This window comes from Rhodococcus sp. NPDC078407, from assembly GCF_044542515.1.
GTDB lineage: Bacteria > Actinomycetota > Actinomycetes > Mycobacteriales > Mycobacteriaceae > Rhodococcoides.
The window spans coordinates 401,388-459,058 of the sequence record NZ_JBITUQ010000001.1 but is presented as its reverse complement, the minus strand read 5'-3'; the positions used below and the strand labels follow the sequence as shown (position 1 = coordinate 459,058).

47 protein-coding genes, 2 tRNA genes and 1 pseudogene (1 of these 50 only partly in view) are annotated in these 57,671 nt (G+C 64.4%); 22 read left to right on the top strand and 28 right to left on the bottom strand.

Annotated features, from left to right (window positions below):
• Positions 1–69 precede the first annotated feature (69 nt).
• From ACIGGF_RS02145 to ACIGGF_RS02095, 11 genes and pseudogenes are all read right to left on the bottom strand, one after another.
• The gene (locus tag ACIGGF_RS02145) at positions 70–999 is read right to left on the bottom strand and encodes an aldo/keto reductase family oxidoreductase (protein ID WP_397519772.1); all 930 of its coding nucleotides are present in this window, start codon (positions 997–999) and stop codon (positions 70–72) included.
• A gap of 70 nt (positions 1,000–1,069) precedes the next feature.
• Positions 1,070–1,654 (bottom strand): giguanylate cyclase, encoded by a 585-nt coding sequence (locus tag ACIGGF_RS02140; protein ID WP_397519771.1) that lies wholly within the window; start codon positions 1,652–1,654, stop codon positions 1,070–1,072.
• Between the two features lie 106 nt (positions 1,655–1,760).
• Positions 1,761–2,846, bottom strand: a complete 1,086-nt coding sequence (locus ACIGGF_RS02135; protein WP_397519770.1) for a glycosyltransferase family 4 protein — start codon at positions 2,844–2,846, stop codon at positions 1,761–1,763.
• Between the two features lie 39 nt (positions 2,847–2,885).
• Entirely contained in the window at positions 2,886–4,151 is a 1,266-nt protein-coding gene (locus ACIGGF_RS02130; protein ID WP_397519769.1) for a hypothetical protein, read from the bottom strand.
• Positions 4,138–5,247, bottom strand: coding sequence for a glycosyltransferase (locus ACIGGF_RS02125; protein ID WP_397519768.1), 1,110 nt, complete (start codon positions 5,245–5,247; stop codon positions 4,138–4,140). The genes ACIGGF_RS02130 and ACIGGF_RS02125 overlap by 14 nt, the downstream gene beginning before the upstream one ends.
• Positions 5,237–6,502 carry a hypothetical protein gene (locus ACIGGF_RS02120; protein WP_397519767.1) on the bottom strand — a complete coding sequence of 422 codons (1,266 nt, stop codon included), beginning with the start codon at positions 6,500–6,502 and terminating at the stop codon, positions 5,237–5,239. Before ACIGGF_RS02120 ends, ACIGGF_RS02125 begins: the two co-directional genes overlap by 11 nt.
• A 243-nt stretch (positions 6,503–6,745) precedes the next feature.
• A complete protein-coding gene (locus tag ACIGGF_RS02115) occupies positions 6,746–8,272 on the bottom strand; it encodes a flippase (RefSeq protein ID WP_397519766.1) in 1,527 nt (508 codons plus the stop codon).
• Positions 8,272–9,324, bottom strand: a complete 1,053-nt coding sequence (locus ACIGGF_RS02110) for a glycosyltransferase family 4 protein (RefSeq protein ID WP_397519765.1) — start codon at positions 9,322–9,324, stop codon at positions 8,272–8,274. The genes ACIGGF_RS02115 and ACIGGF_RS02110 overlap by 1 nt, the downstream gene beginning before the upstream one ends.
• Positions 9,234–10,607 carry an O-antigen ligase family protein gene (locus ACIGGF_RS02105; protein WP_397519764.1) on the bottom strand — a complete coding sequence of 458 codons (1,374 nt, stop codon included), beginning with the start codon at positions 10,605–10,607 and terminating at the stop codon, positions 9,234–9,236. Before ACIGGF_RS02105 ends, ACIGGF_RS02110 begins: the two co-directional genes overlap by 91 nt.
• A gap of 40 nt (positions 10,608–10,647) precedes the next feature.
• Positions 10,648–12,110, bottom strand: a pseudogene (locus ACIGGF_RS02100) (sugar transferase).
• Between the two features lie 165 nt (positions 12,111–12,275).
• Entirely contained in the window at positions 12,276–12,983 is a 708-nt protein-coding gene (locus ACIGGF_RS02095) for a GAF domain-containing protein (protein ID WP_397519763.1), read from the bottom strand.
• A 148-nt stretch (positions 12,984–13,131) separates the two neighbouring features.
• Between ACIGGF_RS02095 and ACIGGF_RS02090 the strand changes: the two genes are divergently transcribed.
• Positions 13,132–14,259: a cellulase family glycosylhydrolase gene (locus ACIGGF_RS02090; RefSeq protein ID WP_397519762.1), complete on the top strand. Its 1,128-nt coding sequence runs from the start codon at positions 13,132–13,134 to the stop codon at positions 14,257–14,259.
• Positions 14,260–14,303: 44 nt separating this feature from the next.
• Positions 14,304–15,227: an alpha/beta hydrolase gene (locus tag ACIGGF_RS02085; protein WP_397519761.1), complete on the top strand. Its 924-nt coding sequence runs from the start codon at positions 14,304–14,306 to the stop codon at positions 15,225–15,227.
• Here ACIGGF_RS02085 and ACIGGF_RS02080 read toward each other — a convergent pair.
• Positions 15,221–19,363: a molybdopterin-dependent oxidoreductase gene (locus tag ACIGGF_RS02080; protein ID WP_397519760.1), complete on the bottom strand. Its 4,143-nt coding sequence runs from the start codon at positions 19,361–19,363 to the stop codon at positions 15,221–15,223. The genes ACIGGF_RS02085 and ACIGGF_RS02080 overlap by 7 nt on opposite strands.
• A gap of 253 nt (positions 19,364–19,616) precedes the next feature.
• On the opposite strand from ACIGGF_RS02080, the gene ACIGGF_RS02075 reads away from it, so the two are divergent.
• Positions 19,617–20,810: an Ig-like domain-containing protein gene (locus tag ACIGGF_RS02075; protein WP_397519759.1), complete on the top strand. Its 1,194-nt coding sequence runs from the start codon at positions 19,617–19,619 to the stop codon at positions 20,808–20,810.
• A gap of 49 nt (positions 20,811–20,859) precedes the next feature.
• On the opposite strand, the gene ACIGGF_RS02070 is transcribed toward ACIGGF_RS02075, so the two are convergent.
• The 3 genes from ACIGGF_RS02070 to orn all read right to left on the bottom strand — a co-directional run bounded on the left by ACIGGF_RS02070 (position 20,860) and on the right by orn (position 22,691).
• The gene (locus ACIGGF_RS02070) at positions 20,860–21,612 is read right to left on the bottom strand and encodes a M23 family metallopeptidase (protein ID WP_397519758.1); all 753 of its coding nucleotides are present in this window, start codon (positions 21,610–21,612) and stop codon (positions 20,860–20,862) included.
• Positions 21,613–21,926: 314 nt separating this feature from the next.
• Positions 21,927–22,002 (bottom strand) — tRNA-His (locus tag ACIGGF_RS02065).
• A gap of 89 nt (positions 22,003–22,091) precedes the next feature.
• Positions 22,092–22,691: an oligoribonuclease gene (orn, locus tag ACIGGF_RS02060; protein WP_397519757.1), complete on the bottom strand. Its 600-nt coding sequence runs from the start codon at positions 22,689–22,691 to the stop codon at positions 22,092–22,094.
• Between the two features lie 95 nt (positions 22,692–22,786).
• Here orn and ACIGGF_RS02055 point away from each other — a divergent pair, with 95 nt between their 5' ends.
• Complete coding sequence (locus ACIGGF_RS02055; protein ID WP_397519756.1) at positions 22,787–24,508, top strand: helicase HerA-like domain-containing protein; 1,722 nt, start codon at positions 22,787–22,789, stop codon at positions 24,506–24,508.
• A gap of 48 nt (positions 24,509–24,556) precedes the next feature.
• Here ACIGGF_RS02055 and cmrA read toward each other — a convergent pair whose 3' ends face one another.
• Genes cmrA through ACIGGF_RS02040 form a run of 3 tightly spaced genes read right to left on the bottom strand, consistent with a single transcriptional unit; the run spans position 24,557 to position 27,953 of the window.
• On the bottom strand, positions 24,557–25,360 hold the full coding sequence (cmrA, locus tag ACIGGF_RS02050; protein ID WP_397519755.1) for a mycolate reductase: 804 nt from the start codon (positions 25,358–25,360) through the stop codon (positions 24,557–24,559).
• Positions 25,361–25,383: 23 nt separating this feature from the next.
• Complete coding sequence (locus ACIGGF_RS02045) at positions 25,384–27,429, bottom strand: FAD-dependent oxidoreductase (RefSeq protein ID WP_397519754.1); 2,046 nt, start codon at positions 27,427–27,429, stop codon at positions 25,384–25,386.
• Complete coding sequence (locus tag ACIGGF_RS02040) at positions 27,426–27,953, bottom strand: PadR family transcriptional regulator (RefSeq protein WP_397519753.1); 528 nt, start codon at positions 27,951–27,953, stop codon at positions 27,426–27,428. Before ACIGGF_RS02040 ends, ACIGGF_RS02045 begins: the two co-directional genes overlap by 4 nt.
• Before the next feature lie 83 nt (positions 27,954–28,036).
• On the opposite strand from ACIGGF_RS02040, the gene ACIGGF_RS02035 reads away from it, so the two are divergent.
• Complete coding sequence (locus tag ACIGGF_RS02035) at positions 28,037–29,359, top strand: MFS transporter (protein ID WP_397519752.1); 1,323 nt, start codon at positions 28,037–28,039, stop codon at positions 29,357–29,359.
• Here the strand turns inward: ACIGGF_RS02035 and ACIGGF_RS02030 are convergent.
• Positions 29,356–30,180 (bottom strand): alpha/beta fold hydrolase, encoded by an 825-nt coding sequence (locus ACIGGF_RS02030; protein WP_397519856.1) that lies wholly within the window; start codon positions 30,178–30,180, stop codon positions 29,356–29,358. The genes ACIGGF_RS02035 and ACIGGF_RS02030 overlap by 4 nt on opposite strands.
• Positions 30,181–30,206: 26 nt before the next feature.
• A complete protein-coding gene (locus tag ACIGGF_RS02025; protein WP_397519751.1) occupies positions 30,207–30,857 on the bottom strand; it encodes a TetR family transcriptional regulator in 651 nt (216 codons plus the stop codon).
• Between the two features lie 170 nt (positions 30,858–31,027).
• Between ACIGGF_RS02025 and ACIGGF_RS02020 the strand changes: the two genes are divergently transcribed.
• From ACIGGF_RS02020 to ACIGGF_RS02010, 3 genes are all read left to right on the top strand, one after another.
• Entirely contained in the window at positions 31,028–32,140 is a 1,113-nt protein-coding gene (locus ACIGGF_RS02020; protein WP_397519750.1) for a ferredoxin reductase, read from the top strand.
• 61 nt (positions 32,141–32,201) lie between these two features.
• Entirely contained in the window at positions 32,202–33,386 is a 1,185-nt protein-coding gene (locus ACIGGF_RS02015) for a fatty acid desaturase family protein (RefSeq protein ID WP_397519749.1), read from the top strand.
• Between the two features lie 23 nt (positions 33,387–33,409).
• The gene (locus tag ACIGGF_RS02010; RefSeq protein WP_397519855.1) at positions 33,410–33,646 is read left to right on the top strand and encodes a hypothetical protein; all 237 of its coding nucleotides are present in this window, start codon (positions 33,410–33,412) and stop codon (positions 33,644–33,646) included.
• Between the two features lie 55 nt (positions 33,647–33,701).
• Here the strand turns inward: ACIGGF_RS02010 and ACIGGF_RS02005 are convergent, their stop codons facing one another.
• From ACIGGF_RS02005 to ACIGGF_RS01995, 3 genes are all read right to left on the bottom strand, one after another.
• Positions 33,702–34,811, bottom strand: a complete 1,110-nt coding sequence (locus ACIGGF_RS02005) for a methyltransferase (RefSeq protein WP_397519748.1) — start codon at positions 34,809–34,811, stop codon at positions 33,702–33,704.
• On the bottom strand, positions 34,808–34,945 hold the full coding sequence (locus ACIGGF_RS02000) for a hypothetical protein (protein WP_397519747.1): 138 nt from the start codon (positions 34,943–34,945) through the stop codon (positions 34,808–34,810). The genes ACIGGF_RS02005 and ACIGGF_RS02000 overlap by 4 nt, the downstream gene beginning before the upstream one ends.
• A 70-nt stretch (positions 34,946–35,015) precedes the next feature.
• Positions 35,016–35,088, bottom strand: a tRNA-Arg gene (locus ACIGGF_RS01995).
• Between the two features lie 145 nt (positions 35,089–35,233).
• Here ACIGGF_RS01995 and ACIGGF_RS01990 point away from each other — a divergent pair.
• Both ACIGGF_RS01990 and ACIGGF_RS01985 read left to right on the top strand, forming a co-directional pair.
• The gene (locus ACIGGF_RS01990; protein ID WP_397519746.1) at positions 35,234–36,391 is read left to right on the top strand and encodes an XdhC family protein; all 1,158 of its coding nucleotides are present in this window, start codon (positions 35,234–35,236) and stop codon (positions 36,389–36,391) included.
• 44 nt (positions 36,392–36,435) lie between these two features.
• Entirely contained in the window at positions 36,436–38,496 is a 2,061-nt protein-coding gene (locus tag ACIGGF_RS01985) for a cytochrome c oxidase assembly protein (protein WP_397519745.1), read from the top strand.
• 9 nt (positions 38,497–38,505) lie between these two features.
• On the opposite strand, the gene ACIGGF_RS01980 is transcribed toward ACIGGF_RS01985, so the two are convergent.
• A complete protein-coding gene (locus ACIGGF_RS01980; RefSeq protein WP_397519744.1) occupies positions 38,506–38,931 on the bottom strand; it encodes a MarR family winged helix-turn-helix transcriptional regulator in 426 nt (141 codons plus the stop codon).
• Between the two features lie 97 nt (positions 38,932–39,028).
• Here ACIGGF_RS01980 and ACIGGF_RS01975 point away from each other — a divergent pair, with 97 nt between their 5' ends.
• The 8 genes from ACIGGF_RS01975 to ACIGGF_RS01940 all read left to right on the top strand — a co-directional run bounded on the left by ACIGGF_RS01975 (position 39,029) and on the right by ACIGGF_RS01940 (position 50,588).
• Complete coding sequence (locus ACIGGF_RS01975) at positions 39,029–40,825, top strand: ABC transporter ATP-binding protein (RefSeq protein ID WP_397519854.1); 1,797 nt, start codon at positions 39,029–39,031, stop codon at positions 40,823–40,825.
• 10 nt (positions 40,826–40,835) lie between these two features.
• Positions 40,836–41,489 carry an IMPACT family protein gene (locus ACIGGF_RS01970; RefSeq protein WP_397519743.1) on the top strand — a complete coding sequence of 218 codons (654 nt, stop codon included), beginning with the start codon at positions 40,836–40,838 and terminating at the stop codon, positions 41,487–41,489.
• A 169-nt stretch (positions 41,490–41,658) separates the two neighbouring features.
• Positions 41,659–42,144: a single-stranded DNA-binding protein gene (locus tag ACIGGF_RS01965; RefSeq protein ID WP_397519742.1), complete on the top strand. Its 486-nt coding sequence runs from the start codon at positions 41,659–41,661 to the stop codon at positions 42,142–42,144.
• Positions 42,145–42,269: 125 nt separating this feature from the next.
• Positions 42,270–43,949, top strand: a complete 1,680-nt coding sequence (gene ettA, locus ACIGGF_RS01960; protein ID WP_397519741.1) for an energy-dependent translational throttle protein EttA — start codon at positions 42,270–42,272, stop codon at positions 43,947–43,949.
• A 1-nt stretch (position 43,950) separates the two neighbouring features.
• Positions 43,951–44,418: an acyl-CoA thioesterase gene (locus ACIGGF_RS01955; protein WP_397519740.1), complete on the top strand. Its 468-nt coding sequence runs from the start codon at positions 43,951–43,953 to the stop codon at positions 44,416–44,418.
• Positions 44,419–44,544: 126 nt separating this feature from the next.
• The gene (locus ACIGGF_RS01950) at positions 44,545–49,386 is read left to right on the top strand and encodes an NAD-glutamate dehydrogenase (RefSeq protein ID WP_397519853.1); all 4,842 of its coding nucleotides are present in this window, start codon (positions 44,545–44,547) and stop codon (positions 49,384–49,386) included.
• 55 nt (positions 49,387–49,441) lie between these two features.
• Positions 49,442–49,906, top strand: a complete 465-nt coding sequence (locus ACIGGF_RS01945; protein ID WP_397519739.1) for an acyl-CoA thioesterase — start codon at positions 49,442–49,444, stop codon at positions 49,904–49,906.
• Entirely contained in the window at positions 49,899–50,588 is a 690-nt protein-coding gene (locus ACIGGF_RS01940) for a hypothetical protein (RefSeq protein ID WP_397519738.1), read from the top strand. Before ACIGGF_RS01945 ends, ACIGGF_RS01940 begins: the two co-directional genes overlap by 8 nt.
• Here the strand turns inward: ACIGGF_RS01940 and ACIGGF_RS01935 are convergent.
• Positions 50,585–52,198, bottom strand: a complete 1,614-nt coding sequence (locus ACIGGF_RS01935) for an alpha-amylase family glycosyl hydrolase (RefSeq protein ID WP_397519737.1) — start codon at positions 52,196–52,198, stop codon at positions 50,585–50,587. The genes ACIGGF_RS01940 and ACIGGF_RS01935 overlap by 4 nt on opposite strands.
• A gap of 182 nt (positions 52,199–52,380) precedes the next feature.
• Between ACIGGF_RS01935 and ACIGGF_RS01930 the strand changes: the two genes are divergently transcribed.
• Positions 52,381–52,842 (top strand): cupin domain-containing protein, encoded by a 462-nt coding sequence (locus ACIGGF_RS01930; RefSeq protein ID WP_397519736.1) that lies wholly within the window; start codon positions 52,381–52,383, stop codon positions 52,840–52,842.
• Positions 52,843–52,852: 10 nt separating this feature from the next.
• On the opposite strand, the gene ACIGGF_RS01925 is transcribed toward ACIGGF_RS01930, so the two are convergent.
• Positions 52,853–53,248 (bottom strand): globin, encoded by a 396-nt coding sequence (locus ACIGGF_RS01925; protein WP_397519735.1) that lies wholly within the window; start codon positions 53,246–53,248, stop codon positions 52,853–52,855.
• A gap of 81 nt (positions 53,249–53,329) precedes the next feature.
• Complete coding sequence (locus ACIGGF_RS01920; protein ID WP_397519852.1) at positions 53,330–54,289, bottom strand: mechanosensitive ion channel family protein; 960 nt, start codon at positions 54,287–54,289, stop codon at positions 53,330–53,332.
• A gap of 231 nt (positions 54,290–54,520) precedes the next feature.
• Between ACIGGF_RS01920 and ACIGGF_RS01915 the strand changes: the two genes are divergently transcribed.
• The 3 genes from ACIGGF_RS01915 (at position 54,521) to ACIGGF_RS01905 (ending at position 55,980) form a co-directional block, all read left to right on the top strand.
• Positions 54,521–55,183 (top strand): HNH endonuclease, encoded by a 663-nt coding sequence (locus ACIGGF_RS01915; RefSeq protein WP_200936719.1) that lies wholly within the window; start codon positions 54,521–54,523, stop codon positions 55,181–55,183.
• Positions 55,184–55,265: 82 nt separating this feature from the next.
• Positions 55,266–55,517, top strand: coding sequence for a hypothetical protein (locus tag ACIGGF_RS01910; RefSeq protein ID WP_397519734.1), 252 nt, complete (start codon positions 55,266–55,268; stop codon positions 55,515–55,517).
• Positions 55,504–55,980, top strand: a complete 477-nt coding sequence (locus ACIGGF_RS01905; protein ID WP_397519733.1) for a DUF5130 family protein — start codon at positions 55,504–55,506, stop codon at positions 55,978–55,980. Before ACIGGF_RS01910 ends, ACIGGF_RS01905 begins: the two co-directional genes overlap by 14 nt.
• Before the next feature lie 90 nt (positions 55,981–56,070).
• On the opposite strand, the gene pepN is transcribed toward ACIGGF_RS01905, so the two are convergent.
• Positions 56,071–57,671, bottom strand: the 3' portion of a protein-coding gene (pepN, locus tag ACIGGF_RS01900) for an aminopeptidase N (RefSeq protein ID WP_397519732.1). Its footprint extends 973 nt past the window's final position; only the last 1,601 of its 2,574 coding nucleotides appear in the window; the start codon falls outside the window, past its right edge; it ends in the stop codon at positions 56,071–56,073.

Here is a 57,671-nt window from a genome sequence, read left to right as displayed (position 1 = left end):
TCCATCACAGAGCCATAGCGAATGAGTAACAGTAAGGTAACGGCAATCGTGACGTTGCCCGGCGGACGCTCAGGGCAGGGTGTGACCGGCCGCGCGGAAGAGTCGATACCAGTCCGGCCTGGTCAAACGCACGTCGGAGCCGGCGGCGGCCTCGACCACTCGATCGGGATTCGTGGTGCCCAGCACCACCTGAATGTTCGCTGGATGTCGAGTGATCCACGCGGTCGCGATCGCCGAGGGAGTCGAGTCGTGCGATGCGGCTATCTCGTCGAGAGCGGTGTTGAGCTCGGGATAATTCACGCGGTCGCCGACGAAGACGCCGGAGGCAGTGCCGCTCTGGAAGGGCGACCAGGCCTGCAGAGTGATGCCGCGTGCCCTCGAGTAATCCAACAATCCGTTGTCGCGGTCGATGGATTGATCCTCCGCACCCATGTTTGCCGTCAGGCCGGCCGCGATCGAAGGGGAATGCACGATGCTCAGTTGCACCTGATCGAACAATATCGGTTGCGTTACTGCGGTTTTCAGCAGCTCGATTTGACCGGGTGTGTGATTGGAAACTCCGAAGCCCAAGACTTTGCCCGACGCGTGCAGCTCGTCGAACGCAGCCGCAACCTCCTCCGGCTCGACGAGAGTGTCGGGTCGGTGTAGCAGGAGTGTGTCCAGGTGATCGACGCCCAGCGCACTGAGCGACTCCTCGACCGTGGTGACGATGTGATCCTCCGAGAAGTCGAAGAAGCCGTCGCGAATGCCGACCTTGCTCTGAATGTGGACATGCTCGCGCTGGGACGGGGTCAGCGTCACCGCGTCCCCGAATCGCTTCTCGCACGCGTGCGGCCTGCCGCCGTAGATGTCGGCATGGTCGAACACGGTGACTCCCACGTCGAGAGCAGTGTTCACCAACCTGTCGATGCGGTTGTCGTCCAGATCGGCGATGCGCATGAACCCGAGCACGATGCTCGAGACGTCGGCCCCGGTGTGGGGGAGGGGGAATGTGCGCACGGTGGATATCCTGTTCGGCGGTCGGGTTCGGTCCGCCGAATTCTTACGGGCGGGTATCGGGCAACGACCGCTACTCGAACTCCAGACGCGTGGATTGCGACGTGGCTTGGAGCATCAGCACGAAGCCGGTCAGCGTCACCACGATGGGTGCCCACAGAACCACCGCGACGAAGGTGTCCACGTCCCGTTCCAGCACGATGTACACAGCGACGATGCACGTGCCCAGCAGGCACAGCGCGATGTGGGCGGCCAACCGCCACTTGTCGAAGAAGAAGCCGGCCAACATGCCCATGGGAATGAGGAACGTGCATTTTCCGAGTGTGACCTCGGGCTCGAAGTTCGCAGTGATGGTGGCCGCGAAGATTGCGATGTCGGCGATGACGACGAAAGCGAACGCCTGCCGGAGCGTCGGCCACGGCCCGAACCACCAGAACGCGCCCATGATGTACGCGGCGATCATCGACGTCCATTGCACGATGGCCGGGATCGGTGTGGTCGCGCCGTAACCGAACGCCAGCTCGAGGGTGACCACCACGGCCATGGACAGCGCAGCAGCCGAGACGATGCGCCTGACGACAGTCGTGATGGCGAGAGAGGCCATCACCCCGATTCCCCACTGGTAATGCTCGTTCGATCTGGTCGCAGCGCGAGTCATTTCGGCCCCTATCGTTCCCATTGGCAACCGATTGAAACACAGGCCCCGTGCCGAGGTTCTACTTTCGACCAGTCCCGTCTCGTTGTGGTGCTCTTCGACACCTCGGTCAGCTGATCAAACGGGCCATCAGCTCGGGAAGCGTCTCGTTGATGTCGTGGTGGCTCGCGACTCGATACCTCGCGGCGCTGCCGAGGGCGCGGCGTCCATCGGCGTCGTCGATCACCTTCGAGATCGCACCGGTGAGGGCGGCGGCGTCACCGGGCTCGACGAGAATTCCGGCACCGCCGTCGAGGAATTCGTGGGTGCCACCATGGTCGGTTCCGATCACCGGAAGGCCGTACGACATCGCTTCGAGCACCGATAGCGGACCGGCCTCCGGTGACGTACTCGCGGATACGACGACGTCCCATCTGCGCAGTGCCGAGAGCGCGTCGGTGTGACCGAGGAACTCGACCCGCCCAGCAAGGTCGGGTCGAGAAGCGCGCTCGCGGAGCTCTTCGACGTACTCGCGATCGCCGGGAAAGCTGCCTCCTGCCAGCTCGACACGGATATCGGGGAGGTTCGCCACAGCATCGAGCAGTACCCGGTGGCCCTTCCACGGCGTGAGGAGGGCCAGAATGCCGACAACCGGCGGGGAATGCAGCTCGCCGCCCAGACGCGGAACCGGCCATTGCACTCCGTTGTGCGACACGACGACAGGTAGCCCGGCTGCGCGCAGTGGTACCGCGGTGGCATCCGACACCGATACCGCCACTCGTATCGCGGAGCGGGCGAAGCGGACCACCAGACGCTGCTTGAGGGACGTCATGGTGTCGTGGACCAGCCAGGACGCCCCGCGGGGTGGGCGGCACAGAGCGGCGACGGGTAGAGCGAAAAGCGAGTTGACGACGGTGGCCGTATCCGGACGTCGGGCAACGGTGCGCACCGCGCGCGATGCAGCGAACCACCTCGCGAACATACGAAGTGCGGCGACGCCTCTGGCCGCCCCTCGTTCGCCTCCCAAGCCGAGCTCACCGATGGGAATGTGTCGCGTCGTACTGGGGACGCGATCGGCCAGCGGACCGGCCGGGCAGGCGATGACTGTCCGGTGGCCGCGGCGATCGGCCTCGTCTATCAGGTCCAGCAGAACCTTTTCGGCACCCGAAACCTGGCCGGTGTGGGCAAGGAACAGCACTGTGGTTCCAGAGGTCATCAGCGAGCCCGTCTGTTCGGCAAAGGTGGTTCCGTCGGATCAGTACGAATCGCGGAGCAGTGCCACCGGGTCCTCGCACATTCTCCGCAGGGCCGCGTCCATCACCTCGACGCGCACCATCTTGCTGCAGAACGAGGCCGTGTAGGTACGGCCACCGGCGATCTCGGCGATGAGCAACGTGCAGCCGTCCGCGCCGTCCGGTTCGAGTGACGCAGCCATCTGAGGGGGTCTGCCGTCGTCGGACCAGTCGAGGTGGTCGAACACCCGAACCCGTCCCAGGTCGCTGACGGCCAGCCGCAGAGTCTCTGGAACCTCGACGATCGATTCGGCATCTCGTGACGGGGAGGACGACCGAAATCGTGCCGCCACGTCTCGCAGCTGTGACATGCCCAGTACTGCGATGGGCCAACCGGATTCGATGACCTCTCGCATCGACGCGGCGATCCCGACAGGCGTCGTGGTGGCAGGGAGATGCAGCGGAATGCCGACGGCGAAGTTGCCGTGTGCACCCTGTTGAGCCTGATCGAGATAGCGTCTGCTGTTGAACAGCACCATGATGTGGTCGTCGACTGCGACCGACTCGGCCCGCAGTGCCGCGGCCCACAGAGCGACGGAGACCGAGGCGGCGGTCGCTCCAGGCATGTTCTCGGCGGTCCAGCGTTTGAGTGCGTCGACTTTCGCTGCCGTCATGTAGCCGGCGCGGCTGACTTTTCCGGTTTCCCAGTTCTCGATACGACGACGGGGAGTGGACTTACCGTCGGTTTCGATCCGATGGCGACCACGCAGCTTGCAGAAGTCCGACAGCGTCTTGGGCTTGCGAGAGTAGTGCCGCCACAGCGCTTTCCATGTTGCACTCGGCGGCAAGCCTAGTGCCAGCCCGGGGACCAGTGATCCGCCGGCGTCGTCACAGAACGCCGCCAACATCATGACGCCGATCTGGCCGTCGCCGATGCCGTGCGAGTAGTCGATCGCGAGATGGTCGTCGAATACTGCCACTTCGAGTGGGCCCCGTGCGCCTTCCCGCGACCGCATCTCGGTCAGCAAGCAACCCAAGTCCTCAGTGGGACCGCTGCCGGCGATGACGTTGTCGCCGGCGATGCCGCGGCGGTATCGCCACTGCCGAACATCCGACCGTGGTTCCAGTGCGATGTGCGGTGCCGCGTCGACGTGTTCGGCGGCGGTGAGCGTCGCCCGCGTGCGCTCGATGTCGAGGCCGCGAACGGGACCTACTGCGGTCACGATTCGGGTATCGGCGAACACCCGATCCAGCCCGGTCGAGCGGTAGCTCCGCTCAGCGGACGGCATCGACGACCTCCTGCATTCGACTGCGGAAATTGGCCCGTGAGAAGCCTTCGGCCCAATTGCGAATGTGGGCGCGATCGTAATCGGCGGGATCGAACGAACGCATCGCCTCGGCAAACCCTGCAATGACGGCGTCGTCGGAGCCCGGTGCCACATGAAGCCCGGTCTTGCCTGGAACCACCGAGTCCATGGCACCGCCGTCTCCCAGAGCTATGACCGGTGTTCCGGTCGCCATCGACTCGACGGGGACGATGCCGAAGTCTTCGACCCCCGGCATCAGCAGGGCGCGTGTCGTTCGGTGCAGTTCCAGAAGCTTCTCGTGTGAGACGCGGCCCAGAAAGGTCGTTTTGGGTCCGGCCAGTTCTCGGCAGGCATTCATCGCGCGGCCGTCTCCCGCGACCACGAGCGGAACATCGGCCTCCGCGGCGGCGCGTACCGCGATGTCCGGGCGCTTGTAGGGGACCAGACGACCGGCCAGCAGGAAGAAGTTCTCACGTTCGATCGACGGATCCGGAGTGAAGCCCTCCGTGTCCACCGGTGGATGCACCACCACAGCGTCGTCTCGGCCCCACCAGTCTTCGATGCGTTGTGCGACCGCCGTCGAATTGGCCACCACGGTTGTCAGTTTCGGTGCGGCGGCGATCTCGCATCGCCGGGCCACCGCGGACAGCGCCGTCAGGATCGCCGCTCCGGCCCGGCCGCCGCCTTCCCCGGCCCGCAGTTCGGGGTCCCAGGCCCATCGTGCCGGGCTGTGTACATAGGCGATCACCGGTGAGTCGGTCGCGAACACGGCTTGAGTCGCAAATGCGTGGTGGCTCACGACGACAGCGTCGAAACCGTTCAGTGGCATGCGACGAAAGGCCAACGGCATCATCGGCAGAACGGGTGCATACGACCGTTGCCCCAATGCGTTGTACACACGGTTGAGGCCCGAAGTGTGTGGCTCGCGGCTGATTCCCGACGGCACACCGGACGGCCGGGAGATGGGCGCGAACACTTCCGCGGCGGGCCAGTGCAACGCCAGTTGCTCGATGACGTGCTCGGATCCCGCGATCTCGGTGAATCTCTCGTGTACGACGGCAATTCTGTCAGCTGGCATGGCGTTGGCCTTCCGGCGCGATCGTCTCCGCGGACTGTTCCGCTCGTCGGGGCGAGTTCTTGTTCTGCAGAACGAGGTGAACGGGAATATCGAAGTCGTCCAGCCGACGTAGTGCTGCAGTTGCGGCCTTCTTGTCTCGTCCGCGCTTGGACACCAGCACCACGACCGTTTCGACCTCGCCGACGTCGGTGTACTGCCACCACTGCTCCGACAAGCCGAATTCTGCAGTGGCTCGGCGGTGCCCGGTGGCCTGTCCCTCGCCGTGCGCAGAATCGAAGGCTGCAGCTTCGCCCACCAGCAGGAGCACGACACTGTCGCCCTTGGGAACAGCGTGCCGCGCTCCCCTCGAAGCAGGGCGGTCACCGCGCTCGAGTGCGGCGATCCGTGACGCGACGGCGGGCGGAACCGCGTCGCCGGTTGCGGGGTCGAAATGTGCACCGTACTTGCGGGATACCCGACGGGCCCAGGAGCGGGAAGGTCTGCTGCCCAGACGCCCTCGAAGCAGCACGATCAGTTCGGCCGAGACGATGAGCGCAGCCAGGGCTGCGACGAGTGCCTCCGGAATGGGTTTCGGTGAGACCGGAGTGGCGCTCTGCTCCGGGTTCGACAACACGACCAGTCGATCTCCGCTCGCGGTTGCTTCGAGTTCGCCCTGGCGGGTGCGTAGCTCGGCCAACTCGGACAGCGACGCGGGCCGGCTCGGATCGTCGGCGGGGAGAGCGTCCACCTGCGACTGCCGCGCGTCGATGGTGGACTGCCCCTCCTGCGTTCGCTCCTGCGAGTCGCGGATCGCATTGGCAGAGGACGTGCTGGCCATGGTCGACACCAGCGTTTCGGCGAGATCCGCGGCGAGTTCGGGAGATCGGGTCGTCACCGTCACCGTCAGCAGCGCCGGTGAGGTGCCGGGAGTGAGCTCGATGCTCGAGGCGAGTTCCGCGGCGTCCATCCCGGCGTCGACCTGTGCGAGGACCTGATCGAGCACGCCGCGGTCGGTGGCCAATTCGATGAACGGTGCGCGCATCTGTTCGATGAACGCATCTCCGGGAACGAGTGTTTGCACCGGTTCGATCTCGGTGACGATCGACGCGGCGTACTGCTTTTCGGTGAGTTCACTTCTGAGGTAGAACACCCCTGCTCCCACCAACACCGCAACGATCAAGGCCGGTAGTAGGGCACGGCCGAGTTCGCGCATGTGGCCCGCCAGATCGATAGGAGGGGGCACATCGCCTCGGTGTACGGCATCGTGGACGGACATCAACCGCTTACCCTTCCGTCGTCGATGCGAGCGGACATACCGCTTCGGTGATTCGTGGAGCAGACGGACTCGATGATAGCCGGGCCCGAGTGCTGTTCGCGTAGCCGTGCCGGTCGTGAATGAAACTGCCCATCAACAACATTGGCATAACAAGTGCATCGGTTTGTTATGCCCACGGAAGCGAACTTCGGCTCTGCAAGGTGGGGTGGGAATCGGGTGTTGTGTCCGTTGTGTCCGGTGGCTTCACTCGGAGCGCGCACGGTGTCGTCCTTTCTCTGCCGATCCGGGTAGTGGTGACTCGACCAGCCCGATTGCGACGAATGCATACAGCATGGCCGCGACCAGCAGCGCCGCCGCAACAGAAATGAGCAGCCACAGGCCGGCATACTGCTGTACCAGGAACCAGCCGCCGAGCGTCGTACCCGCGGTGATCCCGAAGATCACCGAAATAGACTGCAGCGGAAAGAGTCTGGACGTGGGCATACTCCGAGCGATGACGATCCACAGCAGTACCAGGGTGGTTCCGATCGTCACGACGGTGGAGATTGCAGCTCCGTCGTACGACATCCGCGGGATCAGGAAGAGGTTCAACCCGATGTTCAGGGCCAGACCGACCAGCGCCACCAGCGGGTAGTGACGCTGCATTCCGGCCGACGCGAGCAGAAAGATTCCCAGCATCACCAGCGACATCAGCGCTGCGCCGATCACCAGGAGGCGGGCGGCGTGAGCCCCGTCGACGAACCTGTCGCCGTACAGCAGGCCGATCAACGGCTCGGCCGACGGTACGAACGCCGCGACGGCCATCGCTCCGAAAAGCGCGAAGAGCAATGCGGCCGAACGTGAGCGCGCTCGAAATGCAGCAGTGTCGTGCGGCCACGACGCGACGAGCAGGGTGCTGATCGGTGCCACCGCGGCCAGCACGAAGGTGTCGATCATGTCGGAGAACTTGTAGCCGATCGAATACAGGCCCACGGCCTCGAAGGTGTCGAGGAGACTGAGCATCAGCATGTCGATCTTGAGCATGGCGATGGTGAGCGCGAAGCCGATTGCCAGGGGCACTGCCTCTTTCAGGTACGGCCCCCAGCGGCGAATCTCGATGTGCCTGGACGGCCGCAGGCCCATCGAACGGTTGCCGACGCCGAAACCCTTGGTGACCAGCTTGAAGATTTCGTTGACCACTGCCGGAAGAACGAAGATCAACAGGGTGGGAGCCAGCACGGCCGCCAACACGGTCAACGCCAACTGGATTGCCTGACCGGCACTTTCGGCAACGGCCACCAGGACCAAACGGTGCCGGCTCTGGAAGAGCACACTCAAAGCGTGACCCGGTGTGGCGAATACGACCACCAGTCCGCCCAACACCGTCGCGAGGATTACCTCGCTCGGATACTGCAGTAACAGAACGTACGCGACTGCCAGTACGTAACCCACCAGTCCGAGGACGGTGCGGAGGGCCAGAAATGACGATGCCGTTCGACCGATTTCGTCGGCATCGTCATCCATCAACTTCGCCAGCACGACGCGCCCGACTCCGAGATCGGTGACGACGGACATCAAACCGAGCAGTGCGAAGACGAAGCTGAACTGACCCCAGTCGTCCGGTCCGAGAGACCTCGCGATGATGACGCTGCCGACCCAGCCCAGCGCCGCAATGACGACTCTGCTGATCAGAACGGCAATCGTGGCCTTGGCTGCGGCCTTCGGATCCGCTGCGATCGCGCGGTAATCAGGGGGCTGTTCGGTGCCGTCGAGCGCCAGCTCGTCGGACATCAGGTCACGCCCGCAGCGCGATACGCGTCGGCGGTGAGCTGCGCAGTTCGCTGCCAACTGATTGCACGGGAGGCGTCGGCCGCGGCGTCGACCAGGGCTGCCCGCGCGTCCGCGTCGAACACGATGGGCTTCATGGCGCGCACCCAGTCGTCCTCGTTCTCCGATTCGACGAGAACGGCACCGTCACCGACGACATCGGGTAGGGCCCCGACTGCACTGGCTACCACCGCGCCGCCCGAGGCCATGGCCTCGACCGGTGGGAGCCCGTACCCCTCGTAGCGAGAGGCGTACGCGGTGACGGTTGCGGCAGCGTACAGAGCAGACAGATCCTCGACATCGACGTACCCGAGCCCCCGAGAATTGCGAGGGGCGTGCGGCCCGGTCGAGCCCGCCCCGGCCAGCAGGCACGGAATCCCGAGACTCTCTGCGGCGTCCGCGACCAGCTGTACGTTCTTGCGGGGTTCCACGGTTCCGACCTGGATGACGAACCGGTCCGGTAGGTCGTACTTGGACCGAACGGCGTCGATGCGGGCATCAGTGGGTACGGTCGCCCACGCTGCCGGTGCCAGTCCGACCACTGTGGCGTCGCGGCCGCTCACCGCCTTGATCCGATCGGCGGTGAACTGTGAGACCGCGATAAGCAGATCGGCTCGGCGTAAAGCACGCCCGACCAGTCTCTGCTCACCCAGGGCGCGAAACCTACTGGAGGCCGACGGCATGTCGATCACCGAAAGATCGTGCACCGTGGCGACTGTGAAGGCTTTGGTGAGGAACGGAAGGTCGACGTCCAAGCCGTGCACCACATCGCATCGTCCGACGGGGAGGGCACCGAGCAATGCGCGCGCCGCACCGCTGGTGACGGGCCGCTCTATCGACCGAACCGAGGGCGGAAGTTCGCCGACGGCGTCGCGCTGCACCACCGCGGCGAGATCGGTGCCGGGCAGAAACTGCGGTAGTTCGTTCAGGAGCTCGCGAATGTAGGTCTGTACTCCGCTTCCGCCCGGCCGGAGGGCGAGCGCCCCGAAGACGATTCGTGTTGCGCTGCTGCGCATCCCACCACTCCTAACAAGAGCCAGAAATAGACATCGATCGGAAAGATCTCGAAATACGTGGAGACGAGACTGGCGAACATGGCCGCGACGATCGAAGCACCGACGCCGAGGGCGAGCGCGCCGTCGGTACCACGCAGGACACGTGAGAGGCGCGTGCACCACAGCAACGACGTCACCAGCAGCGCCACCACCGCCCAGAGTCCGATCGGCCCCAGTTCGAGCAGCGCCTTCACGTAGTAGTTGTCGGGTTGGTAATTGGTCGAGAGCCCGGACTGTGTGAAGGCCGCGCCCTCGGCGGTGGAAATACGGTCTGCTGCAGACCCACTCGATCCCAGCCCGGTGCCGACGGGATGAATCAGGATGCTGGCGATGATGTTGGCCCAGCCGTCACCGCGTTGACCGAGGCTGCTCGAGGAGAAGAAGACCGACGTGATCTTGGGTACGAAGGGAATCGTGACGGCCACTGCTACAGCTGCCAGGGCAAGTGGCGCCGCGAGGTAGCGAAAACGCACAGCGATCAAGTAGACGGCTCCCACCGCGAGTCCGAGAATTGCCCCTCGAACGATCGAGCTGGACATCGCGATCACCATCATCGGACTTGCACAGAGGAACAACATGTTTCGGCGACGGCGTGGATCGCCCAGCGCTACCGCACCACCGACGAGCAACGCCAACATCACATACAGCCCGAACGGAAACGGCAGGTTGAATGTGCTGAACGTGCGCAGTAGACCACCCGATGTTCGCACCTGCGTGTCGTATTCGTACCCCAGCGACACCAGTGCGGCCGGCCCGACCACGAGTTGCACGATGCCGACTGCGGACGTGAACACACCCATGCCCATCAGAACGGAGACGAGGTGATCTCGGTCCGAGGCGTCGAACGGCGCGAGCCACATGACGACCACCAACAGGACATAGAAGAAGGTCACCTTGATGCCGAACACGCCGACGATGCCGAAGGTGGCGAATGCAGACACGCTGCCGAAGACGACGAAGAGGGCCGCTGCGGGCCACCACGGCATGAACACCCGGGGAGTCGAGCCACGGACATGGCGTGGTCGACGTAGCCACGCACACAGAAGCGTGAAAACGACCAGGCCTTCTTTCCATCCGGACACGATTCCGGGCAGAGGAACGAGAACCAGAAGCCCGTGCAGTGGAACGAGTCCCGCCAACAGCAGCACTCCGCGCTGCGGCCGCCGGTAGATCGCCGATGCCACCACACAGCCGACCGCGAGCACCACCGCAGCGCCGAAAGCCAACGCTACGTAAGTGATCACGGGGTGACCCGAACGTGGATGTGTTCGGTGTAGCCCACGATCAGTCCTCGGCGCGCTTCAGAACGGCCAACACCGTGAGAAACAGAATCTTGATGTCGAGCGAAATCGACCAATTCTCGATGTAGTAGTTGTCCCACTCCGCGCGGTCGGCAATCGATGTCTGGCCACGGAGTCCGTGAACCTGGGCCCATCCCGTCACACCCGCCTTGACGCGGTGCCGCTCGCCGTACCGACGAATCTGCATCTCGAACAAGTCCACGTACTGAGGACGCTCGGGCCGCGGACCCACCAAGCTCATGTCGCCGCGCAGCACGTTGAGAAGCTGCGGAAGTTCGTCCAGCGAGGTCTGTCGCATGATCTTGCCGATACGAGTTCGTCGGTCGACACCCTCGACGCCACCGGGGGCGTCTCCGGCTTCGGCACGAACTCGGCGTCCGATGCCCGCGGAGGCCGCATGGAACGAAACTTCAAGCAATCGAACGGTAGGCCGTCGCGGCCGATTCGCTCCTGCGCGAAGAAGATCGGGCCGGGGGAGCTCAGGCGCACGAGCAGCATCAGCGTCAGGAAGACAGGGGAGAGCAGGAGTAGACCGAATGCGGTCAGGACCCGGTCGAGAACTCCCTTGAGCGCGAACTGCCACCCTTTGGGGTTCACGTGCGGCAGCACCATCAACGGCAGGCCGCCGATGTGTTCGACGCGGGTGTTGACGTTGACGGCGTCGTACAACCTGGGCACCACCCACACCCTCATGCCGAGTCGGTGTGCAGTTCTGATCGCCCCGAGCAACTCTCGATCCTCGGTGGGGGCGAATGCGACTATCAATTCCTCGGCCCCGGTTCTTCGTGCGACTGTCTCGAAGTCGCCGGGGAGTCCGAGGTGCGGCAGATCAGGAACCTCGCTGCTCGACGGCACGTTCGCAACCGGGGCCTCGCCGACATAACCGACCGGTGCGAGACCGTACTCGGGGAACTGGCGTGTGCGTGCGACGAGTTGGTGCGCAATCGGGTCGTTGCCCAGCACGATGGTCGGTGCCGCGGAGCCGTACTTCGATCGGATGAAGCGCTGTATGACAACACGGATCAGGCGAGCGATGGCGACGGTGAATGCGCAGAGCACCCACAGACGCAGCACGACCGAGCTGGGCCGGTACTCCGTGCCGGCCGAGAACATCACGACCAGCAGGGCAAGCGCCGCGAAGGCCACAGCTGTCTCTACCGGCCCGATTTCGTCGAGGAAATTTCGCCGGAGGCTGCGCCGGTACATCGACTTGCCGGCCAGGATGACGATCAGTAGCGGCAGGAAAAGCCACGGTAGCCAACCGGTCTCGGTGAGGCTGCCCGAGTGCCACAGCAGTGCGCCCACCAGTGCGACGACGCCGGCGAGCACATCGACGGCGACTGTGATGGTGGTGGCCAGTGGATCGACGCGGAGTCGGTCCACCAGGGTACGAGCAGCAACGGTGTCGGGCTCGGTAGCCCGCGGGCGAGTGTGCGGAGATTCCAGTGTTTTGGGCACAGCTACTTCCGGTGACTAGTTCGGATCGATTGGTCCTGATAATCCCAATTAATGTATACCTGCGACAAAGAGGCCAGCCGGTCGACTTGACGAAAAAAACTTCGAGTCGGTTGTGGGCCGAGAAATGCTAATGCGCGGTGGGATAAACGTCTTTTATTCGAAAACTCGCTCGCGAATTATCCATGCCAAATCCTGCAGGATCTGGATGTGGCCGGTAGTCCATTGCCGCGGCTGTTGATCCCACACGCACAGGGTGCCCACGGAATGGCCGTCGTTGTCGATGAGCGGAACTCCCAGGTAGGACACGAGGAGGTTGCCCTGAACCGATGGGTGGTCCTTGAGGACGTCATTGAGTCGCGCGTCCTCCACCACCAACGGCTGGCCCAGGTCGATCGCATAACGGCAGATGGACGCGTCGATGGGAACCTCTTGCGCACCACCGAGTTCCGTTGGAAGTCCCAGTGCGCTCTTGAAGAACTGTCGCTTGTCGTCGATCAGCGAGAACGCAGCCGAGGGTGCGCTCAGCGCATCGGCGACCATGGCGACGATCCGGTCGTATCCTGCGTCGGATCCGGTGTCCATCAGTCCCGTTGCGGCGACGGCGGCCAATCTGTCGGGATCGTCGATCGGGGTGCCGAACGCCCTGGTCACCTCGACCGGGCCGACACCGTTCTCCGCACCGGCCTGCAGGGCACGGAGCAAAGCGCCCACGTCGGAATCCTGATCGTCGGACAGTTCCCGAACGAGTCGGTCCACCACTGCGCGCCGGATGAATTCTTCTGTGGAAACCCCGGATTTCTCCGCCTGCCGGGCGAGTAACTCGTTCAGACGCTCGTCGAAACCGGGAAAACCTGTAGTCATTGGGCAAATGGTAGTACAGGAAAAGTTTGCTTTACCGATGACTACTGCACCGGTTTCTTCCAGAAGAACGGAAAACCGTGCCTCGAGACAGTGAATGTGACAAAACCATTCGAGAATTGATTGCTTTCCGCTGTTGTAGCATCTCCGGATGCCAGTGAAGCTACCTCGTCGATCGATCGCCGTCCTGGCTGCTCTCATGTTGCCGTTCGCCGCGACGCCGGGTGCGGGCGCAACTCCCGTAGAACGCACCCAGCCCCTCGTGCGGTCCCAGTCGAGTCCTGGAACATGCGGAGAACGGTCCACCGCCATCCGGATCGGGGTGTCCCCGGGGGCATCGATCGCTAACCTGTCCACCGCAGACCTCGATCGTGACCTGTCACTTGCCAAGGACGCAGGTGCCTTCGCCGTCCGACTCGACTTGGACTGGGGGTTGATCGAGCCGAGTCGTGGCACCTTCGATTGGGCGCTGAGCGACCGCATCATCGACGCCGTGGTAGCTCATGGAATGTGCCCGTACGGCATCGTCGGCTACACACCGCGGTGGGCCCGCGTCGCAGACGCGGTCGAGAACCCGCATGCGCGTCCGGCCGATCCGGCGGAATTCGCGTCGTTCGCTCGTGCCGTCGTCGAGCGGTATCAGGACCGAATGCGCCTGTGGGAGGTATGGAACGAGCCGAATCTCGTGTCGTTCTTCGCACCGGCCCCCGACGTAGCCGCCTATTCGGAGCTGCTGCGCCTTACCTACCAAGCGATCAAACAGGTCCAGCCCGACTCCACGGTGCTCGCGGGCGGAATGGCCCCGGCGGAGACGACACAGGGCAACATCACGGGAACGACCTTCCTGTCCCAGATGTACGACCACGGTGCCAATCAGTATTTCGATGCCTTCAATGTGCACCCGTACACCTGGCCGTATCTCCCCAACGATCCCGGTACGTCGTCGTGGAACACCGCCATGAAGATGTGGGCGATGCGCGATGTGATGGTCGCGGGCGGTGACGCGAACAAACAGATCTGGATCACCGAATTCGGGGCACCGACGGGTACCAATCCGAACAGCGTGACCGAGCAGGTCCAGTCCGACACCATCGGGATCGTGCTCGACGCGGTCCTGGGTACCGACTGGCTCGGCCCGGCCTTCGTGTATTCGCTGCGCGACTCGGGAACCGACACCTCGGACGTCGAGCAGAACTTCGGGTTGCTGCACCGTGACTGGACGCCGAAGCTGGCGTACGCCCGCGTCGACGCCTTTGCCGCCGAGCATTCGGTGCCGTAGAACCATCGGTTCCGCTGCCGGTCTGCGTGGGCTATGGTCTGGCCATGCATTCGCAGCCGGGGGGCGCGGTACCCGACCGTATCGACATCAAGTTCGACTCGAAGGGGGTCGACTGTGCTGCTTGGCTGTACTTCCCCGACAGTGCCGATCCGGCCCCGGTGATCGTCATGGCGCACGGTCTCGGCGGTACCCGAGAGATGCGACTCGATGCCTATGCGGAGCGCTTTCGTGCCGCTGGATACGCCTGCCTGGTGTTCGATTATCGCTACTTCGGAGCCAGCGGCGGTGAGCCTCGCCAGCTTCTCGATATCAAGTCTCAGTTGCAGGACTGGGCGTCGGCGATCGCTCATGCCCGTTCGCGCACCGACGTGGACAGTGATCGAATCGTGTTGTGGGGCTCGTCGTTCGGCGGGGGTCATGTCATCGCCGCTGCCGCTCGCGACCAGCAGGTCGTGGCCGTCGTGGCGCAATGCCCGTTCACGGACGGCATCTCCTCGGGTTTGGCGTCCAACACGTGGACCTCGGTGAAGCTGTCCGGCCGGGCGCTGGCAGACCTCGGGGGATCGGCGATCGGTCGACCGCCCCTGATGGTGGCCACGGCTGGACGACCCGGTACCACCGCACTGATGACCTCACCCGACAGTTACGACGGCTATCTGGCTCTCGCGCCGGACGCGGACGAATCCTTCCACAACCGGGTGGCTGCCAGAGTTGCACTGCAGATCGTGCGGCACCGACCCGGGCGTCGGGCGCAGGACGTTCGCTGCCCCATCCTGTTCGTGGTCTGCGAGACGGACTCGGTCGCGCCGGCGAAGGCCACCCTGCGTTACGCAGGAAAGGCTCCACTGGGTGAGATCAAGACCTACGGGGCCGGTCACTTCGAGATCTATCTCGGAGAGGCGTTCGAGACGGTAGTGGCAGATCAGATCGCATTCCTGACCCGTACTGTGCCGCCACGCCGTCAGTAGACGTCGCGCACGTACCGCTTCTCTGCAGCAAGAGCCTTGACATAGGCCTCGGCACTGCTGGGCGCGAGCTTTCCGTGCTGAGCGACCACGCCCTTCAGCGCTGCATCGACGTCCTTGGCCATGCGCGACGCATCGCCGCAGACGTAGAAGTGGGCACCGCGGTGAATCCAGTTCCACAACTCGGCCCCGTGCTCACGCATCCGATCCTGGACGTAGACCTTGTTCTTCTGATCGCGTGAGAAGGCGACGTCCAGACGGCCGAGCGATCCGTCCCGCACCATCGCCGTCAGTTCATCGCGGTAGTAGAAATCGGTGTCTTCGTGTTGCTCACCGAAAAACAGCCAATTCTGGCCGGTGTGCCCCAGCGCTCGTCGCTCATGCAGGAATGCTCGGAACGGGGCGATGCCCGTCCCTGGTCCGACCATGATCATGGGGGTGGCGGGGTCGTCCGGTGGCTTGAAGTGCGAGGACTTCTGTACGAAAATTCCGACCTCGTGGTTCGCCGCGTAGTCGGCCAGATACGTCGAGCACACACCGCGCCGCGGAACTCCGTGCACGTTGTACCGCACTGCGGAGACGGTCACCTGGACCTCGTTGGGGCTCTCCTTGGGACTCGACGAGATCGAATACAGCCGCGGCTGCAGCGGTTTGAGAACGGCCATCCAGTCTTGCGCCGACGCCCGCACCGGCCGTGCAGCAAGGACATCGATCGACTGTCGACCCCACATCCAGTCGCGCAGCGCATGCTTGTTGTCCGGATGCAACATCGCTTCGAGGTCGTCGTCCGCAGTCCTGCGGTGAACGAACTTCAGTAGATCCGGTGTCACCCGGGCAATCTCGAGGTGGTTGCTCAACGCCGCGCGCAAGGTGGTGTCACCGATATCGGCGAGACCGACAGTCGCGTCGCCGTCCAGATCGGTCGCCGCCAACCACTCGTCCACGAAAGCGTCGCTGTTGCGTGGCCAGACTCCGAGTGCGTCACCGACCTCGTACTCGAGTGTCCCGTCGGGTACCCGAAAGCCGAGTTGACGCACGTCCTTCATGGATCCCCGCGCACTCAGCGCTCGGTTGCGGACGAGAGTCGTCACGAACGGAGACCTCTTGCTGTATCGATCCGGCTCCGCGCAGGTCTGCGGGACGGTGCGCGCGGCAGCCTTCTCCCGTGTGTCCTTCTCCCGTGTGCCGTCGAGGGCGCTGTCCTCGTCGTGCCGGAGCAGATCGACCACCGCATCGAGCCACGCCGTCGCTTCGCTCTCGTAGTCGGGCTCGCAGTCGACTCGCTCGAGCAGTCGCTGGGCACCCAATTCGGCAAGGCGCTCGTCGATCCTGCGTCCGTGGCCGCAGAAGTCGGCGTAACTCGAGTCGCCGAAAGCCAGTACGGCGTAGCGGATTTCCGGTAGACCGGCCGCGGATCGGTCGGCCAGGCTGTCCCAGAACGTCGCCCCGTTGTCCGGGGCTTCGCCGTCGCCGGTGGTGCTGCTCACGATCAGGACATCTGCCTCGGCGGGTAGTCGATCGACGGTGAACGAATCCATCGAGTGCTCCGCGACGGTCAGTCCCGCATTCCTCAGATGCGACATGCAACTCTGCGAATACTCCTCGGCAGTGCCGGTCTGCGAGGCCCACAGTAAAAGAAGCGGCCGCCCTGGATGATCGGGCGAGGCTGCCGGGGTGACGGTGGCAGTGCCGTCGACAGCGACTGTGCGCGAATACAGTCCGGCAAGTACTCCGCCCAGCCACGCGTGTGTTTCGGGGGACAAGGGTGTCTGCGACGGCAGAGTGGGCGTGCCAGCGGCGTTGCGGCCGGCCGCACTGCTCAGGCCTTCCAGAAGCCCTGCGATGTAATGCTGCTCGACGGTGGTCAGCGGTTCCGAAGGCCGCGCAGGGCGGCCGACGATCGCAGCGAGCGCATCGACCGGATCCTGGGAACGATCGTCGTCCGTGGGTGAGAGCGTCTGGGCTGCAGCGACTCTGGTGAGCGTGACCGCGCACGCCTTGAATTCGGGCTGTCGAGAATACGGATCGATGGCGTCGTTGGTGACGGCATTGATTGCCAGGTACTCGCCGAATTCGTCGTTCCAGTGGAACGGGGCGAAGCAGTTGCCCGGCAGCACTCGATCGGTGACGACGGCAGGGAGGACGGCCCGGCCTCGGCGAGATGCCACCTCGATGCTGTCGCCGTCGACGACACCGAGCCGGTCGGCATCACGTGGGTGCATCTCGACGAACGGGCCGGAATCGAGTTTGTTCAGCTTGGCGACCTTGCCGGTCTTGGTCATGGTGTGCCACTGGTGTGGCAGACGGCCGGTGTTGAGGACAAACGGGTAATCGTCGTCGGGCATCTCGGCAGGCACCATGGCAGGCCTGGCGAAGAACTGTGCTCGTCCATCGGGGGTGGGAAAAGACAGTGACGGTATCGAACCGTCCTCGTGAACGCGTTGTCGCTGGCTGACTCCATCGTTCAGATAGCGGATCGGGTTTCTGGGGGTCGCAGCCTCGGGCGGGCACGGCCACTGAAGCGGGCTCTGGCGCAGTCGCTCGTAGGTGACACCGCGGATGTCGTAGCCGGTGTTCGGGTTCGAGAACTGCTTGATCTCCTCGAAGATCTCCTCGGCCGTCGAATAGGTGAATGCTGCCGAATACCCGAGCGCGCAGGCCATGTCGGCGATGATCTTCCAATCGGGCAAGGCCCCGCCCGGTGCGTCGACGGCCGGTTGGAACAGCGTCATGTTGCGCTCGGAATTGACCATAACGCCCTCGGCTTCCGTCCACAGAGCGGCGGGAAGCATGACATCGGCGTACCCGTTCGTTTCGGTATCGGCGAAGGCATCCTGGGTGATCACCAACTCGGCACGTTCCAGGCCGTCGATCACCGTCGTCCGATTGGCCACCGAGGCAACCGGATTGGTACAGATGATCCAACAGGCCTTGATCTCGCCGGCAGCCAGCTTGGAGAACATCTCGATGGTGCCGCCGCCGACGTCGGTGCGCAGCGTCCCGTGGGGGATGCCCCAACGGTCCTCGACGAGTGCGCGGTCGGCGTCGTCGAGGACCGAGCGTTGTCCCGGAAGGCCCGGTCCCATGTAGCCCATTTCTCGTCCGCCCATGGCGTTCGGTTGCCCGGTCAGGGAGAAGGGACCACTCCCGGTTCTGCAGATGGCACCGGTGGCCAGGTGGAGGTTGCACAGCGCGTTGGTGTTCCAGGTTCCGTGCGTCGACTGGTTGAGACCCATGGTCCAGCAACTCACCCAGTTCGTCGCTGTGCCGATCATCGCGGCCGCAGACCGTAGGTCTTGCTCGTCCAGACCGGTTGCTGCACACACTTTGTCAGGGGTGTAGTCGCCCAGGAATTCCGTCATCGCGTCCCACCCGGAGGTGAACTCCGCGATGAACTCGGGGTCGGTGTTTCCGTCCTCGACGATCAGTGCGAGCAACCCGTTGAGCAGGGCCAGATCCGACCCGGGTTCGAGCTGCAAGTGGAGGTGGGCCTTGTCTGCGGTGGCGGTACGTCGAGGGTCGACGACGATGAGCTTCGCGCCGGCCTTGACGCGGTCCATCATCCGCAGGAACAAGATGGGGTGGCAATCGGCCATGTTGGAGCCGATGACGAAGAAGACGTCGGCGTGGTCGAAGTCCTCGTACGATCCGGGCGGCCCGTCGGCACCGAGGGATTGTTTGTATCCGGTGCCCGCGCTCGCCATGCACAGTCGCGAGTTGGATTCGATCTGGTTGGTCCCGATGAACCCCTTGGCCAACTTGTTCGACAGGTACTGAGCCTCTATCGACATCTGCCCGGACACGTACAGCGCAACGGCGTCGGGACCGTGCTCGTCGATGATGGTGCGTAGCCGCCCGGCGGTGTCGCTGATCGCCGTCGCAGTGTCCATACTTTCCGGGCGCTCACCGCGGCGACGGCGGATCTGCGCTTTCTCGAGTCGACCCGGCCCCGCGAGCATGTCTGCGGTGGTCGTTCCCTTTGTACAGAGGCGTCCGAAGTTGGCCGGGTGCGACTTGTCGCCCACGGACTTGGTGACGACCGGACCGGCGTCTGCAGACGCGGAGAGGCCGCCGACCTGCAGCACCATGCCGCAGCCCACGCCGCAGTACGCGCACAGAGTCTTCACCGTGGTGACCATGCATTCCACAGTGCCCGGCCCAGGGTGCGTGGCCATTACACGTCAGTTAGCCGGATATGACGTTGTCCTCACCGGGCCGGCTCGTGCACTGTGATCTCGGGTAGCCCGAGCGCGTGGTGGGAGGTAACACGAACTTTGCGCCTGGCGATTGGTACTCGAACGTTATTCATCGAACGGGCTGTCGAGTGGAATGTGAAGATTCCGCGCTGGCACAATCGTGCGGGTCGGGCTCGAAGTGGGAAGTGGTGTGTTGATGAGGGTGAATCGCGGATTCGTACTCGCCGCGGTGGGAATCGTTGCTTCGGTGGCGGTCCTGTCGGGATGCAGTTCTGCATCGGACATCTCCGAACCGTCGGTGCCGATCGACTCCAACCCCATGACCGAGCTGATGAAGCCGAAATTGACCTCGAGCGTCCTCGACGGCGCAGTCGGTTTCTCACCGGCAGACCCGGTGACCGTCTCGGTGGCCGACGGCAAATTGTCCTCGGTGACGATGCTCAACCCGGAGGGCGAGCCGGTATCGGGAGCGATTGCGCCCGATGGATTGTCGTGGACCAACACCGAGCCGCTCGGATACGACCGCGAATACCGCGTCCAGGCCGACGCCTACGGAATCGGGGGAGCGTCGAGCACGGTGTCGAGCTTCACCACCAGCCAACCCGGCAACTTCACCAAGCCGTACGTTCTGCCGAACCCCGGCGCAGTCGTCGGAATCGGCCAGCCGGTCGCGGTGCAATTCGACGAGCCGATCACCGACAAGGTTGCCGCGCAGAACGCCATCACCGTCACCACGACGCCTGCCGTCGAGGGTGCGTTCTACTGGGTCAACAATTCCGAAGTGCGGTGGCGGCCGCAGAATTACTGGGCACCGGGGACCGAGGTCGACGTCGCGGTGAACGTGTACGGGCGCGATCTCGGTGACGACATCTACGGTCAGGAGAACGCCACGACGTCGTTCACGATCGGTGACGCCGTCATCGCCACCGCCGACGACAACACCAAGCAGGTGACGTTCAACGTCAACGGCCAAGACGTCATCACCATGCCGACATCGATGGGTAAGGACAGCACACCCACCGACAACGGCGTCTACATCATCGGTGACCGATTCGAGCACCTGGTGATGGACTCTTCGACGTACGGTGTGCCGGTGAACTCGTCCAGCGGATACCGCACGCCGGTCGACTGGGCGACGCGAATGTCCTACAGCGGCATCTTCTTCCACTCCGCGCCCTGGTCGGTGGGGCAGCAGGGGTACTCCAACGCCTCCCACGGTTGCCTGAACCTGAGTCCAACCAATGCCAAGTGGGTCTACGACAACACCAAACGCGGCGACATCGTCGTCGTCAAGAACACCGTCGGGGGAACGCTGTCGGGTACCGACGGCCTCGGCGACTGGAACATTCCCTGGACCGAGTGGCAAGCAGGCAACGCCACTACGGTCTGATCGGTCGCGGTCTGATCGGTCGCGGTCTGATCGGTAGCGGTGCGATCGATCAGCTTCGATCGCGCGTCTGATACAGGGAGGGGTCGATCCCGAGCGTCTTCAGGTAGGCCACTGGTTCGATACTCGAACCGTTGTTGCGTACCTCGAAGTGCAGGTGTGGTCCGGTCGAATTGCCGGTGTTGCCGACTGCGCCGAGCACGTCGCCCGGTGCCACTTCGTCGCCGACTGCGACCGCGATGCTCGACTGATGACCGTAGTAGGTCTCGGTGTTCCCGCTCTTGATGCGCACCAATTTGCCGTATCCGTCGCCCGCGTCTCCGGCTTGCACGACGGTTCCGCCGGTCACCGCGTAGATGGGGGTTCCGCTGTCCGCCGCGAAGTCGACGCCCTGGTGGAACCGAGATCCGTTGCCGGTGGGATTGTCGCGTCCGCCGTAGTTCGAGCTGATGCGGTAGTCACCTGCGTTGATGGGGAGCACTGCTCCGCCGAGGCCGACGGTGGGCGGCGCGATCGGTATTTCGATCTCGGGCAGGTCCGCCGCTGACGGCGCGTCGGGTGCCGTCAGTACGTCGCTGTCCAGGACGATGGCTGCGACCTGGTTGATGAGCACGCCGGTGGCGTCGAGCACCGCAGCGAGAATTGCCGCCCGCTGCTGGGCGTCGGGCTGGGGTATCGGGATCTGAGGCAGTTCGATCGTGGGTTGAGCGGTGGCCACCGCCGGGCTGAGCAAGCCGGTTGTGCCGATGCACAGTGCTGCCGACAAGATCGAACCCGCTATGACTCTGTGCATTCTGCGACCCACGAAAAGCCTCCTCGTCTGCGTCCACCGCGCACCCGTCGGATGGGTGCGCGCAGGACGTAAGAACATGTTCGGTGACGCTTCGGGGCACGCTGAGCTCACGCAAGCAGAACACATGAATCACATTGGTACTTTTCTTCCCCAAAAGTGCCATTGGTAACCGTACGTCACATTAACCCCACAAGAAACCTGAAAGTTGAATTACAACAACGTAATTCGAGGTCAGGGTGGGTGCGCTGGGGCCGTGCCCCGCAGTGAAGGGTGAATTGAACGCACGAAAAAGGCCGGTCTCGCGAGGAGACCGGCCTTTTTTCGTATGGGGTGAGTGACGGGACTCGAACCCGCGACACCCAGGATCACAACCTGGTGCTCTACCAGCTGAACTACACCCACCATATCTGCGTCAGCAGAACCGTTTCGGGCTCTCCATCAGCAGCGTCGACAATACTAGCGGGTTGAATCCGCGGTTGCTAATCCGCCCCTTATTGCGTGTCGAGATCTTGAACAACGGCCGCGATGTCGCTGGTAGAGGGCCCCGGGGGAGCCACGAAGGCCGTCCGGCGGTAGTACTGCAACTCCTTGATCGACTCCTTGATGTCAGCCAGAGCGCGGTGGGCGAGGCCTTTGGGCGGCTGACCGTAGTAGATCCGCGGGTACCACCGGCGGGAAAGTTCCTTGATCGAGCTGACGTCGATCATGCGGTAGTGAAGGTAGGTGTCGAGCGCACTCATATCGCGAGAGATGAACCCGCGATCGGTACCGATGGAGTTGCCCGCGAGCGGAACCGTTCCGGCTACCGGCACGTGCTCCTTGATGTACGCCAGCACGCGCTGCTCGGCTTCCTCCACAGACACCGTCGACGCGCGCACTTCGTCGGTCAGACCCGACTTGGCATGCATGTCGGTGACGACAGCGGGCATGTTGGCCAACGCGTCGTCGTCGGCGTGGATGACGATGTCGACACCCTCCCCGAGGATGTTGAGCTCGCTGTCGGTCACCAGAGCCGCGATTTCGATCAGCTTGTCCTTGCTCAGGTCCAAGCCGGTCATTTCACAGTCGATCCATACGAGTTTGTCCTGCACTCGCACCACAGTAGTGCGCGCCGTGCAGCCACTAGGGTTTGCGGTGGCGATCGAACCGGTTGCCCACCAATGCACGTTCACGAAAGGACGCGGGCATGACAGTCGACCCGACGCAGCCGGCAGCACCGAGCCCCGCCGAGAAGGCGAAGGCCGCCAAGGCCGCCGCCGTGGAAGCTGCTCGGGTGGCAGCCGTGGCATTGGCCGCCGCCGAGGCTGCAGAAGCCGAGGCGCTGGCTGCCGAGCAGGGACAGCCGCAGGCAGCGACGGGGAGGTCCGCCGAGATCGCCGCCGGTTACGCGTCGGAGGGTGCCGCATTGGAACTGGGCACCGTGGTGCTGGACGGCGTCACCGATCCGGCGGCCCGTATCCGAATTCCGTTGGCCACGTTGAACCGGCACGGTCTGGTTGCGGGGGCCACCGGAACCGGAAAGACCAAGACGCTGCAGGGGATTGCCGAACAGCTCTGCGCTGCTGGCGTTCCCGTGGTCATGGCCGACGTCAAAGGTGACCTGTCGGGCCTGTCGAGGCCGGGTGAGGACAACGAGAATATCCGCAGCCGCGCCGCGGCCACCGGAATGTCGGACTGGTCTCCTGCCGGACACCTGGTGGAGTTTCTTTCTCTCGGCACCGAAGGAATCGGGGTGCCGGTGCGTGCCACCATCACCGCGTTCGGGCCGATTCTGCTCAGTAAAGTGTTGGGCCTGAACAACACTCAGGAATCCACCCTCGGCTTGATCTTCCACTGGGCCGATTCCCAGGGACTCGCCCTGCTGGACCTGAAAGATCTCCGATCGGTGATCATGCACCTCACCAGTGACGAGGGCAAAGCCGACCTCAAAGGCATCGGCGGAGTCTCCTCGGCCACCGCAGGCGTCATTCTGCGCGCGCTCGTCAACCTCGAAGCAGACGGCGGAGACACCTTCTTCGGCGAGACCGAGCTCGAGACCGAGGACCTGCTGCGGGTCGGTCCGGACGGTAGAGGCGTGATCACCTTGTTCGAGCTCGGGGCGCAGGCGTCGCGGCCGGTGATGTTCTCGACGTTCCTGATGTGGGTGCTCGCCGATCTGTTCCAGACGCTGCCCGAAGTCGGTGACATCGACAAGCCCAAGCTGGTCTTCATCTTCGACGAGGCGCATCTGCTTTTCGCCGACGCGTCGAAAGCCTTTCTGCAGCAGGTGGAACAGACCGTCAAGCTCATTCGATCGAAGGGCGTCGGCGTCCTCTTCTGCACTCAATTGCCCACCGACGTTCCCAACGACGTGCTCTCCCAACTGGGCGCGCGGATTCAGCATGCTCTGCGCGCCTTCACTCCCGATGACCAAAAGGCGCTGAACAAGACGGTGCGCACGTACCCCAAGACCGACGCGTACGACCTCGAAGAGGCATTGACGTCGCTGGGAACGGGTGAGGCCATCGTGACGGTGCTCTCGGAGAAGGGTGCCCCGACCCCCGTGGCGTGGACGAAGATCCGTCCGCCCCGATCTGTGATGGACACCATCGGCAACGACGCCATCGCGGCGGCCGCGTCGTCGAGCACTCTGTCTGCGAAATACCGGGAGACCATTGACCGCGAGTCCGCCTACGAGCGCATGAACGCGCGGGTGGCGGATGTGCCCGCCCCGGCCGAGAAGTTCGACATTCCGCCCCTACCTGCGGATCTGCCGGATCTGCCTGCGATCGAGCCGGACGGGCCGTCGGCCGCGGAGCGCATCATGGGCAACCCGGCGGTCAAGAGCTTCCTGCGATCGGCGGCGTCGGCGGCCGGTCGGGAGATCTCGCGCAGCATTTTCGGCACCGGACGACGACGTCGGCGCTGAGCTTGCTCAGTCGGGAGTGGAGCCCGCGGAACAACCAGGATTCGGGTACTAGTTGCCGAGTTTCTTGTAGAAGCTGCCGATGATCGGCGCGGAAATGCTGCGCGGGCTGTACTGTCCGGCCACCGACATGCCCTTACTGAGCAGGCCGGGCACGACGCGCATCTTGTTCTTCGCGAGGCCGTCCAGCGACAGCTTCGCGGTGTAGGCGCTGTCGATCCACAGAAAGTCGGGCACCATCTTGTCCACGATCGAGGCATCGGCGGGATCGGGTGTCTCGGTGCGGACCGGGCCCGGAGCGAGCAGGGTGACGTTGACGCCGGTGCCCGCGAGCTCACCGCGAAGCGATTCGGAGAACGTGTTGACGAAGGCCTTGGTCGCGGCGTAGGTCGCGTTGTTGGGGATAGCCATGTTGCCTGCCGCCGAACCGGTGATGAGGATGCCGCCGGCTCCGCGGCCGATCATGCCGGGCATGACCGCCAAGGTGAGGTCGTGCACCGCAACGGCATTGAGTTCCACCTGATCACGCTCGTACGCGGGATCGAGGCCGGCCACCGGTCCGAAGGTCGCGATTCCGGCGTTGTTGCACAGGATCGAGATTTCTCGCTCGGACAGTTCGGTGACCAGTTCCTGGCGCTGCTCGCGATTCGACAGATCCGACTGGCGCACCTCGACGGTGACGCCGTGCTCGGCAGCGAGCTTCGTGGCGAGCGCCTCGAGCAGTTCGCCGCGTCGGGCCACCACGATGAGCGAATGACCACGGGCGGCGAGTTCGGTGGCCAGGGCTTCGCCGATACCGGAGGACGCTCCGGTGACGACGGCGCGGGCATCGGGGTTGGGCTTGGGCAGGCTCACGGTGAGACAGGCTAGCGGACAGATCAGATCGCGGCCGCGAGCCGGGTGCCTTGCTCTATCGCCCGTTTGGCGTCCAGCTCCGCTGCGACGTCCGCACCGCCGATGATGTGGGTGGTGGTACCCGCAGCGTTCAGCTCGTCGACCAGATCCCGAACCGACTCCTGACCCGCGCAGATCACGATGGTGTCGACCTCGAGCAGTCGTGGGCGCTCGTGCTTCTCACCGAACGAGATGTGCAGCCCCGCGTCGTCGATCTTCTCGTAGTTGACGCCCGAAAGCTGTTGCACGCCTTTGGCTTTCAGTGCGGCGCGGTGCACCCATCCCGTCGTCTTGGCCAGCCCTACGCCGATACGTCCCGGCTTGCGCTGCAGCAGATACACCTCGCGCGGTGACTGAGCAGGAACCGGAGTCGTCAACGCCCCGGGGGCGGCCTCGGGCTCGGTGACTCCCCACTCCTGCTTCCACTCTTTCAGGTCCAGCGTGGGGGAGGCGTCGGTGGTGAGGAACTCCGAGATGTCGATGCCGATGCCACCTGCACCGATGACCGCGACCCGGTCACCGACGGGCCTACCGTCGCGCACCAGTTCCGCGTAGGACAACACGGAGGGATGGTCGATGCCGGGGATGGCCGGAATCCGGGGCGTGACGCCGGTGGCCAGCACCACCTCGTCGAACTCGGCCGTGATCAGCTCGGCGGCAGTGACCCGCATGCCCAGATGGACCGCAACATCCGCGGTGCGGAGCGCGCTCGAGAAATAGCGAATCGTCTCCGCGAATTCCTCCTTGCCCGGAATCAGCCGTGCGATACCGAACTGTCCACCGATCTCGTCTCTCGCCTCGAACAGGCTGACGGCGTGTCCGCGCTGCGCAAGGTTGAGTGCTGCGGCCAGGCCGGCGGGTCCGGCCCCGACGACCGCGACCTTCTTGGTCTTCTTCGTCGGCAGCAGCTGCAGGTCGATCTCTCGTCCGGCTCGCGGGTTGACCAGGCACGAGACCTTCTTGTGCACGAACGCGTGGTCGAGGCAGGCCTGGTTGCAGGCAATGCAGGTGTTGATCTGGTCCGCGGAGTCGGACGCAGCCTTCTCGACCCAGAACGGATCCGCGAGCATCGGTCTGGCCATTGCGATCAGCTGCGCGTCGCCGCGGGCCAAAATGTTCTCGGCGATCTCGGGCATGTTGATGCGGTTCGATGCCGCAACGGGGATGTTCACGTACTTTTCCAGCTTGCCGGTGATGTCCGCGAATGCTGCTCGTGGAACCGAGGTGACGATGGTCGGAACCCGCGATTCGTGCCAGCCGATGTCGGTGTTGATGATGTTGGCACCCGCTGCCTCGACGTCCTCGGCGAGCGCGACGATGTCGTTCCAGCTCTGGCCCTGTTCGACGAGGTCGGCCATCGACAGCCGGAACACGATGAGGAAGTCCTGGCCCACAGCGGCCCGCGTCTGCCGCACGATCTCGACCGCCATTCGGCGACGGTTCTCCGGGGAACCGCCCCACTCGTCGCGTCTCTTGTTAGTGCGCTCGGAGAGGAACTGGTTGATGAAGTAGCCCTCGCCGCCCATGATCTCGACGCCGTCGTAGCCGGCGCTCTGAGCAAGACGGGCGCAGCGCACGTAGTTTCGGATCTGCCAGCGCACACCTCGCGAGGTCAACCGCCTGGGCCGAAAAGGATTGATGGGGGCCTTGACCGACGAGGCCGACACGCTCAGCGGCTGGTACGAATAACGACCGGCGTGCAGGATCTGCAGCGCGATCTTGCCGCCCTCGCGGTGTACTGCGGCGGTGATCCGGCGATGCCGGCGGGCTTCGAGCCGGTTGGTCAGCTTGGCTCCGAACGGCAACAGCCAACCGGTGCGATTGGGGGCATAGCCCCCGGTGATGATGAGGGCGACGCCGCCGCGCGCCCGCTCGGCGAAGTAGGCCGCCAATCGGCCGGTGTCTCGGGCGCGATCCTCGAGGCCGGTGTGAATCGACCCCATGATCACGCGGTTTTTCAGTGTGGTTGCACCGACGTCCAGTGGCGACAACAGAATCGGATACGGGCCCACGGTCTGCTCGGTCTTCACAGCTTCTCCAATACCTCGGTGCACCACTCGGTGAATCCTTCTTCGACGCGAATTCCGCCGCGTAGCACCAGGTATTGGTGCAGCGCGGTGCCCTCCAGGGCGGCCGGGGCCGGAAAATCTTGCTTCTCGATCAGCCGATAGACGTCGAGGCGGGTGGCATGAACATCGCGATGGCGAGCGACTTCGACTTTGAGAGCTTCGACATCGCCGTTGGCGGCACCGCGAATCTTGACGGCGAGTTCCTCACGAAGCTGAGATGGTTCGGTCGGCGCGGCGATCCAGCGATCGAGCTCGGCGCGACCAGCAGTGCTGACGGAGTAGACCTTCTTGTCGGGGCGACCATCCTGTGCGACTGCCTCGCCGGTGATCCATCCGGCCCCGTCCATCCGCGTCAGCGTCCGGTAGATCTGCTGATGCGTTGCGCTCCAGAAGAAGCCGATGGACTTGTCGAACCGTCGGGCGAGCTCGTACCCCGAGCCGCTGAGCTCGGTGAGAGAAACCAGAATCGCGTGTTCCAAAGCCACACCCGAGAGTATGTATGCAACGCGGTGCTTATGCAACTAGGTGCAAGACGCATCCGAGACACCGCGGTCTAGTGTTGGCAACCATGGGAACCCAGCCGGAGGCCGCTGTCGTCGGAGTCGCCACAACGCGTAAACAGGTCACTGCGTGGGGGTTCTGGGACTGGGGTTCGGCCGCCTTCAACGCGGTGATTCTCACGTTCGTGTTCTCGGTGTATCTCACCGACGCCGTCGGTGACGACCTGCCCGGCTCGATCTCGGCCACCACCTGGTTCAGCTGGACCATTGCCGCATCCAGCGTCGTCATCGCGCTCCTCGCGCCGGTGTGCGGGCAGTACTTCGACGCGCGTGGTAAACGTCGATGGTTGCTGGGGGTGCTGACCGCGCTGACGGTCGTGGCCATGGCCGGACTGTTCTTCGTTCAGGACGACTACCACTATCTGTGGCTCGGTCTGGTGCTGCTCGGTCTCGGATCCATCATGTTCGAGCTGGCCAGTATTCCGTACAACTCGATGCTGCGTCAGGTCTCGATCCCGGCGAACATCGGACGGGTGTCCGGATTCGGCTGGGCCATGGGCTATTTCGGCGGCATAATCCTGCTGCTCCTGTGTTACGTGGGCTTCATCGTCGGCGACGGTGATACTCGCGGTGTGCTGGGGTTGACCACCGACGGTGGCCTGAACATCAGACTCGTCGCCGTGCTGGCTGCCGTGTGGTTCGCCGTCTCGGCCATCCCGGTGATGTTCGCGGTTCCCGAAGTACCGAGGGCCATCGCCGATCCCGACGCGGCTCGTGCCGGGCTGTGGGAGTCCTACCGGGTTCTTTTTCGCGACGTGCGCGAGTTGTGGAGCGCAGATCGGCGTGCCGTGTACTACCTCATCGCCAGCGCCTTGTTCCGCGACGGACTGGCAGGCGTCTTCACCTTCGGGGCCGTGCTCGCAGTGAGCGTCTACGGAATCGGCGCGGGGGACGTTCTGCTGTTCGGTGTCGCGGCCAACGTCATCGCCGGACTCGGTGCCATCGTCGCCGGACGGTTCGACGACAGAATCGGGCCCAAGAAGGTCATCGTCTTCTCGCTCACGTCCATGATCGCGGCCGGGACGATTCTGCTGTTCGTCTCGGGGCCGACGATGTTCTGGATCTTCGGGCTGATCCTGTGCCTGTTCGTCGGGCCTGCGCAATCGTCTGCGCGTACGTTCCTCGCCCGACTCGCCCCGCCCGGACGAGAAGGTCAGTTCTTCGGACTGTTCGCCACGACGGGACGCGCTGCGTCGTTCCTCGCGCCGTCCCTGTTCGGCCTGTTCGTGTGGCTGTTCGACGCCGACCGCGCGGGTATCGCCGGTCTGATCATCGTCCTGGCTGCCGGACTACTGGCGTTGCTGAAGGTGCGGGCGCCGGAGCGGGTCTAGACCGAGTCGATACGGGCCAGAATTTCCGCGGTCAGCTCCTCGGGTGCTTCTTCCGGGATCCAGTGCGAGACGCGGTCCAATTCGACGAATCGGTAGGGCGCGTCGACGAATTCGCCGCAGCGCTCCGCTCCGGCTCGACCGATGGCGGTGTCGCCGTTGCTCCAGAGGTACGTGGTGGGCACGGTCACCGGAGGAAGGTTCGCGAACTCCTTGGTCATCGCGGCGTACCAGCTCGAGGCCGCCGTCAGAGCCCCGGGAACGGTGAGATGCCGAACGTACTCGTCGTCGAGGCTCTCGGCACCGAACATCGCGCGCAGCCGCTCTGCGTCGTTCTCGAGCAGAACGCGCTCGGCCTTCTCCGGCTGACGGAGCAACCCGAAGTACTTCGACCGTTCCTGTTGATCCGGATCCTCGCGGATGGCCCAGTTGAACGCCGCCGAATGCGGGACCGAGGCAGCCGTGAGCGTACGGACTCGATCGGGGTGTTCGGCCGCGACGTGCCAGGCGACCACCGCACCCCAGTCGTGTCCGACCAGATGCGCCGACGGCAGCTCGAGCGCATCGAGCAGGCCGAGAATGTCACCGGTGAGATGTTCGATGCGGTAGTGCTCGACGCCGACCGGACGGGCACCGGGGGAGTAGCCCCGCTGATTCGGGGCGATCACGCGACAACCTGCGTCGACCAAGCCGGGCGTCACTGCAGTCCACGACGCGTTCGTCTGTGGAAAGCCGTGCAGCGCAACCACCGGAATTCCGTCCGACGGCCCCGACATCGCAACGTCGAACACGTACTCGCCGACATTCACCTCGGTCATGGACATCCCTTCGTCGTCGTCTCGTCGAACGGTCAGGCCCGGCGTGGTTCCCATCGACTCATTCCGAGCATGATCATGCGAATCTGCTTCTGCGTGCGCTCGATCAGGTCCTTCTCGTTCTGACTACCCGGTCTGTCTATTTCCAACAGACCGACCACCGCGGTGAGCATCGTCGAGACGAGCAGATCGGCGGTCATCTCCAGATCTGCGACGTCCCACTGTTCGAGACCGGGCATACGCGAGAGATCGATGGTCAATTCACTGACGAACAGCCGCAGCTCGGTGGCGAATGCACGTCGAACCTCGGTGACGCCGCCGTACCGTTCGCGACTGAGAAAACGGAACTGATCCTCGTGGCTACGGACCTGGCGGACGAGTATGCCGAAGGATTCGGTGGCGGTCTTGGCGCTGGGGTTGCGTCTGGCGTCGCGCAGCATCTGTCGCAGCATGCGCATGCTGTCTTCGACCAGGGCGACGCCGAGGTCCTCCATGGAGGCGAAGTGTCGGTAGAACGCGGTGGGGACGATTCCGGCGGATCGCGCGACCTCCCGCAGGCTGACACCGGCAAATGATCGTTCTCGAAGCAGGTCGAGGGTGCCCTCGATGATGGCTTGACGCGTGCGCTCCTTGCGCTCGGCACGAGTCCCCGGTTCTGTCACGACGTCCAGTTTATGGGCGGGCATTCTGTGACCTCTCTTCCGGTTGCACCCCGGCTCGGCTCGACGGTCGATTTTGCTTGTAACGACGGTCACATAAACGTTGACAGGTACCGGTGTCGCTCTGTCACACTCATGATAGTGCACAATCGTTCACTGAATGGGTCGTTGGTTTCGATCCGGTTAGGGAGGATGGAATGACGCTTCAAGAACACTCGCCGCGCACCTCTGGTTCGCGCAAGTTCTCGCTTCTTTCCCTGTTCGAGGCCATGGCCACACCCCACGCGCTCGATCGGTACCTCGAACTCGTCGATCCTATGACGACGGTTCGAGACCTGCGCGGAGAAGTCACCGCGATACATCGGTCCACCGAAGATTCGTTGACGTTGACCATCCGTCCCACGCGTCAGTGGAAAGGCTTCAAGGCGGGCCAGTTCGTCCAGGTCGGTGTCGTCATCGACGGTGTTCGTCAGACGCGCTGCTACTCGCCTGCGTGCTCGCAGTACCGCAAGGACGGTCGGATCGAATTGACGATCAAGGCCCATCCCGAAGGCTTGGTGTCGCAGTATCTGCACAAGTACGCGCACGTCGGCCTCGTGGTCAGCCTGTCGCAGGCAGACGGCACCTTCGAGCTTCCCGAACCGCGCCCGGCCAAGACGCTGCTGATCAGCGGTGGCAGCGGCATCACGCCGGTGTTGTCCATGCTCAGGTCGCTGCTGGACGAGGGGTACAGCAGCGACCTGACCTTCCTGCACTACGCGTTCACCGAGAACGACGTGGCGTACAAGAAGGACCTCGAGAAGATCGCCGCCGAGCACGAGAACGTGAACATCGTCTTCGCGTACACCGAACAGAAGACCGGCGGAGACCTGTACGGGTTCTTCGGTCAGGAGCATCTCGATGCGGTGGCTCCGTGGTTCGCGGACGCAGACACGTTCCTGTGCGGCCCTCCCGGGCTGATGAAGGGCGTGAGGTCGTTCTTCGACGACGCGGGCCTCGGTGAGCGGCTGCACCTCGAGGAGTTCACCCCGTCCTTCGCCACGGTGGGCGACGACGTCACCGGAACCACCACCTTCTCCGGAAGCGATGTGTCCTCGGACAACGACGGCGAGACGCTGCTCGAACAGGCCGAGGCAGCCGGTCTTTCGCCTGCCAACGGTTGCCGCATGGGTATCTGCTTCACCTGCACCTCGGTGAAGAAGTCCGGTTGCACCAAGAACATCAAGACCGGCGAGACCGACACCGAATCCGACAAGAAGATTCAGCTCTGCGTGTCCGTTGCCGTCGGCGACGTCGACATCGACATCTAGGTCGACCCGAAACACGTCCAACCACAGACCATCTCGACCCGATCGAATTGGAGATCATCAGATGCTCGGAACAATTCTCTCGATCCTGCACACCACCGTCCTTCCCTTCCGTCGCAACGAGACGTTGCCGGACGAGCCGACTGTGCTGACCTACGAACAGGTCGAAGAGCTCGGCCGCGAGCTCGACGATCTGCGTGCCCGCACCGTCGCCAAGCTCGGTGACGAGGACCGCGAATACATCTACAAGATCATCAAGGCTCAGCGCGGCCTCGAAATCACCGGGCGCGCCCTGATGTACCTGCCGTTCCTGCCGCCGGCGTGGCTCGCCGGTGTCGGTGCCCTCGGTGTCGCGAAGATTCTCGACAACATGGAGATCGGCCACAACGTCATGCACGGCCAGTACGACTGGATGCGCGAGCCCGGCCTGAACTCCGAGGTGTTCGAGTGGGACACCGTCTGCCCGGCGGATCAGTGGAAGCACTCGCACAACTACATGCACCACACCTTCACCAACATCGTCGGCATGGACCGCGACATCGGTTACGGCGTGCTGCGCATGGACCAGGACCAGAAGTGGAACCCGTACTACCTCGGTAACCCGGTCTACGCGTTCCTGCTGATGACGTTCTTCGAGTGGGGCGTGATGCTGCACGACCTCGAGACCGAGAACATCGTCGCAGGCAAGCGCAAGTGGCACGACGTCAAGCCGCTGCTGCAGGGCATGTGGCGCAAGGCGGGCAAGCAGGCGCTCAAGGACTACGTGATCTTCCCCGCGCTGACCGGCCCGTTCTTCGCTTCCACCGTGGTGGGCAACGTTGCCGCGAACCTCATCCGCAACGTGTGGACCTACTCGATCATCTTCTGTGGACACTTCCCGACGGGAGTGCAGACGTTCAGCCAGGAAGAGACGGCCGACGAGAGCCGGGGCGAGTGGTACGTGCGTCAGATGCTGGGGTCGGCGAACATCGAGGGTTCGCCGCTGTTCCACATCATGTCCGGCAACCTCTCGCACCAGATCGAGCACCATCTGTTCCCGGATCTGCCCGCGCACCGCTACCCGCAGATCGCGCCCGAGGTGAAGGAACTGTGCGAAAAGTACGACCTGCCGTACAACACCGGCGGCTTCTTCCACCAGATCGGCACCGTGTGGGGAAAGATCTTCAAACTGGCTCTGCCCAACTCGCTGACGGGGTCGGCGGCTCCGGCCGGTGTTATCGTCGAGCGTAAGAAGACCAACGCAGCGTGACGACTTCGAAGGGGGCGGTCCTGGTGGTGGGCAAGTTCGAGCGCAACAAGGACACCGTGCAGGAGTTCACCGAATCTGCTGCCAATCACGTCGGCAGAATCGTGGTGATCATCACCGGAGCCGTTCGCGATGTCACTCGCGAAATCGGAGATCTGATCACCGATGGCATCGAAATGCGGGAGGCTGCCAAGAAAGCGGAGCGTGACGCGCCTCTGGGCACCGTAATCAACGGAGAGTTCGAGACCCGCGAGCGCCGTTGAGGCCGACCAAACCCGAAGAAACCGCCCGAGTGATGCTCGGGCGGTTTCGTCGTCTCTAGCGTCGGCGCAGTCTCCACAGTGACGTCGTCTCGCGTGCGCGGGCGTCGTGCAGCACGTCCGAGGTATCACTGACCCGCGGATGTGACGGTGTGGTGTCGGTGCGGTCGACAACCACCAGTCCGGCCGCGTCGATCGCGTCGAGAAGGTCTGCGCGAGTGGCCAATCCAAGTAGTTCGGCGAGATCGGACAGCACCAACCACGCCTCGCCGTTCGGTGTCAGGTGTCCGCCGAGCCGGCTGAGGAAAGACTTGAGCATCCGCGATCCCGGGTCGTAAACGGCGTGCTCGATACCCGATGTCGGCTTCGTGGGAATCCAGGGCGGGTTGCACACGATCAGTCCTGCGCGTCCGGACGGGAAGATGTCGGTCTGCACCACGTCCACCCGGTCGGTGTAACCGAGTGTCTCGATGTTCTCGCGTGCACACGCGACCGACCGCGGGTCCTTGTCGGTCGCGACCACCGACGTCATTCCGCGGCGGGCGAGGACGGCAGCCAGAACGCCCGAGCCGGTGCCGATGTCGAATGCGCGTTCGGTGATCGGCAGCGGTGCGTCGGCGACGAGCTGGATGTACTCGCCGCGAATCGGGGAGAACACCCCGTAGTGCGGGTGAATCGACGCGTCCAGAGCCGGCACGAAGACACCCTTTCGACGCCATTCGTGTGCGCCGACCATGCCGAGAAGTTCTCGGAGTGAGAGCACGCACGGCGCGGCGTCGGGGCCGATGGCCTCTAACACTGCGCCTCGAACATCCGGTGCCCGGCCGAGGCCGAGGTGGGCACTCGAATCGAGTTCCACCAGAAGCATTCCCAGGACTCTGGCGCGTCGGCCCTGATACTGGCGATGTAGATGGAACTGTTCGGCGGGTGACGCATCGGGCGACCGTTTGGCGGGCGGAACCCGACGGGTCATGGCGGACAGCAGTTGTCGAGCATTGTTGTAGTCACCGCGCCACAGCATGGACTCACCGATCGTGGCCAGCTTGTAGGCCACGTCTGCGGAGATCGAATCGTCGACGATGCGTACCACCCGGGGTGCGGGTGCGCCATTCTCCGACTGCCAAAGTGAGGTGTGTTCTCGGCCGTCCTCGACCCAGGTGATGCTCACATCGAGCTCCCGTTCATGCCGAGAAGAATCCGACGATGCGACAGCAGTGATGTGCAGATGCCCGCCACCTGTGCGGCAGACTGCTCGCCGTACTCGCCCGAACGGGAGAGGACTCCGAGAGTGAGCTGTGGCACGTGTAACCCTTCGTTGCGCGAAGTCAACCACAGTGAACCGGGTCGGTCGGCGTTCGTGCTGGTCAGAGGGTGCCCCCGGCAGGATTCGAACCTGCGACCAAGGGATTAGAAGGCCCTTGCTCTATCCCCTGAGCTACGGAGGCTGGCACGTACGGGCGAACCCGCTCGAGCACGGTTGACGAGTGTACCTTTCCGTATACGCCGATCGCGCAGGCATGGGTTGGGCGACGGCCGTAGCGGGAAAGCAACGGTTCGGAGTCGGTCACCGCCCACGTCGAAGGAGGTCGAATGCACGATATCCTCGACGACGCGTTGCACGCGTGGCAGTCGGGCGACATCGCGGCGGTGGCGACGGTGATCCGCACGTTCGATTCGGCCCCCCGTCCGGTCGGAGCATCGATGCTGGTCGGCGCAGACGGTGCGGTTGCCGGCTCGGTGTCGGGCGGCTGCGTCGAAGGTGCCTTGTACGAGCTCGCCCAGGACGTCCTGCGCACCGGAACTCCAGTCCTCACCCGCTACGGCGTCTCCGATGACGATGCGTTCGCCGTCGGTCTCACCTGCGGCGGAACGCTGGACGTGTTCGTGCAGCGGATCTCTCGGCGCACGTTTCCCGAATTCGAGAGTTTCGTCGCGGACGTCCGGGCCTATGTGCCCGTCGCGGTGGCGACGATCGTCGCGCACACGGATTTGGAACGGCTCGGCCGCAGGATCGTCGTCGGAGAATCGAGCACCCGCGGTTCGCTCGGCAGCGCGCGATCCGACGCAGCCGTCGCCGATGACGCGAAAGGTCTTCTCGCCGCGGGCCGATCGGCCGTCCTCTCCTATGGGCCCGACGGTCAGCGACGGGGGGAGGGGATGGAGGTGTTCGTCTCGAGTCATGCTCCGTCGCCCCGGATGCTGGTGTTCGGAGCCATCGATTTCGCTGCCGCAGTGGCGCAGCAGGGTGCATTTCTCGGGTACCGCGTGACTGTCTGCGACGCGCGGGCAGTCTTCGCCACCCCGCAGCGATTTCCTGCTGCCGAACAGGTCGTCGTCTCGTGGCCGCACGTCTATCTTTCCGAGCAGTTCGCGGCGGGGGAGCTGGACGAACGCACCGTGGTGTGCGTGCTGACGCACGATCCCAAATTCGATGTGCCGCTGCTCGAAGTGGCGTTGCGGATCCCCTCTCTGGCGTTCGTCGGCGCGATGGGATCACGCCGTACCCACGACGACCGCACGGCTCGGTTGCGGGCGGCGGGTCTGACGGAGACGGAACTCACTCGTCTCGCCAGCCCGATCGGGCTCGACCTCGGTGCTCGGACGCCTCAGGAGACCGCGGTATCGATCGCAGCGGAGATCATCGCCCACCGCTGGGGCGGTTCGGGTGAACCGTTGCGCGCTCGTCACGGCCGCATTCATCACGACTTGGACGAGGACGCCGGCGGGGCGAAGTACGACGCTGTGTAGGACTCGCCTTTCGAGTATCGTCGATCACCTCCTACTCTGGTGGTATGGCAACACCGGATCTCGAGAAGACCGAACCCTCGACCGCCGAGTTCTCGGCCGGCGAAGTCCGGACCGATGGAGATACGCGTTCGGCCACGACGACGGTGTTCGTCACAGCCGGCGTCATCGCCGGTGTGGTTGCCGCGCTCATCGTGATGCTCTCCGCGTCCGACGCCTTGGTGCTACTGGGTATCCCCGATCCCGGTCCGGCGACCACCTACGGTCTGCCCGCTCTCCGCGCGATCGGTGAGATCTCGGCCGTCATCGCCATCGGGTCGTTCCTGCTGGCGGCGTTTCTCGTACCGCCGCAGCGGAACGGCGTTCTCGACGTCGACGGCTATCGAGCGGTGCGCACCGGATCGGTGGCGTCCATCGTCTGGGCTGTTTGTGCGCTGCTTCTCGTGCCGCTGACACTGTCCGACACCTCCGGCCAGCCGTTCGCCGAAGCCATCAAGCCGGCGAACCTCTGGAAAGCGCTCGACCAAGTGGAGATCGCCAGCGCATGGCGGTGGACGGCCATCATGGCGGTCGTACTCGCTATCGCGTCGCGCACGGTGTTGCGGTGGTCCTGGACTCCCGCACTCCTCGGGTTCTCTCTCGCGACGCTGCTGCCCATCGCGTTGAGCGGCCACTCCTCGGCCGGCGGGTCGCACGACGTCGCGACCAACAGCCTGATCCTGCACCTCGGGGCGGCATCGCTGTGGGCGGGTGGGCTGTTCGCCCTGCTGGCGCACGTCCGCAGGCGCGGCGCACACTCCGACGTCGCGGCGAGGCGGTTCTCCACCATCGCGGGAATCTGCTTCGTGGTGATGGGCATCAGCGGCTTCATCAACGCGCTGGTCCGAGTATCGATCGCCGATCTGTTCACCACCACCTACGGCCTGCTGATCGTGGGCAAGATCGCCGCGCTGATCGTGCTCGGTGGGTTCGGATGGATGCAACGCCGCACTGCGCTGCCCGCACTGATCGCCGACCCCACCGCGCGTGGGCCGTTGCTCAGATTCGCGGGGGCCGAGGTGCTCGTGCTCGCCGCAACCGTCGGCCTGGCCGTCGGGCTCGGACGCACACCTCCGCCGGCCGAGATCGACCCGAATCTCACGACCACAGAAGCGGCACTCGGGTACAACTTGAGCGGGCCACCCACGTTTGCACGGATGGCTCTGGACTGGCGTTTCGATCTGATCTTCGGAACCGCCGCGATCGTCATGGCCGTGATTTATCTGATCGGCGTCCGCCGTCTGCGACTGCGCGGTGATCAATGGCCGATCGGCCGCACCGTCGCCTGGGTGCTGGGCTGCCTCACCTTGCTGATCAGCACGTCCTCGGGAATCGGCCGCTACTCCACGGCAGTGTTCAGCGTCCATATGAGCGGACACATGATGCTCTCGATGCTCGCACCGGTTCTGCTCGCGCTCGGAGGGGCGTTGACGCTGGCGCTACGGGTTCTTCCCGCGGCGGGTAAGGGCGGCGTCCCCGGGATGCGGGAATGGCTGTTGATCGGTTTGCACAGCCGCTTCTCGCAGTTCCTGACGCATCCGCTCGTCGCGTCGGTGATCTTCGTGGGCGGCTTCTACGTGCTGTATCTCGGCGGCATCTTCGGAGCGGTGCTGGACAGTCACGGCGCACACCTGCTGATGAACCTGCACTTCGTGCTCAGCGGGTACCTGTTCTACTGGACCGTCATCGGAGTCGATCCGTCGCCGCGCAAGGTCGCGCCGGTCACCAAGCTGGCGGTCGTGTTCGGGTCTCTGCCGTTCCATGCCTTTTTCGGGGTGGCCTTGATGAGCATGAACACCGTCATGGGCGGTTGGTTCTACCGATCGCTCGGGCTCGACTGGAACGCAGACCTGCTCGGTGACCAGAAGCTGGGCGGCGGAATTGCTTGGGCTACGGGCGAAGTTCCGCTGGTGCTCGTCATGCTGGCGCTGCTGATCCAGTGGTCTCGGAGCGACGACAGGGATGCCAGGCGCGGGGACCGCGCGGCCGAGCGTGACCACGATGCCGAACTCGCCGCTCACAACGCGATGTTCGCCGAACTCGCCCGCCGGGAACGCACCGGCGAGTGACCTGCTTACTCAGTCGCTGCCCACGATCTTGTGCAGAAGTCGGCTGAGTTCGGTGCGCTCGCCCGGATCGAGGCCGTCGAACATTTCCGCGGTCACTTCACGGCGGGCGTCGTCGACGCGGTCCAGCAGGGCGCGGCCGACGTCGGTCAGGGCGACCAGAACAGCGCGTCGATCGCTCGGATCCGGTCCTCGGGTCACCAGGTCCGCAGCTTCCAACGAGTCGACGATGTCGGTGGCCGATCGCGCCACGATGCGGAGGTGCTCGGCCAGGTCGCGCAGCCGCATCGACTCGTGTTCACGGGCCAGGACGTGCAGGGCCCGGCTCTGCGAAGGATTGAGTCCGAACGGTTCGAGCGCGCTCATATGGCTGCGCCGGATGCGCCGGGCAACGGCCATGAACGTTTCGCTCAGGTCGGTCGAGTGTCCGGAATCCATGGATCGGATCATAGCGAAGCTTGCGGCCTACCTCATAGTGAGGTAACCTCCGCATATCACTTCGGTGACCCCACCCGGCAACTTCTCGGAGGTCTACTTGGAAAGCCGTCCCGAACGTTCACTTCTCGCAGCCGACCCGGCACCCGTGCGCCGAGTCCTGGCTCTGTTCACGCCCTATCGGCGCAGGATCGCCATCGTCAGCGCGATCATCGTGGCCAGCGCGATCATCGCACTCGCCTCTCCTCTACTTCTTCGCGAACTCCTCGATCATGCGATTCCTGATCGCAATGTCACCCTCGTCGGTCTCATCGCCGTCGGCATGATCGCAGTCGCAGTCGCCACCAACACCCTCGGCGTGGTGCAGACCTGGATGTCCAACGGTGTCGGTCAACGACTCATGCACGATCTACGCGTGCAGGTCTACGCACACCTGCAGCGCCAGTCCCTCGGATTCTTCGCACGCACCCGTACCGGTGAGGTGCAATCACGCATCGCCAACGACATCGGCGGTATGCAGTCCGTCGTCACCAACACCGCGACGTCCATCGCACAGAACGCAACGACGGTCGTGGCAACGGTGGTGGCACTCTTCCTGCTCGATTGGAAGCTCGCCACGTTCTCGTTGATCATCCTTCCCGTCTTCGTCCGCGTCGCCCGCCGTATCGGCGACGAGCGTCGCAAGATCTCGACCAAGCGCCAGAAATTGCTCAGCGACCTGTCGGTACAGATCGAGGAATCCCTCTCGGTCAGTGGCATTCTCCTGGGCAAGACGACCGGTTCGGCTCAGGCACTCACCGAGAAGTTCGCCGACCGATCCCATGAGGTCGCCGGGGTGGAACTCGCGGCGATGATGGCCGGTAAATGGCGGATGGCAACGATTCAGATCAGCTTCGCCGTGATGCCGGCTCTGGTGTACTGGTTCGCCGGCATCACCATCGGGCAGGGAAGCGCCTTGACGATCGGCACACTCGTCGCGTTCACGGCGTTGCAGACCCAAGTGTTCCGGCCCACCATGCAATTGCTCAACACCGGCGTCGACGTACAGGCCTCGCTGGCCCTGTTCGGGCGAGTCTTCGAGTACCTCGACCTTCCGATCGACGTAGCCGAGCCCGAGCACCCGGTGACGCTGCCCCGCGAGGCTGTCCGCGGAGACGTCGTGTTCCGTGGCGTCGACTTCACCTATACCGCGGCCACGCTGCCGACGCTGAGCAACATCGACCTCGAGGTACCGGCCGGAAGCACCCTCGCCCTTGTCGGTGCAACCGGATCCGGTAAGACGACTCTGGGGTATCTCGTTGCGCGACTTCATGATCCGACGTCCGGCTCGGTGACCATCGACGGCACCGACCTGCGGGAGATGGCGTCGGAGAACATTGCCGACCTGGTCGGCGTGGTCTCGCAGGAGACGTATTTGTTCCATGCCACCATCAGGGAGAACCTGCGGTTCGCCAAGCCCGACGCCACCGACGACGAGATCGTCGAGGCTGCCCGGACCGCGCAGATCCACGACTTCATCGACGGACTCGACGACGGTTACGACACGATGGTCGGCGAGCGCGGCTACCGGTTCTCGGGTGGTGAGAAGCAACGCATCGCGATCGCCCGCACCGTGTTGCGGAACCCGCCGATCCTGGTGCTCGACGAGGCGACCAGTGCCCTCGACAACCGCACCGAACGTGCAGTGCAGACGGCGCTCGATGGTCTGATGGACGGCCGAACGACCATTCTGATCGCACACCGGCTGTCCACGGTGCGCGCCGCGGACCGCATCGCCGTCCTCGATCACGGGGTCGTTCGTGAGGTCGGTAGCCACGAATCCCTGTTGGAGCAGGGCGGCATGTACGCCCAATTGGTCCGAGCCGCAGACGATGTCGTGGACAGTGTGGCTGCATGAGTGCACGCGGATGATGCCACTGCGCACCATCGCGAACCGCGTCGAGTGCGAGATCGAGATCAAGAAATCTCGATTCGTCGGGGTCGTCGATCGCGCGGCCACCGAAGCCGACGCACGAGCCGTGATCGCCGCGGCTCGTATGTCCGATCCTGCTGCCGGACATCATTGTTCGGCGTTCATCGTGGATTCCTCGGCCGGCGATCCGCTTGCCGACCCGAAACAGCAGCGCATCGAGCGGTCCCACGACGACGGCGAACCCAGCGGCACGGCAGGGATGCCGATGCTCGAGGTACTGCGCGGGCACCACACGACCAACGTTGTTGCGGTCGTCAGTCGATACTTCGGTGGCACCAAGCTGGGGACGGGCGGCCTGGCCCGGGCATACGGCAGCGCGGTGTCCGAGGCGCTGGTGCACGCGAGGTTCCTCACCCGGCAGCGACGCGAGATCATGACACTCGAACTCGACCACGCCGAGGTGGGGCGGGTGGAATCGGAACTGCGCAGGCACGCAGTGCTCGTGCTGGGAACGTCCTACGCTGCTCGTGCGGTATTGACCGTCTCGGCTGTCGATGCCGATTCGACTGCGGCACTGGTTGCTTCGCTCACTGCCGGTCGCGTCACGCCCGTGCGGAGCGGCCACATGTACGCGGAAATTCCGGACTAGCACAACCTACCGACCATCAGGCGTCCGTGGAGCCTCGATTCGAGCAGTTCATCCACAGGCCGGGCGGTTGTCCACATTTCGCGAACACGTTCACCGAAGACGCCCTGCGCGTAGCAGTGTCGATGTCGATCGCAACCGAGCGATACTCGAATCGAGAGGGCAGAGAACCATGTACGAAGCACAATGCGCCGTGGTCGGCACAGTCATCACCAATCCCGTCAAGCGGTCCACCCCCACCGGCGACGAAGTCCTGAGCTTCCGGATGGCCAGCAACGCTCGCCGTCAGGACCGCAACACGGGCGAGTGGACCGACGGCGGCACTCTCTACCTGACGGTCACCTGCTGGCGGCGACTGGTGCGCGGGGTCGGAGCCTCCCTGATGAAGGGTGATCCCATCATTGCCTACGGGCAGCTGCGCACCAACGAATACACCAACCGGGACGGACTCGAGCGTGCCGATCTCGAGATGAGCGCCAGTGCCGTCGGACCGGACCTCGCGCGGTGCAACGTCTCGATCAATCGGACCAGAGCAGTGGTGCCCGAGGCGGCGGTGGACGCAGATCCGGGAGCGGAGGACGCTCTCGACGAAGACCGGGAATCCGACGCGAACCGCGAGTCGACCGACGAGGACCTTCGAGAGTCGGTACTCGCCTGACGGACTGCTCGATCTGCCGTCCACGCTGCATCGAAACCGTCGATCGAGCGCGGACGGCAGATGCGGGCCCGGCACCTTCTCGGGCGATGGTGTTCGGACGCGCTCGCACCGATAAGCTGAACCACATGGCTGAATTCATTTACACCATGAAGAAGGTGCGCAAGGCGCACGGCGACAAAGTCATCCTCGACGACGTGACGATGAGCTTCTACCCGGGAGCGAAGATCGGCGTCGTCGGCCCCAACGGCGCCGGCAAGTCCAGCATCCTCAAGATCATGGCGGGAATCGATCAGCCCGGAAACGGTGAGGCGTTCCTCGCTCCCGGTGCCTCGGTCGGCATCCTCATGCAGGAGCCGGTTCTCGACGACACCAAGACCGTGCGCGAGAACGTCGAGGACGGACTCGGCGAGACGATGGTGCAGCTCAAGCGCTACAACGAGATCGCCGAGCTGATGGCCACCGACTACTCCGACGAGCTCATGGAAGAGATGGGCGAGCTGCAGGAAAAGCTCGACCATGCCGACGCCTGGGAAATCGACTCGCAGCTCGAGCAGGCCATGGACGCGCTCCGCTGCCCGCCGCCCGAGTCGCCCGTCACCAACCTCTCCGGTGGTGAGAAGCGTCGTGTGGCGCTGTGCAAGCTGCTCCTGAGCAAGCCGGATCTGCTGCTGCTCGACGAGCCCACCAACCACCTCGACGCCGAGAGCGTGCTGTGGCTCGAGCAGCACTTGGCCGCGTACGCCGGTGCCATCCTCGCCGTGACCCACGATCGGTACTTCCTCGATCACCTCGCGCAGTGGATCGCCGAGGTCGACCGCGGACACCTGTACCCCTACGAGGGCAACTACTCCACCTACCTGGAGAAGAAGGCCGAGCGTCTCGAGGTCTCGGGCAAGAAGGACCAGAAGCTGCAGAAGCGGCTCAAGGACGAACTGGCCTGGGTGCGCTCCGGTGCCAAGGCACGCCAGGCCAAGAGCAAGTCCCGTCTGGCGCGCTACGACGAGATGGTGGCCGAAGCGGAGAAGACCAGGAAGCTCGACTTCGACGAAATCCAGATCCCCAATCCGCCACGCCTCGGCGATGTCGTGGTCGAGGTCAAGAGCCTGGACAAGGGCTTCGACGGCCGCGTGCTGATCAAGGATCTGTCGTTCACGTTGCCGCGCAACGGCATCGTCGGCGTCATCGGCCCCAACGGTGTCGGTAAGACAACGCTGTTCAAGACCATCGTCGGGCTCGAAGAGCCGGACGGCGGCGAGGTCAAGATCGGTCAGACCGTCAAGCTCAGCTACGTCGACCAGAACCGCTCGGGCATCGACTCGAAGAAGACGGTGTGGGAAACGGTCTCCGACGGACTGGACTTCATCACCGTCGGCAGCTCCGAGTTTCCGTCCCGCGCGTACATCAGCTCCTTCGGCTTCAAGGGGCACGATCAGCAGAAGCCGGCCGGCGTGCTTTCGGGTGGTGAGCGGAACCGTCTGAACCTGGCGATGACGCTCAAGCAGGGCGGAAACCTGATCCTGCTCGACGAACCGACCAACGACCTGGACGTCGAAACTCTCGGGTCGCTCGAGAATGCGCTCGAGGAATTCCCCGGTTGCGCCGTGGTGATTTCGCACGACCGGTGGTTCCTGGACCGCACCTGCACGCACATTCTGGCGTGGGAAGGTGGTTTCGGCGACAACGAGGCCGCGTGGTACTGGTACGAGGGCAACTTCGAGGGCTACGAGGCCAACAAGGTCGAGCGCCTCGGCCCCGACGCGGCCCGTCCGCATCGCGTCACGCACCGAAAGCTGACCCGAGACTGACATGCCCGGAAAGATCTTCACCTGCACACTTCAGGTGCGGTGGGGCGATTCAGACCGCCTCGGCCATGTCAACAACACCCGATTCGTCGAGTACCTCCAGGAAGGCCGCGTTCAGTTTCTGAATGCGGTCTTCGGAGGGCCGGGAGTGGGGCCTGCGGAACGACTATCTGGTTCCAGCAAAGCCGGGGTGCGCGGCGCGGTTGTGGTTCGAAGGCTCACCACCGACTTCCTGCATCCGATTCTCGACGAATCCGGTCCGCTGACGATCGAACTGTGGACTACGCGCGTCGGAAACACGTCCTACGTCGTCCAGCACGTGGTGACCGATCGGGATGGAACCGTCTGTGCACGAGCCGAGGCGGCGATGGTCGCCTTCGATCTCACGACCTCCTCGTCCCGACCGCTCGTCGACGCCGAGCGACGGCTCCTCGAGGAGTATCTCGTCGCCCCTCTCGACTCCACGGAGTAGTTCCGGCGCGCTGGGTCTGCAAGGTCACTGCTGTAACCGGGTCTCCGACACTAAGGTCTAGGAGTCATCGACGACCGGCGATCGGCGGGCGTCGGGAAAATCCTCATGAGGGAGCACTCGAACACCATGCCGCGCTCGCTGGACCTGACCGACAACGACTGGGCCGAGGGGCTCGACGACAGACTTCTGGCCGAGTTGGAGCGTGTGCGCGCCGAGTACTTCGAGCACGTGGACACCTCCGCCGTCGGGGCGGCCGCGCATACCGCCGACGTCACGTTCTTTCATCGCCACGTTCGGCTGGGCGCGCATCGCCGTCCGGACTCGGCGAATGTGGCCGTTCATCTACCGAGTGAATCGGGATCTGCGGCAAATCGCGCTGGGGGAAGCTACCTGCAGATCGTCACCGACGACATGCCGCTCCTCGTCGAGTCGATCATTTCGCTGCTCGCCCGCCTGGGTATCGAGTACACCGACGTGGTCCACCCGATCCTGTCGGTCGCCCGTGAGGGCGATGGAGTATTGACGGGCCCGAGCGCGCACGGAGTACCCGAGTCCTGGATCCACGTTCAGCTCCATCCCTCCACTTCCGAGGACGCCGTGGCCCGGCTGCAATCGGAGGCGGTGCGGGTGCTGGCCGACGTGCGTCAGGTCGTCGGCGACACCGATCGGATGCGACGGGTGCAAGCCGAAGTCGCCGATCGCCTCGACGAGGTCGCTCGGCGTGCCGGCACCACGGATTCCGAGAGCGCCGTCGAGCTACGTGACGCGGCAGCATTGCTGCGCTGGCTCGGAGACGGTCACTACACGTTGCTCGGGTACCGGCGATACCTCATGGAAGGCGGAGCCGGCGAGGACCGGACGGTGACGGGTGACGAATCGAGCAGCCTCGGGGTACTGCGTGACTCGGTGCATCAGGTGGACGGCTCGGAACCGGTGGGACAGCGCGACCTGGTCACGTTGACGCAGGGAGCGAGTCCGGCCACGGTGCACCGCGCCGTCTACCCGTACTTCGTCAGTGTTCTCGACGCCGACGACTCCGCCGAACATCGGTTCGTCGGCGTGTTCACGGTGACTGCGCTGCACGAGAACGTGCTCGACATTCCGGTCATCGAGCGGCGGGTGCGGTCGGTGATCGCCCGCGCGGGCCACTCTCTGGGATCGTTCTCGGGTCAGGCCATGCTCGAGGTGCTGCAATCGATGCCCCGCTCGGAACTGTTCGCCACCTCGGCATCCTGGCTCTTCGAAACCGCGAGTGCTGTTCTGGCACTGGGCCGTCGTCGCAAGGTCAAACTGTTCGTGCGACCCGACTCGAGTGGTTCGTTCGTCTCCGCCCTGGTGTACCTGCCACGCGATCGCTACACCACCCGTGTCCGCCTCGCCATCCAGGATCGGTTGCTGCGCGAATTGGGCGGGACCTCCATCGATTACACAGCGCGCGTGACGGAATCCGATCTGGCACTGCTGCACGTGACGGTGCGTCGGGCACCCGGGACCGCAGCGACGGAACTCTCGGCCGAGGACATCTCTCGGATCGAAGCGGCCCTCACCGAAACCACCAGGACCTGGGAAGACTCACTCGGCGACGCCGTCTCCCTCGACCGAGTGGTCGACCCGTTGCGGATTCAGCGCTACACCGATGCCTTCCCGGAGGCCTACAAGCAGGACTTCAGCCCGGCCCGGGCCGTCACCGACATCGCTCGCCTCGAAGCTCTCGGCGACGAGTCGATCGACATGCAGCTCTACCGCAACGAGCAGTCGGCGGTCGGCAGCTGGCGATTCTCGCTGTACATCGGCGGCGCGGGCGTGTCGCTGTCGCAGGTGCTGCCCATCCTGCAGAGCCTCGGCGTCGAGGTCGACGACGAACGGCCCTACCCGGTGGTGCGGCCGGACGGGATGTCGTGCTGGATCTATGATTTCGGACTTTCTGCCTCACGAGAGATGTTGCGATCGGCAATCGACGGCGACATCGACGCAGAGTTGTCCGAAGCCGGTACCGCAGACCGTGAGAGCCGTGTCCAGCACCGCTTCACCGAAGCCTTCGCAGCAGTGTGGAGCGGGCAGGCAGAGGCCGACCGGTTCAACGAACTGGTGATGCGCGCCGGCCTGCACTGGCGGCAGGCAGTGGTATTGCGGGCGTACGCAAAGTACCTGCGCCAGGCGGGTTTTCCCTACAGTCAGTTCAACATCGAGGGCGTCCTGCTGGCGAATCCGCGCACAGCTCGGTTGCTCGTCGGCCTGTTCGAGGCGCAGTTCGACCCCGAAGTGAGCTCCGAGGAAAACGCGCAGACCATCGGTACTCAGCTGGGGGAGCTGATCGACCAAGTGGTCAGCCTCGACGCAGATCGAATTCTGCGCAGTATGTTCGAGCTCGTCCGCGCGACGCTACGCACCAATTACTTCGTGGTGGGTGCCGACGGTGCTCATCGCGAGTACCTCTCGCTCAAGTTCGATCCGCAGTCGATCGCCGAATTGCCCAAGCCGAAGCCGAAATTCGAAATCTTCGTGTATTCGCCCCGCGTCGAAGGAGTCCACCTGCGGTTCGGTGCCGTGGCCCGCGGCGGACTGCGCTGGTCGGATCGTCGTGAAGACTTCCGCACCGAGATTCTCGGTCTGGCGAAGGCGCAGATGGTCAAGAATGCCGTCATCGTGCCGGTCGGAGCGAAGGGTGGGTTCGTCGTCAAACGGCCGCCGATGGTCACGGGCGACGCCGATCGCGATCGTCAGGCGCAGGCAGAGGAAGGCAAGGCCTGCTACCGCCTGTTCATTGCCGGGCTGCTCGACATCACCGACAATCTCGACCGCGCAACCGGTGCAGTGTCCGTACCCGCCGGCGTCGTCCGCCGCGACGGCGACGACACCTACCTCGTCGTCGCCGCGGACAAGGGAACCGCCACATTCTCGGACATGGCCAACGACGTGGCTGCGCAGTACGGCTTCTGGCTCGGTGACGCCTTCGCGTCGGGTGGGTCGGCGGGGTACGACCACAAAGCCATGGGCATCACGGCCAAGGGTGCGTGGGAAAGCGTCAAGCGTCATTTCCGCGAGCTCGGAATCGACACGCAGAGCCAAGATTTCACCGTTGTCGGCGTCGGCGACATGAGCGGGGACGTGTTCGGTAACGGCATGCTGCTCAGCCGGCACATTCGTCTGCTCGCCGCGTTCGATCACCGGCACATCTTCCTCGATCCCAGCCCGGAGCGGGAGTCGTCGTTCGCCGAGCGCGAGCGTCTTTTCGCGCTACCGCGGTCGTCGTGGGCGGATTACGATACCGCGCTGATCAGCGAGGGCGGCGGAGTGTGGGAGCGGACTCGAAAGTCGGTTCCGATCAGCGCGGCAGCACGCTCGGCGCTCGGGCTGGGGGACTCGGTCGAATCGTTGTCCCCGCCGGAGTTGGTGCATGCAATCCTGAAGGCTCCTGCTGATCTGCTGTGGAACGGCGGAATCGGCACCTACATCAAGGCGTCCACCGAGACCAATGCCGAGGTGGGCGACAAGGCCAACGACGCGGTTCGGGTCGACGGAGTAGATGTGCGCGCCGCCGTCGTGGGGGAGGGCGGCAACCTCGGTGCCACCGCGCTGGGACGTATCGAGTACGCCGCAGCCGGAGGGAAGATCAACACCGACGCCGTCGACAATTCCGCTGGAGTCGACTGCTCCGACCACGAGGTCAACATCAAGATTCTGCTCGAGACGGCGATCACCAACGGCAACCTCGCACGCGAGGATCGAGACGAGTTGCTCGCGTCCATGACGGATGAGGTAGGCCGACTGGTGTTGTGGGACAACATCATGCAGAACGAGGTGCTCGGCACCTCCAGGTTCGACGCACCCAGTCTCGTGACCGTGCACAGCCGGGTCATCGCTGATCTCGAGACACGCCGAGGACTCGACCGCGAGTTGGAGGCTCTGCCGACCGAAACCGATCTACGACGACGAAAGCAGGACGGCCGAGGACTGACGTCTCCAGAACTGGCCACGTTGATGGCCCACGTGAAGCTTGCGTTGGAGGCCGAACTGCTCGACAGCGAACTGCCGGACAGCGACGTCTTCGCTCCGCGTCTGCCGAAATACTTCCCCGAGCCGCTGCGTAACCCCTTCGCCGACGCGATCACCTCCCACCCTCTTCGGCGTCAGTTGGTGGCCACGACGCTGGCCAACGAAGCGATCGACTGTGGCGGAATCACGTTCCCGTACCGTCTGACCGAGGATTCGGGTGCGGCGGGCACCGACGCCATCCGCGCGTTCGCTGCCGCCACCGAAATCTTCGGACTCGACGAAGTGTGGAATTCCATCAGGGCTGCCGACGTACCCACCGCGATCTCGGCCGAACTGCTGCTCGAGTCTCGTCGCATGCTCGACCGCGTGTCACGCTGGCTGCTGGCCAATCGGCCGCAACCCCTGGCCGTCGGTGCGGAGATCAGCCGGTACGCGGGTCAGGTTCGCGCATTGCAGTCGTCGGTGTCCACGTGGACGGCCGGGCACCAGGCGAGCGCGCTGGACGCGCGATCGGCAGCCGCGATCGAACGGGGAGCACCGGCCGGGTTGGCCCGGCGCATCTACGGACTGCTCGACGTCTACTGCCTCCTGGACATCATCGATATCGCCGACATCGTCGACAGAGACGGAGCGGAGGTAGCCGAACTCTATTTCGCTCTGGATGCGCACATCGGAATCGATTGGCTGCTGACGGCGGTGTCCAAACTGGCTCGTGGCGATCGTTGGCACTCGTTGGCGCGCTTGGCACTTCGCGACGACCTGTACTCCTCGCTGAGAGGAATCACGCAAGCCGTGCTGGCAGGCGGCGAACCGGAGGAGTCGGTGGCCGAGAAGATCGCGGAGTGGGAATCGACCAATGCATCGCGTCTGGCGAGGTCGCGGGCTGCGTTGACCGAGATCGCCGAGTCGGGAACCCTGGACCTGGCGACCCTGTCGGTCGCCGCCCGCCAGGTCCGCAACATGATGCCCTGATCCCGAAGCGGACAGTCGACGTGCATCACATGCACCGAGTAGAGGAAACGACCACGTGAGTGTGCCCGAAGATCATCTGTCCGACAAACGACCTGCCACCGAGCGGGTGGGCTTCCACGCCGCGGTGGAGGTGCGGTGGTCGGACATGGATGTGTATCAACACATCAACCATGCTCGGATGGTGACTCTTCTGGAAGAGGCACGTATCCCGTGGCTGTTGGTGGACGGGAGGCCGACGGCGAATCTGCGCCACGGAGCGGTCATCGCGGATCTGCACGTGAAGTATCGAGGTCAACTGCGGCACGAGGACGGCCCGCTGGACGTCTTCATGTGGATCGATGCCGTCCGTGCGGTGGATTTCGTCGTGGGATACGAGGTGCGGGCGCGGGGGGCATCGCTGGATACTCCTGCGGCCGTGGTGGCCTCGACCCAGATCGCGGCCTTCGATATCGACGCACAGCGGCTGCGTCGGCTCACCCCGGACGAGCGTGCGTTTCTCGTGAGCTGGCAGCGTGTATGAGCGCGTACTGACCGTTCCCGACGCGGTCGATCGAGAAAACCTGGCGACGTTCTGCACCAGGGCGTTGCGGTTGGACGAGGCTGCGGTGATCCGCATGCGCACCCGTGCCGGCGGCGGCGTGTCCTGTTGGGCGGTGACGGGATTCGATGCTCTGGCGGCACGGGTGGTCACCGGTACGGTGGTTCCCGAAGATACGTGCGCGGGTGCCGACGTGCTGGTTGCCGCACTGCGGCACGCGGATGGCGGCGTCGTGGACCCGGGATTCTCGATGGACTCGGCATGGCGGGGAGCGCTACCCCCGGACGGCGGGTTCGAGCACCTCGACGATGTGCCCGCCCGGATACTCGTCGGTCTTGCGCAACGCGGTGCGGCACTGGCCAAGGAGCACGGCAGCAGCCACGGCCCGCCCAGTTCGTTGCTCGAGCAGGAGGTGCTGCACGTCGCCGGTGCCGGCGACGAAGTGTCCATATCGATGCGCACCGTGTTCGCTTTGACAGCAATGGGTTTCGTGCCGCACAGCGGAATCGATCCCATGACGATCGACGTCGATCCCGACCGCATTGCAGCCGACGAGGTCGTTCGGGTACGCGTGTCCCGGGTCTGGTTACGCCTCGACGCTCGCTACGGTTCGGTGTACGTACGGCGCGCGGGCCATCAATTGTCGCTGACGGTGGAGCGCTAGACGAGCCACGCCGCAGCGTGTGCGTCGAGCCGGCCGTTCACCAGAGGTGCACTTGCGAGCAGCAATTCGCCGGGAGGCAGGGGGATCGGCTCGTCGGACGCGTTCAGAGCGCAGATCAGACCTCCGCCGCGACGGAAGGCGAGGCAGCCGGGAGGTGCCCCGTACCAATCGATTCCGGTACCGGTGAATTCCGGACGCAGAGCTCGCAGCTCGAATGCCGTGCGGTACAGACTCAGCATCGAATCGACATCTTCGAGTTGCGCTTCGGCGGTATGCCCGTTCCACTCCGGCGGCATCGGCAACCAGGTCCGATCGGTGGCGGAGAATCCGAACGGCGGCTCGTGTCCTTCCCACGGCATCGGTACACGGCAGCCGTCGCGCCCCCGTTCGGCGTGCCCGGATCGCTCCCACACCGGATCCTGTAGCGCGCTGTCGGGCAGTTGCACGTTGGGTAGCCCCAGCTCGGCACCGTTGTAGACGAAGATCGTTCCAGGAAGGGCCAATTCGACCATGATCATGGCGCGAGCGCGGGCCTGGCCGACGTGGCCACCGCCGTACCTGGTGACCTCGCGTTCGACGTCGTGGTTCGACAGCGTCCATGTAGGAGTGCCATCGACGAGCTCGACAGCGGCGAGTGAGTTGGCGATGGCGTCTCGAATGGTGTCGGCATCGAAATCGACACTGGCCAGTCGAAAGTTGAATCCCAGGTGCAATTCGTCCGGTCTGATGTATTCGGAGAACCGAACATTGTCCTGAACCCAGATCTCGCCGACGGTGACCGCGCTCGGGAATTCGTCCATGACGGCTCTGATGCGGCGGTGCAGGTCGTGCACGCGGGGGTTGTTGAACCGAGGATCGTCGTCGTCGTTCTTCATCAGCGCGTTGAGCTCGAGACTCATGTCGGCGAGGTCGGCCGGTTTGGCCATGCCGTGTGCCACGTCGAGGCGGAACCCGTCCACGCCGCGGGAGAGCCAGAATCTCAGGGTGCGCGCGAAATCGTCGAACACCTCGGGGTTGTCCCAGTTCAGATCCGGCTGCTCGGGCGCGAAGATGTGCAGATACCACTGCCCCGGGCTGCCGTCGGGCTCGGTGACGCGAGTCCAGGCCGGACCCCCGAAGATGCTCGGCCAATTGTTCGGCGGCTGCGAGCCGTCGTCACCGCGCCCGTCGCGAAAGATGTAGCGGGCGCGTTCGGCACTACCGCGCGCTGCGGTGAGCGCCGAGCGGAACCACGGGTGCTCGCTGCTGGTGTGGTTGGGGACCAGATCCATCGTGACCTTGATGTCGCGAGCATGAGCTTCGTCGACCAATGCGTCGAAGATCTCCAGGCTTCCGAACAAGGGATCGATGTCGCGGGGATCGGACACGTCGTACCCGTGATCGGCCATGGGCGACAGCGTGATCGGCCCGATCCAGATCGCGTCGATGCCCAGCAGTTCGAGATAGCCGAGCTTGTCCCGAATTCCGTCCAAGTCGCCGACGCCGTCACCGTTGGAGTCCGCGAACGACCGGGGGTAGATCTGGTAGAAGACGGCGTCCTGCCACCACAGCGGCTGGGAGCTCTCGATCTGATCGGTCACAAGTGGCAATAGTGCCAAACGAACGCCCATGCAACGATTCAGGGGCGCTGGCGGGTCGTTCGGAAGGCTCACTTTCGGTCAACGGCGGGTAAAGCCTTGTGCTCATTCACATGACCGACACCTACCTCACGCTTTGGAAAGTGTTGTAGATTCGGCTTCGGAAACCAGTAGCGGCTTCGAGCCGCGCCCGACGGTGAGGACGCGACCCAGCCATGACTACCTCGACCATCGAAGCCGTTCGGCTCGAAGACCTGACTCTCGACGACAGCCCCATCGAGCCGACCTGGATTCTCGAGGGGGCACCGCACGCGCGCGTCGCCGAGTGGTCGAAGAGCATCGACGGAACCACGACCACCAATGTGTGGGACTGCACGGCCGGCCGTTTCCGCTGGTTCTTCGCGGTCGACGAGATCGTGCACATCATGGACGGTTCGGTGACCGTCTCGAGTGACGATCACGCACCGCGCACTCTGGTCGCAGGAGACGCGGCGTTGTTTCGGGCGGGCACCTGGACCGAGTGGCACGTCGAGAATTACGTGCGCAAGCACGCCATCCTCCGGCAACACCTGCCCCGGCCGGTGGCTTTCGCGCTCAAGGTCGCCGGTGGCCTGCGTGCCCGGATGGGCAAGCGCAGGTCCGGTTCGACGAGTCCGCAGCGCGTCGGGACGCTGTAGCCGCCGTCCGTCAGAGCGCCGAGTTCACCATCGAATCGGCGGCCATCTTCATGTAGTCGGTGAGCTGTGCGCGGTGTGCGGCATCGAGCACCGAGTCGTCGATCGATGCGATCGCGACGTACATGCAGCGAAGCCACGCATCTCGTTCCAGCGGTCCGATCCGAAAAGGGTTGTGACGCATTCGTAGTCGTGGGTGGCCGCGCTCGTCGGAGTAGGTTCTCGGACCACCCCAGTACTGCTCGAGAAACATCCGCATCCGCCGTTCGGCCGGTCCCAGATCTTCCTCCGGATACAACGGGCGAACTATCTCGTCCTTGGCGACTTCTTCGTAGAACTTCGCCGTGAGTAGCCGAAACGTCTCGGCACCGCCGACCGCGTCGTAGAACGTCTGCTGCGGTTCGGTCATCGCACTCTCTCTTGTCGGCTGGTCGGTCCTGCGGGCTTCGGCATCGGTACCGGCTCCATCATCGGTACCGATTATCGTCCCTCAGGAGCCGGGCTCGGCCACGACCCCACCGGGCCGGCCGAGTGCATACGGTGCCTTGATGCCGGCGTCGTCGAAGGCTTCGAGGATGTCCCGGTGCAAGCGGCGTTGAACGGCCCACTGGCGTCCCGGCCGCGTCTTGACCGTGATGCGGATGGTGACGGTGTCGGCGCTGACGCCGTTGACTCCGAGCATTTCGGGGGGTTCGAGGATGTCGTTCTCGAAGTCGCCGGACTTCACCGACGACATGGTGGTGCGTTCGGCCACCTCGCAGGCGTCGTCGATGTTCGCGGTGTGCGAGATGGGCAGATCCAGAACAGCCACCGCGAAGCCCTGGCTCATGTTGCCCACCCGTAGAACTTCGCCGTTGCGGCAGTACCACACCGTGCCGTTGATATCTCTGATCGTGGTGACCCGCAGTCCCACGCTCTCGACGGTGCCGGTGGCCTCACCCAGGTCGACCACGTCGCCCACGCCGTACTGATCCTCGAGCAGCATGAAGATGCCCGACAGGAAGTCCCGCACCAGGTTCTGGGCACCGAATCCGAGCGCGACACCGACAATGCCCGCAGACGCGATGAACGGTGCCACGTTGACGCCGACCACATCGAGTACCGAGAGCACGAACCAGGTGAGGATCAGGACCGACACGGCCGACTTGAGCACCGAGCCGATCGTGTTGGCCCGCTGTTTCCGACGTTCGTTGAGAATCGCGCCTTGAACGGTGCTCGACGATCGGTCGCGGAGCGGACGCAGCAGCTTCGGGGCCTTGCCGACCTCGTTACGAGTGAAGCGGGCGATCATCTTGTGCAGGACGAGGCGCAGCACCACGGCGAGAACCAGATAGCCGAGAATCTGCAACGGTCGGTCGATCAGCCAGTCGCGTCCGGTGTCCGTCAGCTCGAAGGCTCGGACGTCGAGCTCACGCAGGAGCGACAGTTCGGGAAGCGGTGACGCGGACAGAAAGGTTGATACAGACACCCGAAGAGTCTACGGAGACCCAGAGTTCTCGCCAGTCTCGCAGCGCATGGAGTTGTGTGGCCACCGATCGTCGGCGAGAAATGTGAAATGTTCACCGATCGGCAACAGTAAATCCCCGGAAAAAGGCTGTGCGCGGACGGTGTATTCGTGTTCCACTGTGAACCGTGTTCCACGCAAGCCATGCGCGGGCGCCGACTGCTTCTGGAGTAACGCATGAAGAACTCACAACACCGCCACCGACAACTCCCGCCCACTGAGGGCCGCACCGCGCACGACCAGCGCGAGACGGCCTCGGGGGCTTCTCCGCTGCGCGTGGTGCCGACGGCCCACGATGCCACGGGCGACGATGCCGTACCGGCGTGGGTCAAGCGCCGTGTGCTGCTCCTCAACGCCACCTTCGAACCACTGACCGCGCTTCCGATGCGCCGGGCGGTGGTTCTTCTCGTTTGTGGGAAGGCCGACGTGGTGCACGACGATCCCGAGGGACCGTTCATTCGCTCGGCCGGGTTCTCGGTACAGGTGCCATCGGTGATCAGGTTGCGGACCTTCGTCCGCGTTCCGTATCGCGCCCGAGTGCCGATGACACGAGCCGCCCTCATGCATCGAGATCGGTTTCGATGCGCGTACTGCGGGAGCAAGGCCGAGACGGTCGATCACGTGGTTCCGCGTAGCCGAGGAGGCGGCCACTCGTGGGAGAACTGCGTTGCGTGCTGCGCCTCCTGCAATCACCGCAAGGCGGACAAGCTGCTCAGTGAGATCGGGTGGACGCTGCGAGCCCAGCTCGTGCCGCCGAAGGGGCCGCACTGGCGCCTGTTGGCGACGACGAAGGAGTTGGACCCGAGTTGGCTGGCGTATCTCGGCGAGGGTGCGGCCTGAGGGCTGACGTCTGCGGCCAATTCGGTCACAACACCGGCCCCGACGTGGTCCTACGCGCAATTGTCGACTAACGTCACACCCTGTGAGCATTTTAGAGACCACGCTGATTTTCGGGGTGATTCCGGCTGCCATCGTCGGAATCCTCGGCGCGTTGTCCTACTTGACCGACAAGCAGCCCGGTATGGATGTTCCTCCTTACCGACTGACGGACGAGTGGACGCGCGAGCCATTGCTGTGGAGCGCAACGGACGAGGTGACTCCCTTCGGAGGCCACGGCTCGCACGATGCCGACGCAGCCGACTCGATCGGAGGTGCGGCAAGTGGCAAGTGGTGAACTCGTCCGTAGCAACATCGACGAAGAAGACCTGCCGTTCGGGGCTGCACTGACCTCGAGTGGCCGCGTCTCGGCTGCTCACGAGTTCGGGACGGTCAACCCGGAGCACCTGCCGTTCGCGACGCAGGAACTGGTAGCTCTCGACGACGCGCTGATCGAGGCGACTCGGCAGACCAAGATTCGGTTCAACATCTACGTGGGTGACCTGGGAGACGATCCGGCCGCCGGTGTCGAGTCCGTCTTCCCGGGAACCCCGGACGCCGTGCGATCGATCCTCATCGCCGTCGACCCGAATCGGCACGCTCTCGAGATCCGCAGTGGCAGGCGCGTATCGAACCGAGCAACGGACCGGGTGGCGCAGTTGGGCGTGACCGCGGCACTCGGCCCGTTCCGCGACGGCAACCTCATCGACGGTCTCGTCGCGTCCGTGCGGGTGATGGCGGCGTCCATCCTCAGTCCGTAGGTATTCACCCCGAAACAGCACTGACAACCAGGGCCGGTTGCTCCACCTCGCGGTGGAGCAACCGGCCCTGGTTCTTTTACGTGGCAGCGGTCAGCTCGCGTCGAACTCCCGAGCGGCAAGCGCCCGGACGACTCCGGCCCGGCCCTCGATCACCAAGCGTCGAAGTGCAGGCGGCAGGTCGCCGTCGAGGAACCCGTCCGCGGCCGCCAGAGACTCCTCGCTGATCGACCAGGAGGGGTACAGCCCGATGACGACGGTTTGCGCGACCTCGCTGGATCGGCGCGACCAGACACCCTCGATGGCGTCGAAGTAGCGGGCGACGTAGGGCTCGAGCAACTCGCCCTGGCCGGGACCCGCGAAGCCGCCGATGATCGAGCGCGCCGTGATGTTCGGCACCGAGTCGTCGTCGACGACGGTCGTCCACGCCTGCTCCTTGACCTCGGCGCTCGGCCGAGCGGCCCGTGCGGCCGCGGCCGCACGGGCTCCGGCGGCAGTGTTGTCCCTGTCTGCCTCGGCGTCGATCACCGGGGATTCGAGCCCGTCGGAGTCGATGGCTCCGGCTGCAGCCAGCGCCGTGACGATTCGCCACCGCAGGTCGGTGTCGACGCCGAGGCCGGACAGCGACTGACCGTCGATGTCACCGTCGAGCAGAGCACGCAGCACGTCGATGTGGCGATCGCGGAGTTCGGTTCCGGTGAGGGCGTTGAGGAACGCAAGTTGGTGATCCGAGCCCGCTTCGGCACCACGCGCCAGTTCGAGCAGAGTGTCGGCGAACTCGGGCGTTCCGTGCTCGGACGCCCACGCGGGATCGGCATAGCTGGTGATGGCCGTCTGCGCCTGCAGCAGAAGACGTTGGACCACACCCACTTCGGTTTCACCGCCGATTCCACGTTGAACGAGAGCCACGAAGTCTCTGGCCTTCATCTCGGCGGAGCGGGTCATCTCCCATGCTGCCGACCACGCAAGGGTGCGGGGGAGTGGCTCGGCGATGTCGCCGATACGAGCGAGCAGCGTGTCGAGCGAGTCCGAATCCAGCCGCACCGCGCAGTACGTCAGATCGTCGTCGTTGACCAGCACCAGCTTTCCGCGCGAAATACCCACCAACGCATCGACACTCGTCGAATCGGCGGCGTCGAGATCGAGCTCGACGCGGTCGGTGCGAACCAGCTTCCCGTCCACGTCGTCGTAGATGCCGACGGCGATGCGGTGGACCCGATGCTCGCCGGCACCCGGCGCGGCACCGCTCTGCTTGACCTCGAAGCGCGTGAACTTCCCGTCGGCATCGACGTCGAAGTCCGGGCTCAGAGTGTTCAGGCCGGTGGTACGCAGCCACTGCGTGCCCCAATCGGACAGGTCACGTCCCGACGACTTCTCCAGTGCCGCAAGTAGATCCGAGAAGGTGGCATTGGCGAAGGCGTGATCGACGAAGTAGGCCCGCAGCCCGGCCAGGAAATCCTCCTTGCCCACGTACGCCACCAGTTGCTTGAGCACGCTCGCGCCCTTGGCATAGGTGATGCCGTCGAAGTTGACCTCCACCGCAGCCAGGTCGGGGATGTCCGCGGCGATGGGATGCGTCGAGGGCAATTGGTCCTGGCGGTAGGCCCATGCCTTCTCGACGTTGGCGAACGTGGTCCAGGCGTTGGTGTACTCGGTCGCCTCGGACTGGCAGAGCACGGAGGCGAACGTGGCGA

Coding starts and splice junctions, on each gene's coding strand:
- ACIGGF_RS02140 (WP_397519771.1), bottom strand. CDS start 1,654: ATGACTCGCGCTGCGACCAGATCGAACGAGCATTACCAGTGGGGAATC.
- ACIGGF_RS02135 (WP_397519770.1), bottom strand. CDS start 2,846: ATGACCTCTGGAACCACAGTGCTGTTCCTTGCCCACACCGGCCAGGTT.
- ACIGGF_RS02130 (WP_397519769.1), bottom strand. CDS start 4,151: ATGCCGTCCGCTGAGCGGAGCTACCGCTCGACCGGGCTGGATCGGGTG.
- ACIGGF_RS02125 (WP_397519768.1), bottom strand. CDS start 5,247: ATGCCAGCTGACAGAATTGCCGTCGTACACGAGAGATTCACCGAGATC.
- ACIGGF_RS02120 (WP_397519767.1), bottom strand. CDS start 6,502: ATGTCCGTCCACGATGCCGTACACCGAGGCGATGTGCCCCCTCCTATC.
- ACIGGF_RS02115 (WP_397519766.1), bottom strand. CDS start 8,272: ATGTCCGACGAGCTGGCGCTCGACGGCACCGAACAGCCCCCTGATTAC.
- ACIGGF_RS02110 (WP_397519765.1), bottom strand. CDS start 9,324: ATGCGCAGCAGCGCAACACGAATCGTCTTCGGGGCGCTCGCCCTCCGG.
- ACIGGF_RS02095 (WP_397519763.1), bottom strand. CDS start 12,983: ATGACTACAGGTTTTCCCGGTTTCGACGAGCGTCTGAACGAGTTACTC.
- ACIGGF_RS02090 (WP_397519762.1), top strand. CDS start 13,132: ATGCCAGTGAAGCTACCTCGTCGATCGATCGCCGTCCTGGCTGCTCTC.
- ACIGGF_RS02085 (WP_397519761.1), top strand. CDS start 14,304: ATGCATTCGCAGCCGGGGGGCGCGGTACCCGACCGTATCGACATCAAG.
- ACIGGF_RS02080 (WP_397519760.1), bottom strand. CDS start 19,363: ATGGTCACCACGGTGAAGACTCTGTGCGCGTACTGCGGCGTGGGCTGC.
- ACIGGF_RS02075 (WP_397519759.1), top strand. CDS start 19,617: ATGAGGGTGAATCGCGGATTCGTACTCGCCGCGGTGGGAATCGTTGCT.
- ACIGGF_RS02055 (WP_397519756.1), top strand. CDS start 22,787: ATGACAGTCGACCCGACGCAGCCGGCAGCACCGAGCCCCGCCGAGAAG.
- ACIGGF_RS02035 (WP_397519752.1), top strand. CDS start 28,037: ATGGGAACCCAGCCGGAGGCCGCTGTCGTCGGAGTCGCCACAACGCGT.
- ACIGGF_RS02030 (WP_397519856.1), bottom strand. CDS start 30,180: ATGTCCATGACCGAGGTGAATGTCGGCGAGTACGTGTTCGACGTTGCG.
- ACIGGF_RS02025 (WP_397519751.1), bottom strand. CDS start 30,857: ATGCCCGCCCATAAACTGGACGTCGTGACAGAACCGGGGACTCGTGCC.
- ACIGGF_RS02020 (WP_397519750.1), top strand. CDS start 31,028: ATGACGCTTCAAGAACACTCGCCGCGCACCTCTGGTTCGCGCAAGTTC.
- ACIGGF_RS02015 (WP_397519749.1), top strand. CDS start 32,202: ATGCTCGGAACAATTCTCTCGATCCTGCACACCACCGTCCTTCCCTTC.
- ACIGGF_RS01990 (WP_397519746.1), top strand. CDS start 35,234: ATGCACGATATCCTCGACGACGCGTTGCACGCGTGGCAGTCGGGCGAC.
- ACIGGF_RS01985 (WP_397519745.1), top strand. CDS start 36,436: ATGGCAACACCGGATCTCGAGAAGACCGAACCCTCGACCGCCGAGTTC.
- ACIGGF_RS01980 (WP_397519744.1), bottom strand. CDS start 38,931: ATGGATTCCGGACACTCGACCGACCTGAGCGAAACGTTCATGGCCGTT.
- ACIGGF_RS01970 (WP_397519743.1), top strand. CDS start 40,836: ATGATGCCACTGCGCACCATCGCGAACCGCGTCGAGTGCGAGATCGAG.
- ACIGGF_RS01965 (WP_397519742.1), top strand. CDS start 41,659: ATGTACGAAGCACAATGCGCCGTGGTCGGCACAGTCATCACCAATCCC.
- ettA (WP_397519741.1), top strand. CDS start 42,270: ATGGCTGAATTCATTTACACCATGAAGAAGGTGCGCAAGGCGCACGGC.
- ACIGGF_RS01955 (WP_397519740.1), top strand. CDS start 43,951: ATGCCCGGAAAGATCTTCACCTGCACACTTCAGGTGCGGTGGGGCGAT.
- ACIGGF_RS01950 (WP_397519853.1), top strand. CDS start 44,545: ATGCCGCGCTCGCTGGACCTGACCGACAACGACTGGGCCGAGGGGCTC.
- ACIGGF_RS01935 (WP_397519737.1), bottom strand. CDS start 52,198: ATGGGCGTTCGTTTGGCACTATTGCCACTTGTGACCGATCAGATCGAG.
- ACIGGF_RS01930 (WP_397519736.1), top strand. CDS start 52,381: ATGACTACCTCGACCATCGAAGCCGTTCGGCTCGAAGACCTGACTCTC.
- ACIGGF_RS01925 (WP_397519735.1), bottom strand. CDS start 53,248: ATGACCGAACCGCAGCAGACGTTCTACGACGCGGTCGGCGGTGCCGAG.
- ACIGGF_RS01915 (WP_200936719.1), top strand. CDS start 54,521: ATGAAGAACTCACAACACCGCCACCGACAACTCCCGCCCACTGAGGGC.